General features: G+C 71.7%; 46 protein-coding genes (1 of these 46 running past the window's edge). 22 read left to right on the plus strand and 24 right to left on the minus strand.

What is annotated here, in order from left to right:
- The first annotated feature begins 166 nt into the window (after nucleotides 1–166).
- From AC07DU_RS26510 to AC07DU_RS26520, 3 genes are all read left to right on the plus strand, one after another.
- Nucleotides 167–715: a DUF1697 domain-containing protein gene (locus tag AC07DU_RS26510; protein WP_479114017.1), complete on the plus strand. Its 549-nt coding sequence runs from the start codon at nucleotides 167–169 to the stop codon at nucleotides 713–715.
- Between the two features lie 239 nt (nucleotides 716–954).
- Nucleotides 955–1611: a DUF4360 domain-containing protein gene (locus tag AC07DU_RS26515; protein ID WP_360896123.1), complete on the plus strand. Its 657-nt coding sequence runs from the start codon at nucleotides 955–957 to the stop codon at nucleotides 1609–1611.
- 56 nt (nucleotides 1612–1667) lie between these two features.
- Nucleotides 1668–2333, plus strand: coding sequence for a DUF4360 domain-containing protein (locus AC07DU_RS26520; RefSeq protein WP_479114018.1), 666 nt, complete (start codon nucleotides 1668–1670; stop codon nucleotides 2331–2333).
- 32 nt (nucleotides 2334–2365) lie between these two features.
- On the opposite strand, the gene AC07DU_RS26525 is transcribed toward AC07DU_RS26520, so the two are convergent.
- On the minus strand, nucleotides 2366–3211 hold the full coding sequence (locus tag AC07DU_RS26525) for an aldo/keto reductase (protein WP_479114020.1): 846 nt from the start codon (nucleotides 3209–3211) through the stop codon (nucleotides 2366–2368).
- A 45-nt stretch (nucleotides 3212–3256) separates the two neighbouring features.
- On the opposite strand from AC07DU_RS26525, the gene AC07DU_RS26530 reads away from it, so the two are divergent.
- Nucleotides 3257–4258 (plus strand): ketopantoate reductase family protein, encoded by a 1002-nt coding sequence (locus tag AC07DU_RS26530; RefSeq protein WP_479114022.1) that lies wholly within the window; start codon nucleotides 3257–3259, stop codon nucleotides 4256–4258.
- 138 nt (nucleotides 4259–4396) lie between these two features.
- On the opposite strand, the gene AC07DU_RS26535 is transcribed toward AC07DU_RS26530, so the two are convergent.
- The 14 genes from AC07DU_RS26535 to AC07DU_RS26600 all read right to left on the minus strand — a co-directional run bounded on the left by AC07DU_RS26535 (nucleotide 4397) and on the right by AC07DU_RS26600 (nucleotide 17978).
- Complete coding sequence (locus tag AC07DU_RS26535) at nucleotides 4397–5158, minus strand: sirohydrochlorin chelatase (RefSeq protein ID WP_479038998.1); 762 nt, start codon at nucleotides 5156–5158, stop codon at nucleotides 4397–4399.
- A gap of 5 nt (nucleotides 5159–5163) precedes the next feature.
- Nucleotides 5164–6063, minus strand: a complete 900-nt coding sequence (locus tag AC07DU_RS26540; protein ID WP_453374649.1) for an ABC transporter permease — start codon at nucleotides 6061–6063, stop codon at nucleotides 5164–5166.
- Complete coding sequence (locus AC07DU_RS26545) at nucleotides 6050–6844, minus strand: ABC transporter ATP-binding protein (protein WP_360896111.1); 795 nt, start codon at nucleotides 6842–6844, stop codon at nucleotides 6050–6052. The genes AC07DU_RS26540 and AC07DU_RS26545 overlap by 14 nt, the downstream gene beginning before the upstream one ends.
- Before the next feature lie 33 nt (nucleotides 6845–6877).
- Entirely contained in the window at nucleotides 6878–8011 is a 1134-nt protein-coding gene (locus tag AC07DU_RS26550) for an ABC transporter substrate-binding protein (protein ID WP_360896108.1), read from the minus strand.
- A gap of 214 nt (nucleotides 8012–8225) precedes the next feature.
- A complete protein-coding gene (locus tag AC07DU_RS26555) occupies nucleotides 8226–9575 on the minus strand; it encodes a sulfate adenylyltransferase subunit 1 (RefSeq protein ID WP_360896105.1) in 1350 nt (449 codons plus the stop codon).
- Between the two features lie 2 nt (nucleotides 9576–9577).
- Entirely contained in the window at nucleotides 9578–10528 is a 951-nt protein-coding gene (gene cysD, locus AC07DU_RS26560; protein WP_360896102.1) for a sulfate adenylyltransferase subunit CysD, read from the minus strand.
- Nucleotides 10525–11070 carry an adenylyl-sulfate kinase gene (gene cysC / locus AC07DU_RS26565; protein ID WP_453288392.1) on the minus strand — a complete coding sequence of 182 codons (546 nt, stop codon included), beginning with the start codon at nucleotides 11068–11070 and terminating at the stop codon, nucleotides 10525–10527. The genes cysD and cysC overlap by 4 nt, the downstream gene beginning before the upstream one ends.
- 35 nt (nucleotides 11071–11105) lie before the next feature.
- Entirely contained in the window at nucleotides 11106–11834 is a 729-nt protein-coding gene (locus AC07DU_RS26570) for a phosphoadenylyl-sulfate reductase (RefSeq protein ID WP_360896099.1), read from the minus strand.
- Complete coding sequence (locus tag AC07DU_RS26575) at nucleotides 11831–12010, minus strand: hypothetical protein (protein WP_360896096.1); 180 nt, start codon at nucleotides 12008–12010, stop codon at nucleotides 11831–11833. The genes AC07DU_RS26570 and AC07DU_RS26575 overlap by 4 nt, the downstream gene beginning before the upstream one ends.
- Nucleotides 12007–13707 carry a nitrite/sulfite reductase gene (locus AC07DU_RS26580; protein WP_479038984.1) on the minus strand — a complete coding sequence of 567 codons (1701 nt, stop codon included), beginning with the start codon at nucleotides 13705–13707 and terminating at the stop codon, nucleotides 12007–12009. Before AC07DU_RS26580 ends, AC07DU_RS26575 begins: the two co-directional genes overlap by 4 nt.
- 216 nt (nucleotides 13708–13923) lie before the next feature.
- Nucleotides 13924–14007, minus strand: a complete 84-nt coding sequence (locus tag AC07DU_RS26585; protein ID WP_312847410.1) for a putative leader peptide — start codon at nucleotides 14005–14007, stop codon at nucleotides 13924–13926.
- 100 nt (nucleotides 14008–14107) lie between these two features.
- Nucleotides 14108–14671 carry a GNAT family N-acetyltransferase gene (locus AC07DU_RS26590; protein WP_479114025.1) on the minus strand — a complete coding sequence of 188 codons (564 nt, stop codon included), beginning with the start codon at nucleotides 14669–14671 and terminating at the stop codon, nucleotides 14108–14110.
- Between the two features lie 5 nt (nucleotides 14672–14676).
- Nucleotides 14677–15939, minus strand: coding sequence for a GAF domain-containing protein (locus tag AC07DU_RS26595; RefSeq protein WP_479114135.1), 1263 nt, complete (start codon nucleotides 15937–15939; stop codon nucleotides 14677–14679).
- 395 nt (nucleotides 15940–16334) lie between these two features.
- A complete protein-coding gene (locus AC07DU_RS26600) occupies nucleotides 16335–17978 on the minus strand; it encodes an acyl-CoA dehydrogenase family protein (RefSeq protein ID WP_453375007.1) in 1644 nt (547 codons plus the stop codon).
- 17 nt (nucleotides 17979–17995) lie between these two features.
- Here AC07DU_RS26600 and AC07DU_RS26605 point away from each other — a divergent pair, with 17 nt between their 5' ends.
- Nucleotides 17996–19120, plus strand: a complete 1125-nt coding sequence (locus AC07DU_RS26605) for a YihY/virulence factor BrkB family protein (RefSeq protein ID WP_392053965.1) — start codon at nucleotides 17996–17998, stop codon at nucleotides 19118–19120.
- A 22-nt stretch (nucleotides 19121–19142) separates the two neighbouring features.
- Here the strand turns inward: AC07DU_RS26605 and AC07DU_RS26610 are convergent, their stop codons facing one another.
- Nucleotides 19143–19607, minus strand: a complete 465-nt coding sequence (locus AC07DU_RS26610; protein WP_479114027.1) for a hypothetical protein — start codon at nucleotides 19605–19607, stop codon at nucleotides 19143–19145.
- Nucleotides 19608–19783: 176 nt separating this feature from the next.
- Here AC07DU_RS26610 and AC07DU_RS26615 point away from each other — a divergent pair, with 176 nt between their 5' ends.
- The 5 genes from AC07DU_RS26615 to rsgA all read left to right on the plus strand — a co-directional run bounded on the left by AC07DU_RS26615 (nucleotide 19784) and on the right by rsgA (nucleotide 24415).
- Nucleotides 19784–21031, plus strand: a complete 1248-nt coding sequence (locus tag AC07DU_RS26615) for a sensor histidine kinase (RefSeq protein WP_479114029.1) — start codon at nucleotides 19784–19786, stop codon at nucleotides 21029–21031.
- On the plus strand, nucleotides 21019–21675 hold the full coding sequence (locus AC07DU_RS26620) for a response regulator transcription factor (protein ID WP_360896080.1): 657 nt from the start codon (nucleotides 21019–21021) through the stop codon (nucleotides 21673–21675). Before AC07DU_RS26615 ends, AC07DU_RS26620 begins: the two co-directional genes overlap by 13 nt.
- Nucleotides 21672–22547, plus strand: coding sequence for a DUF4097 family beta strand repeat-containing protein (locus tag AC07DU_RS26625; RefSeq protein ID WP_479114031.1), 876 nt, complete (start codon nucleotides 21672–21674; stop codon nucleotides 22545–22547). Before AC07DU_RS26620 ends, AC07DU_RS26625 begins: the two co-directional genes overlap by 4 nt.
- A 106-nt stretch (nucleotides 22548–22653) precedes the next feature.
- The gene (locus tag AC07DU_RS26630) at nucleotides 22654–23070 is read left to right on the plus strand and encodes a carboxypeptidase regulatory-like domain-containing protein (protein ID WP_479114033.1); all 417 of its coding nucleotides are present in this window, start codon (nucleotides 22654–22656) and stop codon (nucleotides 23068–23070) included.
- Between the two features lie 238 nt (nucleotides 23071–23308).
- Nucleotides 23309–24415: a ribosome small subunit-dependent GTPase A gene (rsgA, locus tag AC07DU_RS26635; RefSeq protein ID WP_479114035.1), complete on the plus strand. Its 1107-nt coding sequence runs from the start codon at nucleotides 23309–23311 to the stop codon at nucleotides 24413–24415.
- 147 nt (nucleotides 24416–24562) lie between these two features.
- Here rsgA and AC07DU_RS26640 read toward each other — a convergent pair whose 3' ends face one another.
- Complete coding sequence (locus tag AC07DU_RS26640) at nucleotides 24563–25048, minus strand: DUF456 domain-containing protein (protein WP_360896069.1); 486 nt, start codon at nucleotides 25046–25048, stop codon at nucleotides 24563–24565.
- Between the two features lie 24 nt (nucleotides 25049–25072).
- Nucleotides 25073–26050 (minus strand): helix-turn-helix domain-containing protein, encoded by a 978-nt coding sequence (locus tag AC07DU_RS26645; protein WP_479114038.1) that lies wholly within the window; start codon nucleotides 26048–26050, stop codon nucleotides 25073–25075.
- Nucleotides 26051–26295: 245 nt separating this feature from the next.
- On the opposite strand from AC07DU_RS26645, the gene AC07DU_RS26650 reads away from it, so the two are divergent.
- From AC07DU_RS26650 to AC07DU_RS26660, 3 genes are all read left to right on the plus strand, one after another.
- Nucleotides 26296–27969, plus strand: coding sequence for a protein phosphatase 2C domain-containing protein (locus tag AC07DU_RS26650; RefSeq protein ID WP_479114040.1), 1674 nt, complete (start codon nucleotides 26296–26298; stop codon nucleotides 27967–27969).
- A gap of 28 nt (nucleotides 27970–27997) precedes the next feature.
- Nucleotides 27998–29740 carry a pyruvate dehydrogenase gene (locus AC07DU_RS26655; RefSeq protein ID WP_479114042.1) on the plus strand — a complete coding sequence of 581 codons (1743 nt, stop codon included), beginning with the start codon at nucleotides 27998–28000 and terminating at the stop codon, nucleotides 29738–29740.
- Nucleotides 29741–29937: 197 nt separating this feature from the next.
- Complete coding sequence (locus AC07DU_RS26660) at nucleotides 29938–30345, plus strand: ATP-binding protein (RefSeq protein WP_479028257.1); 408 nt, start codon at nucleotides 29938–29940, stop codon at nucleotides 30343–30345.
- A gap of 39 nt (nucleotides 30346–30384) precedes the next feature.
- On the opposite strand, the gene AC07DU_RS26665 is transcribed toward AC07DU_RS26660, so the two are convergent.
- Nucleotides 30385–31443, minus strand: a complete 1059-nt coding sequence (locus tag AC07DU_RS26665; protein WP_360896058.1) for a DUF2637 domain-containing protein — start codon at nucleotides 31441–31443, stop codon at nucleotides 30385–30387.
- Nucleotides 31444–31642: 199 nt separating this feature from the next.
- Nucleotides 31643–32524 (minus strand): (2Fe-2S)-binding protein, encoded by an 882-nt coding sequence (locus tag AC07DU_RS26670; protein ID WP_479114137.1) that lies wholly within the window; start codon nucleotides 32522–32524, stop codon nucleotides 31643–31645.
- Nucleotides 32525–32657: 133 nt separating this feature from the next.
- Between AC07DU_RS26670 and AC07DU_RS26675 the strand changes: the two genes are divergently transcribed.
- Nucleotides 32658–33314 (plus strand): GntR family transcriptional regulator, encoded by a 657-nt coding sequence (locus AC07DU_RS26675; protein WP_479114044.1) that lies wholly within the window; start codon nucleotides 32658–32660, stop codon nucleotides 33312–33314.
- A gap of 138 nt (nucleotides 33315–33452) precedes the next feature.
- Here the strand turns inward: AC07DU_RS26675 and AC07DU_RS26680 are convergent, their stop codons facing one another.
- Nucleotides 33453–34238, minus strand: coding sequence for a hypothetical protein (locus AC07DU_RS26680; protein ID WP_360896049.1), 786 nt, complete (start codon nucleotides 34236–34238; stop codon nucleotides 33453–33455).
- Between the two features lie 166 nt (nucleotides 34239–34404).
- Nucleotides 34405–36084, minus strand: coding sequence for a PucR family transcriptional regulator (locus AC07DU_RS26685; protein WP_360896046.1), 1680 nt, complete (start codon nucleotides 36082–36084; stop codon nucleotides 34405–34407).
- A gap of 254 nt (nucleotides 36085–36338) precedes the next feature.
- Here AC07DU_RS26685 and AC07DU_RS26690 point away from each other — a divergent pair, with 254 nt between their 5' ends.
- From AC07DU_RS26690 to AC07DU_RS26720, 7 genes are all read left to right on the plus strand, one after another.
- Complete coding sequence (locus tag AC07DU_RS26690; RefSeq protein ID WP_031151493.1) at nucleotides 36339–37235, plus strand: FAD binding domain-containing protein; 897 nt, start codon at nucleotides 36339–36341, stop codon at nucleotides 37233–37235.
- Between the two features lie 2 nt (nucleotides 37236–37237).
- Nucleotides 37238–37843: a (2Fe-2S)-binding protein gene (locus tag AC07DU_RS26695; RefSeq protein WP_360896043.1), complete on the plus strand. Its 606-nt coding sequence runs from the start codon at nucleotides 37238–37240 to the stop codon at nucleotides 37841–37843.
- Nucleotides 37844–37845: 2 nt separating this feature from the next.
- Complete coding sequence (pucD, locus tag AC07DU_RS26700; protein WP_479114046.1) at nucleotides 37846–40251, plus strand: xanthine dehydrogenase subunit D; 2406 nt, start codon at nucleotides 37846–37848, stop codon at nucleotides 40249–40251.
- 327 nt (nucleotides 40252–40578) lie between these two features.
- Nucleotides 40579–42042, plus strand: coding sequence for an NCS2 family permease (locus tag AC07DU_RS26705; protein ID WP_479114048.1), 1464 nt, complete (start codon nucleotides 40579–40581; stop codon nucleotides 42040–42042).
- A 177-nt stretch (nucleotides 42043–42219) separates the two neighbouring features.
- Nucleotides 42220–43371, plus strand: a complete 1152-nt coding sequence (locus tag AC07DU_RS26710) for an XdhC family protein (protein ID WP_479114050.1) — start codon at nucleotides 42220–42222, stop codon at nucleotides 43369–43371.
- Nucleotides 43372–43502: 131 nt separating this feature from the next.
- Nucleotides 43503–44777, plus strand: a complete 1275-nt coding sequence (locus AC07DU_RS26715) for a YncE family protein (RefSeq protein ID WP_479114052.1) — start codon at nucleotides 43503–43505, stop codon at nucleotides 44775–44777.
- An 80-nt stretch (nucleotides 44778–44857) separates the two neighbouring features.
- Nucleotides 44858–46093: a GNAT family N-acetyltransferase gene (locus AC07DU_RS26720; protein WP_479114054.1), complete on the plus strand. Its 1236-nt coding sequence runs from the start codon at nucleotides 44858–44860 to the stop codon at nucleotides 46091–46093.
- Between the two features lie 21 nt (nucleotides 46094–46114).
- Here the strand turns inward: AC07DU_RS26720 and AC07DU_RS26725 are convergent, their stop codons facing one another.
- Both AC07DU_RS26725 and AC07DU_RS26730 read right to left on the minus strand, forming a co-directional pair.
- The gene (locus AC07DU_RS26725; RefSeq protein ID WP_479114056.1) at nucleotides 46115–48331 is read right to left on the minus strand and encodes a terpene synthase family protein; all 2217 of its coding nucleotides are present in this window, start codon (nucleotides 48329–48331) and stop codon (nucleotides 46115–46117) included.
- Nucleotides 48332–48566: 235 nt separating this feature from the next.
- The gene (locus AC07DU_RS26730; protein ID WP_479114058.1) at nucleotides 48567–52820 is read right to left on the minus strand and encodes a ricin-type beta-trefoil lectin domain protein; all 4254 of its coding nucleotides are present in this window, start codon (nucleotides 52818–52820) and stop codon (nucleotides 48567–48569) included.
- A gap of 474 nt (nucleotides 52821–53294) precedes the next feature.
- On the opposite strand from AC07DU_RS26730, the gene AC07DU_RS26735 reads away from it, so the two are divergent.
- Nucleotides 53295–57671 carry the 5' portion of a polymorphic toxin-type HINT domain-containing protein gene (locus AC07DU_RS26735; RefSeq protein ID WP_479114060.1) on the plus strand. It continues 2775 nt past the right edge of the window, so the window shows 4377 of its 7152 coding nt (coding positions 1–4377); its start codon is at nucleotides 53295–53297; the stop codon falls past the right edge of the window.

Consider the following 57671-nt stretch of genomic DNA (forward strand, 5'->3'; position numbering starts at 1 on the left):
TACCCCACAACCCCCGACCCCCCCCCTCCCGTTGTTGTGGGGACCCCGGATCGCTCCCCCCCCCCCCCCCCCCCTCCGCCTTGAGATGCACGGCACCGGACACCGCGGGCCTGACCGGCGCTACTTTGACGACAGCGCCTAGCTAGGCGCCGTCTAGATTGCCCCCATGGCGAAGAAATACGCGGCGCTGCTGCGCGGGGTCAATGTCGGCGGGAGCAAGAAGGTCCCGATGGCGCAGTTGCGCTCCGTGCTGGAGGGGCTCGGCCACGGCGACGTGCAGACGTACCTCCAGAGCGGCAACGCCGTCTTCAGCAGTGCCCAGCAGGATCCGGTGGCGCTCGCCCGGGAGCTGGAGGCGGCCGTCGAGGCGCACTTCGGCTTTCCGGTGCGGTGCCTGGTCGTCGACGGGGCGTACCTGAGCGCCGTCGCCGACGCCTGTCCCTTCCCCGCCGCCGAACTGGAGGGCAGGCAGCTGCACGCCACCTTCTTCTCCGAGCAGCCCGGCGCGGAGCGCTTCGCCGCGATCGACCCGGCCGCCTACCTCCCCGAGGAGTACCGCCTCGGCGACCGCGTCCTCTACCTCTACGCGCCGAACGGCCTGGGCCGCTCCAAACTGGCCGAGGCCCTCGCCAAGCCCGCGGTGATCAAGGGCATCGACGCGACCACCCGGAACTGGAACACCGTGGCCAAGCTCGTGGAACTGACGCAGGGTTGATCGGGGGGCGCGCCCTGGTGGTTCTGGTCATTCTCCCGGTCCGCGGGTGGCGGTGACGGCCGCAGGCGGCGGGAAGCGGGCTGTTGGGGGAGGCGGGCAAGGGCGGGACCGTACGCGGAACCGGCCAGCGAATGCGGTCGGAGGCCGTTGGCCGTATCGCACCCTTCCTGGCCCCCTCTCCTCATGATGGCATGTGCATGTCCAATACAAGCGCCGGTCCGCATGAGGGAGAAATGAAGATGTTGCTCCGCAGACTGACCGTCGGTGCGGTGGCGGCGGCTTTATCGGCCGTGGCCGCACCCGCGCACGCCGATGTCTCCTCCCCTGTCGCCTCCACGCCTCCCGGGAGAATTACGGTCGACGTGGTCGGAGTCAACGGCTCGGGATGTGCGCAGGGGACGGCCGATGTGGCCACGGCCTCCGACAACACCGCCTTCACCGTCACCTACAGCAACTACCTCGCCCAGGTGGGAGCCGGCGCGGGTGGCACCGAGTTCCGCAAGAACTGCCAACTCGCCCTCCGCATCCACGTGCCCCAGGGGTTCACCTACGCCATCGCCCGCGCCGACTACCGCGGGTTCGCACACCTCCAGCGCGGGGCCTTCGGCCAGGAGCGCGCGAGCTACTACTTCCAGGGCTCCGCGCAGACGGTCCGCACGACCCACCAGTTCCACGGCCCCTACACGGACAACTGGCAGGCGAGCGACCAGACGGAGTACGCCGACCTGGTCTGGGCGCCGTGCGGCGAGGAACGCAACCTCAACGTCAACACGGAACTGCGCGTTCATGCCGGAACGTCCAGCCCGCAGGCCCTGAACTTCATGAGCATGGACTCGGCGGACGGCAGCGTCAGCACGGTCTACCACTTCGCGTGGAAGGACTGCACGGCGGTCTGACACCGTCCGGCACCGAGTGAGTGCAGGAACCCGACTCATGGTCAGGAGTGACAACGATGTCTCATGCCCTGTCTCGCACCCTGTTCGCCATCGGCGCGGCCGCCGCGCTGGTCGCCACGGCGGCGCCCGCCGGAGCCGCCGGCCCCGGCCCGCTGATCACGGCGCCCCCGGACAAGATCGTGATCGAGCTGGCCACGGTGAACGGATCCGGCTGTCCGGACGGCACCGCCGAGGTGGCCGTCGCGCCGGACAACACGGCCTTCACGGTCACCTACAGTGAGTACCTTGCGCAGGTCGGCCCCGGCGCCCCGCCCACGGCGTTCCGCAAGAACTGCCAGCTGAATCTCCGCGTTCACGTACCGTCGGGTTTCACCTATGCCATCGTCCAGGCGGACTACCGCGGATTCGCGTCTCTGCAGCCCGGCGCCTCGGGCCAGGAACGGGCGAACTACTACTTCCAGGGAATGCCCCAGACTTCTCGGCGCACCCATCAGTTCAACGGGCCGCTCAACGACAACTGGCAAGCGACCGACAAGACGGAGTACGCCGATCTGGTCTGGGCGCCGTGCGGAGAAAAGCGCAACTTCAACATCAATACCGAACTGCGCGTGAATGCGGGCACGTCCAACCCGGCGTCCACCAGCTTCATGGCCATGGACTCCACGGACGCCAGCGTCAGTACCCTCTACCACCTCGCCTGGCAGGTGTGTCCGACCCCCTAGGCCGGGCCGCCACGCACGGCGTGCGGCCACGCTCAGGCGAGAGCGTCCAGCAGCGCCAGGTCCCGCTGCGTGAGGTGGATCGTCGCCGCGTCCAGGTTCTGGGCCAGGTGGGCGGGGGAAGAGGTGCCCGGGGTGGGGCACAGGACGGGCGAGTGGTGCAGCAGCCAGGCCAGGGCGATCCGGCCCGGGCCGACGCCGTGGGCCGCGGCCACCGAGGTGACGGTGGCCGCGCCCTCGCGGGTCAGGGCGCCGCTGCCCAGCGGGTAGTACGGGAGGAAGGCGATCCCGCGCGCCTCGCACAGCGCGAGCACCGGCGCCGAGCCGCGGTCCAGCAGGTTGTAAGGGTTCTGGACCGAGGCGATCGGGGCCGACTCCAGGGCCGCCCCGAGCTGCCCGGCGGTGACGGTGTCCAGGCCGATGTGCCGGATCTTGCCCTGCGCCCGCAACTCGGCCAGGGCGCCCAGCTGTTCCGCCATCGGCACGGCGGGATCGAAGCGGTGCAGCTGGTAGAGGCCGATGCGGTCCACGCGCAGCCGCCGCAGGCTCGCCTCGCACTGCTCCCGCAACTGCTCCGGGCGGCCCGCCACGTGCCACTGATCGGGCCCGGTGCGCACCACCCCGCCCTTGGTGGCGACCACGAGCCGCTCCCCGTACGGGTACAGGGCCTCCGCGATCAGCTCCTCGGCCAGCTCGGGGCCGTAGTTGTCGGCCGTGTCGATGAGGGTGACCCCGCGCTCCACCGCGGTGCGCAGCAGCCCCCGGGCCGCGGCGCGCTCGCCGCGCGGACCCCAGTAGCCGGGGCCCACCAGACCGCCCGTGCCGAAGCCGAGCCGCCGGACGGGCAGCTCCCCACCGATGTCGAACACCTCGTTCACCATGCCCCGACCGTAACGCGGTCAGCGGGATGTGCCAGGCTCGTCGGTATGCGGTACATCATCATCGGCGCGGGCGCGGTGGGCGCCACCATCGGCGGACGGCTCGCGGAGGCGGGCGGCGAGGTCGTGCTCGTCGCCCGCGGCGCGCACGCGCAGGCCCTGCAGGCCGACGGGCTGCGCCTCACGACGGCCGACGGGGAGCGGGTGCACCGGCTGCCCGTGGTCACCGGACCGCAGGAGCTCGGCGAACTGCGTCCCGACGACGTGCTGTTGCTGACCGTGAAGACCCAGGACGCGATCGCGGCGCTCGACGCGTGGGGCGCCGCCGAGGTCGCGGGCGGCGGTACGGCGGCCCAGCGGCTGCCGCTGCTGTGCGCGCAGAACGGCGTGGAGAGCGAACGCCTCGCCCTACGGCGCTTCGCGCGCGTGTACGGGGTGTGCGTATGGCTGCCCGCCACCTTCCTGGAGCCGGGCGTGGTCTCGGCGCTGTGCGCGCCGCTGACGGGCATCCTGCACCTGGGCCGGGCGGCGGGCGGCGCGGACGCGGTGGCGCGGGCCGTCGCGGCGGACCTCGGGAAGGCGGGCTTCGAGGCGCCGGTGGTCGAGGAAGTGATGCGGTGGAAGTACGCGAAGCTGCTGGGGAACCTGGGCAACGCGATCCAGGCGACGACCGGGCCGCAGCCCCACCCGGCCAAGGCCGCGCTGCTGCTCCGGGCCGTCCGGGAGGGGAAGTCGGCCTTCGCGGCGGCGGGCATCGCGTACGCGTCGGAGGCGGAGCAGGCCCTGGCGCGCGACGGCAAGGTGAACCCGCCGGAGGGTGTGCGGGGCGGGTCGTCGTGGCAGAGCCTGGCCCGGGGAACCGGCTCGGTGGAGACGGACTACCTCAACGGGGAGATCTCCCTGCTGGGCCGCCTGCACGGGGTCGCGACGCCGGTGAACGACGTACTGCGGCACGCGGCCAACATCTTCGCGCGGGAGGGCCTGCCGCCGGGCGCGATGTCCATCGCGGACCTGACCGCCCTGGCGGACGAGGCCGCGGCCCGCTCGTAGCGGCGCCGTTGTCGGGGGCGCTGCCCCCGCACCCCCGCGCCTCAAACGCCGGCGAGGCTGAAATACCGGGGCTCCGCCCCGAACCCCGCTCCTCAAACGCCGGAGGGGCTGAAATACCGGGGCTCCGGAAACGGCGGGTCAGGCCGTCAGGGCCGGGAGCCGGGTCGGGGCCGAGACGGCCGCGTCGTAGCGGCGCAGCAGGAGCCGGGCCAGTTCAGGGGCCGCGCCCAGGACCTCTGCCAGGACGTCCGCGCCTGCGGATTCCGCCCCCGCCGCGATGCGGTCCGGAAGGCGGCCCGGCGCGATGACGTAGGGGGCCACCGCCACGCGTGCGAAGCCCTCGGCGCGCAGGGCCCGTACGGCGTCCTCCGTACGGGGCAGGGCAGCGGAGGCGAACGCAGGCCGCACGGCGCACCAACCGGTGAGCCGCCACTCCCGCGCGGTTTCAGCGATCACTGCGATCGCCTCCGGGTCTGTGGAGCCGGCGGACGCGAGCACCACCGCGGTGGTGGCACGGTCCGCCGGGGTGAGGCCGGCTTCGGCGAGCCGGCGCTCCAGGGCGGAGAGGAGGAGCGGGGACGGGCCGAGGACGTCGGCCACCCGCACCGAGAGCCCCGGCAGGCGCGCGGCCGACTCGGCCAGCGCCGCCGGGATGTCGGACTTCGCGTGGAAGGCCCGGGTGAGCAGGAGCGGCAGCGCTACCACGTCCCGTACCCCGCTGAGGTAGAGGGCGGACAGGGCCTGACCCACCGACGGGGTGGTGAAGTCCAGATAGGCCGTCTCCACCCGCAGTCCGGGCCGCAGCGTCCGTGCCCGCGCCACCAGGGCGTGCACGGTCGCGGCGTGCCGCGGGTCGCGGCTGCCGTGGGCTATGACCAGGAGTGCGGGGGCGGGGGACACCGGGCTCAGCTCTTGACCAGCAGGCCGCGGGTGCGCAGCACCCACCGCTCGATCGGGCTGAAGATGAGCAGGTCGATGGCGATGCCGACCACCAGGATCAGGATGATCGCGAGGAACACGCCGGGCAGGTCGATGTTGTTGCGGCCGTTCTCCAGCAGCTGGCCGAGGCCGAGGCCCAGGTCGGGGGAGCTGGCGATGATCTCGGCGGCCATCAGGGAGCGCCACGAGAAGGCCCAGCCCTGCTTCAGGCCGGCCAGGTAGCCGGGCAGCGCGGCCGGCATGACGATGTGCCGGGCGCCGCTCAGGCCGGTGGCGCCCAGGGTGCGGCCGGCGCGCAGGGTCAGCGGCGGGATCTGGTCGATGCCGGAGACCAGGCCGTTGGCGATGGACGGGACGGCGCCCAGCAGGATCACCGTGAACATCATCGCGTCGTTCAGGCCGAACCAGAGCACCGCCGGCGGGACCCAGGCGACCGAGGGCAGGGACTGCAGGCCCTGGAGGATCGGGCCGATCGCCGCGCGCACGAACTTCACGCGGGCGACCAGCAGACCGAGCGGGGTGCCGATGGCCAGGGCCAGGAGGAAGCCGAGCAGGCCGCGGGAGACGCTGGTCCAGATGACCTCCAGCAGCGTGCCCTTGAGCCACATGTCGGACAGGCTGTCCCAGACCGCGGACAGCGCCGGGAGCTTGGTCTGGTCGGTGACCTCCGCCGCGACGAGGATCTGCCAGACCGCCAGCACGAGGCCGACGGCCAGCACCGGGGGCAGGACCTTCTTGACGAGGACCTCGCGGACCGGGGTGCGGTGGGTCTGGACCGCGTCGAGCGCGTCCAGGCCCGCCTCCAGCCCCGCGAGGTCGTCCGTGCCGTCGGCCTTGCCCTTGGGCTTGATGTCAGTGCTGGCCATGGCGGCGGATCTCCCCACGCAGGTGTTCAGTGATCTCAAGGGACAGTTCCGCGACGTCCGCGTCCTCGATGCGGCGCGGCTGCGGGATGCCCACGGTCCATTCCTTCGCGACCCGGCCGGGCCGGGACGAGAGCAGGACCACGCGCTGGGCGAGGCGGACGGCCTCGCGCACGTTGTGGGTCACGAAGAGGACGGACAGGTTCGTCTCTGCCCAGATCCGGGTGAGCTCGCCGTGCAGTACGTCGCGGGTGATGGCGTCGAGCGCGGCGAACGGCTCGTCCATCAGCAGCAGCTGGCTGTCCTGGGCGAGGGCCCGGGCCAGCGCCACGCGCTGGCGCATGCCGCCCGACAGCTCGTGGACGCGCTTGCCGTACGCGCCGCCGAGGCGGACCAGCTCCAGCAGCCGCTCGGCCTCCGGCCTGCGGTCGGCCTTGGCCACCCCGCGCAGGCGCAGGGCGAGTTCGATGTTCTTGCCCGCGGTCAGCCACGGGAAGAGGGCGTGCTCCTGGAACATGAGCGCCGGACGGCCGCCGGGGGTCTCGATGGACCCCGCGGACGGCTCGTCCAGACCCGCGACCAGGTTCAGCAGGGTGGACTTTCCACACCCCGAGGCGCCCAGGATGGTGACGAACTCGCCGGGAGCGACATCGAGGCTGATGTCGTCCAGGACGAGCTGCGATCCGGCCGGGCCGGAGAAGGACTTCGAGACGTGCGCGATGCGGGCGGCGTGCGTCAGCTCCGCTACGGTGCCCTCGGCAGCCTTGGCGAGCGTGGTGGCCATGGTCGTCACCTCCTGGATTGCGGGATTACGGGGTTACTTGACGCCGAGACCGGCGTCGGAGACCTCGGACTTGCCCGCGGCCTTCAGGACCTTGTTCAGGAGAGTCAGGTCGTAGATGCCGGTCAGGTCGGGCTGCTCGATGAGCTTGGCCTTGACCGCGTAGTCGGCCTGCGTCTTCAGCGTCGCGGCCAGCGGGTCGTCGGTGACCGAGAAGCTCGGCCACGCCGGGTCGATGACCTTCGCGTCGAGCGGCTTGCCGCCCTCGGCCGCGAGCTTGGCGTTCGCGGAGGCCTTCGCCTTGTCCTGGTTGGCGTGGATCCACTCGTTGGTCTTCACCGTGCCGCGCAGCACGGCCTCGACCACGTCCGGGTGCTCCTTGAGGAACTTCTGCGACACGATGACGTTCGTGATCACGAACTTCTTCTCGGGCCACAGGTCGGTCTCGTCGAGGAGGACCGCGGCTCCTTCGGAGACGAGCTTGGAGGCCGTGGGCTCCGGCACCCAGGCGCCGTCGATGGAGCCCTGCTTGAAGGCGTCCGGGGTGACCTTGTTGTCGGTGCGGACGACGGAGACGTCACCCTTGCCGGACTCCGGGTCGACCTTCCAGCCCTTCTCGGCGATCCAGTTGAGGAAGGCGACGTCCTGCGTGTTCCCCTTCTGAGGGGTGGCGATCTTCTTGCCCTTGAGGTCGTCCAGGGTCTTGATCTTGTCCGGGTTCACGACCAGCTTGACGCCGCCGGAGGCGGAGCCGGAGATGATCCGCAGGTTGGTGCCCTTGGACTTCACGTAGCCGTTGATCGACGGCGAGGGGCCGATGAAGCCGATGTCGAGAGAGCCGCCGTTGAGGGCTTCGATCTCGGACGGACCGGCGTTGAAGGCCTGCGGCTTGATCGCGGTGCCGCCCAGTTCCTTCTGGATCAGGCCTTCCTGGAGGCCGACCAGCGCGGTGGCGTGGGTCAGGTTCGGGAAGTACCCGATGCGGACCTCGGAGGCGGAGAGCTTCTTGTCGGTCGCGGCGGCGTTGGCCGTCTTGTCCTCGGTCTTCTCGGCCTCGGAGCCGTAGCCGCAGGAGGCGAGCACGCCGATCAGGAGCGGCAGGGCGGCGGCGGCGACAACGCCACGGCGCAGGGTCTTACGGGTCGTACGGGTGCTGGCGTTGGCAGGCACGGGAGGACTTCCTCTCGTGACGCGGTCATCTCATGACGCACGTCTTCGTTTGCGGAGCAGGGGCGGGTACGGCTCGTGGGGGGTGTGGGCGCGCAAGCGGTGCGCGTACGTCATCGCGCACATCGCGCCACCCCTCCCTGGCCGCTGCCGAGGGCGCCGCTGCCGACGCGGCCGCCCTCCTTCGCGAAGGTGGAGTAGAGATCGGCGAACATGTCTAGAAGTCCCACCCTTCCTCGTCCGCCTGGACGGTGGTCTCGGCCTTGGAGGCGAAGGACTCGCCCGCCATGCCGGCCGCCAGGGTCGTACCGTCGGCCGGGTCGATCAGCAGGAAGGAGCCGGTGCGGCGCGAGTCGGCGTACGCGTCGAGCGCGAGGGGCTCGGCGGTACGGACGACCACGCGGCCGATGTCGTTGGCCACCAGCTGGCCCGGGTTCGGGTGCTGGGACAGGTCGTCGAGGGTCAGCCGCGAGGGGATCTCCTTGACGATCGCCTTGACCGTGCGCGTCGTGTGCTTGAGCAGCACCCGGGCGCCGACGGCCAGGGGCTGGTCCGCGACGTGGCACACCGTCGCCTCGACGTCCTGCGTGGTGGCCGGGGCGCTCGCGGACGGCGCGATCAGGTCGCCGCGCGAGATGTCGATGTCGTCCGCGAGGCGCAGCGTCACCGACTGGGGGGCCCAGGCGATGTCGACGCTCTCGCCCAGCCCGTCGATGCCGACGATCGTGCTCGTACGGCCCGAGGGCAGCACGGTCACGGCCTCGCCGACGCGCAGCACGCCGGAGGCGATCTGGCCCGCGTAGCCGCGGTAGTCGGGGTGCTCGGCGGACTGCGGACGGATCACGTACTGCACCGGGAAGCGCGCCGGGCAGGCCGTGAGGTCGTGGCTGACGGGGACGGTCTCCAGGTGCTCCAGCACCGTCGGGCCGCCGTACCAGTCCATGTTGGCGGAGGGCTCCACCACGTTGTCGCCGGCCAGGGCCGAGATCGGGATCGCGGTGATCTCCGGGACGCCCAGGTCCGAGGCGTACGCGGTGAACTCCTCGGCGATCGCCGCGAAGACCGACTCCTCGTAGCCCACCAGGTCCATCTTGTTGACGGCCAGCACGACGTGCGGGACGCGCAGCAGCGCCGCGACGGCCGCGTGCCGGCGGGTCTGCTCGATCACGCCGTTGCGGGCGTCGACGAGCACCACGGCCAGGTCGGCGGTGGAGGCGCCGGTGACCATGTTGCGGGTGTACTGCACGTGCCCCGGGGTGTCCGCGAGGATGAACCGGCGGCGCGCGGTGGCGAAGTAGCGGTACGCGACGTCGATGGTGATGCCCTGCTCCCGCTCGGCCCGCAGGCCGTCGGTGAGCAGCGCGAGGTCTGGGGCCTCCTGGCCGCGGGCCGCGGAGACCGCCTCGACGGCCTCCATCTGGTCGGTCAGGACCGACTTGGAGTCGTGCAGGAGCCGGCCCACCAGGGTGGACTTGCCGTCGTCGACGGATCCGGCGGTCGCGAAGCGCAGCAGGGTGGTCGCTGCGAGGTCGGCCAGGTTGGCGACCTGATCGGTGGTGCTGGTCATGTCTAGAAGTACCCTTCGCGCTTGCGGTCTTCCATCGCGGCCTCGGACATCTTGTCGTCGGCGCGGGTGGCACCCCGCTCGGTGAGGCGGGAGACGGCGATCTCGGCGATCACGGCGTCCAGCGTGGCGGCGTCGGAGTCGACGGCGCCGGTGCACGACATGTCACCGACGGTGCGGTAACGGATGAGACGCGTCTCGGGCGTCTCGCCCTCCTTCGGCCCGCCCCACTCGCCGGCCGTCAGCCACATGCCGTTGCGGAGGAAGACCTCGCGCTCGTGGGCGAAGTAGATCTCCGGCAGCTCGATGCCCTCGCGGGCGATGTACTGCCACACGTCCAGCTCGGTCCAGTTGGAGAGCGGGAAGACGCGCACGTGCTCGCCGGGGGCGTGGCGGCCGTTGTAGAGCTGCCACAGCTCGGGGCGCTGGCGGCGCGGGTCCCACTGGGAGAACTCGTCGCGCAGGCTGAACACCCGCTCCTTGGCGCGGGCCTTCTCCTCGTCGCGGCGGCCGCCGCCGAAGACGGCGTCGAACTTCAGCTGCTGGATCGCCTCGGTCAGCGGGACGGTCTGCAACGGGTTGCGGGTGCCGTCCGGACGCTCGCGCAGCTTGCCCGCGTCGATGTAGTCCTGCACGGACGCCACGTGCAGGCGCAGTCCGTGCTTCGCCACCGTGCGGTCGCGGTACTCCAGCACCTCGGGGAAGTTGTGGCCCGTGTCGACGTGCAGCAGCGTGAAGGGCACCGGCGCCGGCGCGAACGCCTTCAGCGCCAGGTGCAGCATGACGATGGAGTCCTTGCCGCCGGAGAAGAGGATCACCGGCTTCTCGAACTCGCCCGCCACCTCGCGGAAGATGTGCACGGCCTCGGACTCGAGGGCGTCGAGGTGCGACAGCGCGTACGGCGCGGAGCCCTCTTGATTGTCCGCAGCTTCGTGCAGGTGGGCGACCGTGGTCATGCCAGACCCCTCTCGGTGAGCAGCGCGTGCAGGGCCGAAGCCGACTCCTGCACGGTCTGCGTGTGCGACTCGATACGGAGGTCCGGGGACTCCGGTGCCTCGTACGGGTCGTCGACCCCGGTCAGACCGGAGATCTCGCCCGCCGCCTGCTTGGCGTACAGGCCCTTCACGTCACGCTCGGAGCAGACCTCCACCGGGGTGGCCACGTGGACCTCCAGGTAGTTCGTCTCCGCGGCCGCGTGCCGCTTGCGGACGGCCTCACGGCTGTCCGCGAACGGCGCGATCACCGGCACGAGCGCCTTGACGCCGTTGCTCGCGAGGAGTTCGGCGACGAAGCCGATCCGCTGCACGTTGGTGTGCCGGTCCTCGCGGGTGAATCCGAGGCCGGCGGAGAGGAACTCGCGGATCTCGTCCCCGTCGAGCACCTCCACGCGGTGGCCCTCGGCGCGCAGCCGCTCGGCCAGCGCGTAGGCGATGGTGGTCTTGCCCGCGCTCGGCAGCCCGGTCAGCCACACGGTGGCGCCCTGGTCGCTCACGCTCATCTGCTTCGTCTCCGTACGTTCTTCGCTCGTCGTCATCAGCCGTGCAGTCCGCACTCGGTCTTGCCGCGACCGGCCCAGCGGCCGGCCCGGGCGTCCTCGCCCTGCGCCACGCGGCGGGTGCAGGGGGCGCAGCCGACCGAGGCGTACCCGTCCATCAGCAGCGGGTTGGTGAGGACGCCGTGCTCGGCGACGTAGGCGTCCACGTCGTCCTGGGTCCAGCGGGCGATCGGCGAGATCTTGACCTTCTGCCGCTTCTCGTCCCAGCCGACCACCGGGGTGTTCGCCCGGGTCGGGGACTCGTCGCGGCGCAGGCCCGTCGCCCACGCGTCGTACGCGGTCAGGCCCTCCTCCAGCGGCTTGACCTTGCGCAGCGCGCAGCACAGGTCCGGGTCGCGGTCGTGCAGCTTCGGGCCGTACTGCGCGTCCTGCTCGGCCACCGTCTGGCGCGGGGTGAGGGTGATGACGTTGACGTCCATCACGGCCTCGACCGCGTCGCGGGTGCCGATCGTCTCCTCGAAGTGGTAGCCCGTGTCGAGGAAGACCACGTCCACGCCGGGGAAGGCGCGGGAGGCCAGGTGGGCGACGACCGCGTCCTCCATCGAGGAGGTCACGGCGAACTTCTTCCCGAAGGTCTGCGCCGCCCAGGTGAGGACCTCCAGCGCGGAGGCGTCCTCCAGGTCCCGGCCGGCCTGCTCGGCCAGGCTCTTGAGCGTCGCGGCCCGGGCGGCCGCGGCGCTCAGACCGGCGTCTTGAGTGGTGGTCATATCTCGTCCCCTCCAGCGGTGTCGGACCGAACGCCCCGGGCCAGCAGCCCGAGGTACTTCAGCTGGAAGGCTCGATTGCAGGCCCTGCATTCCCAGGCGCCGTGACCCGTCTCGTGGGGAAACAGGTCCTCGTCGCCGCAGTACGGGCAGTAGAACGGTGCGGCGCGCTCGCTCACGACAGGCTCTTCTCGTCCGCGCGGGCGACCCAGGACGCGAAGCGCTCGCCGTCCTCGCGCTGCTCCTCGTAGCTCTTGACGACCCGCTCGACGTAGTCGGGCAGACCGGCGGAGGTCACCTTGAGGCCGCGGACCTTGCGGCCGAAGCCGGCCTCCAGGCCGAGGGCGCCGCCCAGGTGGACCTGGTAGCCCTCCACCTGGTTGCCGTCGTCGTCCAGGACCAGCTGGCCCTTGAGACCGATGTCCGCCACCTGGATACGGGCGCAGGCGTTCGGGCAGCCGTTGATGTTGATGGTGAGCGGCTCGGCGAAGTCCGGCAGGCGGCGCTCCAGCTCGTCGATCAGCGAGGCGCCGCGCGCCTTGGTCTCGACGATGGCCAGCTTGCAGAACTCGATGCCGGTGCAGGCCATCGTGCCGCGGCGGAACGGGGACGGCTTGACCCGCAGGTCCAGCGCCTCCAGGGCCGCGACCACCGAGTCGACCCGGTCGGCCTCGATGTCGAGGACGATCATCTTCTGCTCGGCGGTGGTGCGCAGCCGGCCGGAACCGTGCTGCTCGGCGATGTCAGCGATCTTGGTCAGGGTGGCGCCGTCGACGCGGCCGACACGGGGCGCGAAGCCGACGTAGAACCTGCCGTCCTGCTGCTGGTGCACGCCGACGTGGTCGCGCCACTGGCCGGTCGGCTGCTCGGGCGCGGGACCGTCGGTCAGCTTGCGCCCCAGGTACTCGTCCTCCAGGACCTGGCGGAACTTGGCCGGGCCCCAGTCGGCGACGAGGAACTTCAGGCGGGCGCGGGTGCGCAGACGCCGGTAGCCGTAGTCGCGGAAGATCGAGATGACGCCCTCGTACACGTCCGGGACCTCGTCGAGCGAGACCCAGGTACCCAGGCGTACACCGAGCTTGGGGTTGGTGGACAGGCCGCCGCCGACCCAGACGTCGAAGCCGGGACCGTGCTCGGGGTGGTTCACGCCGACGAAGGCGATGTCGTTGATCTCGTGCGCCACGTCGAGCAGCGGCGAGCCGGAGACGGCGGACTTGAACTTGCGGGGCAGGTTCGAGAAGTCGGGGTTGCCCACGATGCGGCGGTAGATCTCGTCGATGGCGGGGGTGCCGTCGATGATCTCGTCCTGGGCGATGCCGGCCACGGGCGAACCGAGGATGACGCGGGGCGTGTCACCGCAGGCCTCGGTGGTGGACAGGCCGACGGCCTCCAGGCGGCGCCAGATCTCCGGGACGTCCTCGATCCGGATCCAGTGGTACTGCACGTTCTGGCGGTCGGTGAGGTCGGCGGTGCCGCGCGCGAACTCCTCGGAGATCTCGCCGATGACGCGCAGCTGCTCGGTGGTCAGCCGGCCGCCGTCGATGCGTACGCGCAGCATGAAGTACTTGTCGTCCAGCTCCTCCGGCTCCAGGATCGCGGTCTTGCCGCCGTCGATCCCGGGCTTGCGCTGGGTGTAGAGGCCCCACCAGCGCATGCGGCCGCGCAGGTCGTTGGGGTCGATCGAGTCGAAGCCGCGCTGGGAGTAGATCGTCTCAATGCGCGTCCGCACGTTGAGACCGTCGTCGTCCCTTTTGAACTGCTCGTTGCCGTTGAGGGGCGTGTGGTGGCCGACGGCCCACTGGCCCTCGCCGCGGTGACGGCCGGTCTTGCGGCGCGCGGCGGCAGCGGCTGCGGGCGTTTCGGGGGTGGCGGCCATGGCGGATACGTCCTTCTTCAACGGCTCAAGGGGGCAGGGGGGAGCGGCGGCGCGCCCCTGTCACGCGGGAGTCTCTGAGTAGGTGCGGCTGATTTCCGCCCTTATGTCGGGGTTACCGGCATGCGGGGGCGGTGTTCGGCCTTCAGGGGGCTTTGCGGATGACCGACGCGTCCGCGGCGGCGGGGACGACGTCGATGTGCGGCGTGGCTGGTTCGTTCAGCGGGCCGGACAGATGGCGCTGGACATGCGGCCGAGGTCGACGTGCCGCCGACTCACCAAGGCAATTCCAGCTCCATTCATGGCGGAAGCGTGTCATGGGCGTCTTGGAGGAGTCCACTACTGTCCACGATCCGGACGAAGTCGTCCCGGATCGTGGGATGGGTGACGGCGGTCACACGTCTTACGCGCCGGGCCAGGGTCCCGGGGTCGGGGCGGCTTCCTTCTGGGAGGTCTCCGTCCGGAAGAGCTTGAAGCCGCGCTTGAGGTAGTTGTCCATCGCCGTCGGACCGTCCTGGCTGCACGTGTGGAGCCACACCCGGCGGGTCGGCTCCCGCTCGGGCCAGCGCTCCGCGAGGGACCAGGCGCGGGCGACGCCCACCGACAGCAGGTGCCCGCCGATCCGGCGGCCGCGGAAGTCCGGGATCAGCCCGAAGTACATGATCTCCACCACCCCGGCGTCCTGCGGGTCGAGCTCGACGTAACCCGCCGGCGTGCCCCGGTCGTACGCCACCCACGTCTCCACCCCCGGCCGGCCCAGCTGCTCCACCCACTGCGCGCGGGTCAGCGCGAGCCGGTCCGTCCAGTGGATGTCACCGCCCACGGACGCATACAGGAAGCGGCTGAACTCGGGGGAGGGGACCTCCGCCCGGGAGATCGTGACCTCCGGACCCGGCGGGACCGCCGGGACCAGCTCCGCCGGGGAGGTCATTTCCAGGGACCAGGTGGTGAGGGTGATGGTGCTCATGCACTTCAGGGAACCATGCCCGGCCCCCCGTACCCCAGGCGGGCCCGGACCACCGCCGGGGCGGTGGAGTGCGGGAGCAGCGCGGCCGGGTCCTGGGGGCGGATCAGCTCCACCTCCACGTCCTGGGCGAAGCGGTACGGCCGGTGGGCCAGCACGCCCGCGAGGTGGCGGCGTACGCGCGAGAGCTCCGCGCGGACCGTCACCGTGCGCGCCGGATCCCCGAACAGCTCCGTGGCCAGCTCCGCCGCCGAGCGCCCCCGCGGGCTTTCCGCCAGCAGGAACAGCAGCTCCGCGTGGCGCGGGCTCAGCTCGTGCGCCCAGCTGCCGGAGGCCCCGTACACCGTCGCCGACCAGGAACCCGGCCGGCTCAGGTCCAGGACGATCCGGGTCGCGGCCGTGCTCGTACGCTCCTGCGCGACCCGCAGCAGCCAGCCGCCGGGCAATGGCTCCACCACGCAGTGGCCGAGCCGCGGCACCCACACCCGGCCCGGCCCGAAGGTCTTCGGCAGCGGGATCCGGTCCGCGGGGGCCAGCCCCGTCACCGCCGCCGTCCAGCCGTTCGGGTCCACGACCAGCGCCCGCCCGGGCAGCCGGGCCAGCAGCGGGGCGGCCGTCGCCCGCAGCCGCTCCAGCGACTCCAGGTGACGGATCCGCAGCTCCCGCTCCGCGAGCCGGGCCACCGAGGTCACCCACGCCAGCGTCGCCGGATGCATGGTCGCCAGCGGCCCGCTGACGTCGACCACGCCCAGCAGCCGCCCGTCGCGCGGATCCCGTACCGGCGCCCCCGCGCAGGTCCAGTCGTGGTGGCTGGAGACGAAGTGCTCCGCGGAGAACACCTGCACGGGCCGCCGGGCCACCAGGGCGGTGCCCACCCCGTTCGTACCGACCACGGCCTCGTTCCAGTCGGCCCCGACGCCGAAGCCGAGCCGGTCCGCCTTGCGCAGGATGGCGCGGTGGCCCTCGCGCCACAGCAGCCGCCCGTCCGCGTCCGCGACGACCATGATGTGCAGCGTCTCGTCCAGCGCGGGCAGCAGCCCCTCGCGCAGGACCGGAAGGATCTCCCGCAGCGGCGACACGTGCCGCCGCTCCTCGGTCTCGGCGGCCGACAGCATCCGCGAGCGCGCGTCCCGGTCCGGGTGGACCCCGCCCGCCATCATCCGGCGCCAGGACTCGGCGATCTCCGGTCTCGGCGCGGCCGGCGGGCGGGCCCCGGCCAGCGCGGCCGCCCGTACTCCCTTGAGCAGACGCGCGGCCTCCCGCGCGTCCATGGCCGAGATGCGTGCCACACCGGCCGTGCTGCCTGTGGTATCGGCCACCGGAACCTCCCCGTGCGAACAGGACGTACGACGAAAGCCGCCCGGCGGTCCGTGTGCACCGCTTCCCCTGGCACCCCGACGGGCGGCAGCCGACTCACAGGTTGCAACGGTACGCAACTCTCGCCAAGTCCAGGCCGGGCGACCGAAACTGTGCGGACGCCGCTGAGCGGCGTGACAGCTCCTCCTCGGGGCTTCACGGACCAGGGGTGGTGCCGAGTCGGCGCGGCGCCACCCCTGCTCCAGGTCAACGGGCCCGGATCGGGGCCGGGAGCGGTGTGGGGACCGCCGACCGCAGTGGGAAAGCGGGGTGCCCGGCGGCCCCCGGGCAGCCCTGCCGCCCCTCCCGCCTAGCCCGAGATCCGCGCCCGTTCCACCACGGCGCCCAGGTCGAGGCTGTGCGGCAGCGTGCCGAAGGCCGCGCCCCAGTCACCTCCCAGGCGCGAGGCGCAGAAGGCGTCCGCGACCTCCGGCGGAGCCCACCGCACCAGCAGCGAGCCCTGCAGCACCAGTGCCATGCGCTCCACCACCCGGCGGGCGCGGGCCTCCACGCCCTCCAGGTCGGCGAGCTCGGTCAGCAGGCCCTTGATGGCCGAATCCAGCCGGTGGTCGGCGCCGCGCGCCAGGCCGACCTCCTGGAGGAAGGCGTTCAGCGCCTGCGGCTCCCGCTGGAGCGCGCGCAGTACGTCCAGCGCCTGTACGTTGCCCGAGCCCTCCCAGATGGAGTTCAGCGGGGATTCGCGCAGCAGTCTGGGCAGTCCCGACTCCTCGACGTAGCCGTTGCCCCCCAGACACTCCAGGGCCTCCGCCACCATCGGCGTACAGCGCTTGGTCACCCAGTACTTCGCGGCGGGCACGGCGAGGCGCAGGAAGGCCTTCTCCTGCTCCGTCCCGGCGTCGTAGGCGGCCGCCAGACGCAGGGCGAGCGTGGTGGCCGCCTCCGACTCCAGGGCGAGGTCGGCGAGCACGTTGCGCATCAGCGGCTGGTCGATGAGGGGTGCTCCGAAAGCGGAGCGGTGCTCCGCGTGGTGCACCGCCTGCGTCAGCGCCTGCCGCATCAGCGACGCCGAGCCGACGACGCAGTCCAGCCGGGTCGCCGCGACCATCTCGATGATGGTCCGCACCCCCCGGCCCTCCTCACCGACCCGCTGCGCCCAGGTCCCGTCGAACTCCACCTCGCTCGACGCGTTCGACCGGTTGCCCAGCTTGTCCTTCAGCCGCTGGATCGCGAAGACGTTGCGCGTGCCGTCCGGCAGCACGCGCGGCACCAGGAAGCAGGTCAGCCCTCCCGGCGCCTGCGCCAGCACCAGGAAGCCGTCGCACATCGGCGCCGAGCAGAACCACTTGTGCCCGGTCAACAGGTACTCGCCGGGCGCGTCCAGCGCCACCGCCGTCGTCGTGTTCGCCCGCACGTCACTGCCGCCCTGCTTCTCCGTCATGCCCATGCCGAAGAGCACACCGGCCTTCTGCGCGGGCGGCCGCAGCCCCTCCTCGTACACGTGAGAGGTCAGCCGGGGCTCCCACTCGGCGGCCAGGTCCGGATCGGCCCGCAGCGCCGGCACGGCGGCATGCGTCATCGAGACGGGGCAGCCGTGCCCCGCCTCGGCCTGCGACCAGACGAAGAATCCGGCGGCGCGGCGCAGATGACCGGCCGGACGCCCCCAGGCGTCGGTGAGCCCGGAGGTCACCGCGTGGCCGAGCAGCCGGTGCCAGGCGGGGTGGAACTCCACCTCGTCGATCCGGTTGCCGTATCGGTCATGTGTGCGCAGCTTCGGCGGGTTCTCGTTCGCCTGCACCCCCCATCCCTGGGCCTGCTCCGATCCCGCGGCCCGCCCCATGGTGGTGAGCTCGCCCCTCACCTCGTCGAGGAGCTGCGGATCCGCGGACGCCAGGTGACGCTCGACGCCCTCGGTGAGGGCCCGGTCGCCGTCGTAGGCGTTGTAGCCCACGAGGGGCGGGGGCTGGTTGCTGACTGTGTGGGTGGTGGCTGCCATACGGCTACCGTAAGGACGTGCAGCCAGCAAAAGAAGCAGCCGAGCGGATCCCGGGACCCCCTGGACGGCTCCACCGGGCCCGCGCCCTCTACCGCAACGTCTCCAAGCGGAAGATGGGCTGGCTGCTGCTGAAGGACACCGTCAACTCGTGCATCGAGTACCGGATCCTCGGTCTCGCGGCCGAGGCGGCCTTCTTCACGCTGCTCTCGCTGCCCCCGCTCTTCCTCGGCCTGCTGGGCCTGCTCGGCTACGTGGACGGCTGGACGGACACCCGCACCGTCGAGAGCATCGAGGAGAACATCCTGCGCGCGGTCGGCACCGTCCTGTCCGACCGGGGCGTCAACGACATCGCGCGGCCCCTCCTGGACGACGTCACCGGGCGCGGCCGCCCCGACCTGATCTCGCTCGGTTTCGCCTTCGCCCTGTGGTCCGGGTCGCGCGCCGTCAACGTCTTCATCGACACCATCACCGTGATGTACGGGCTCGACGGGCACCGCGGCATCGTCAAGACCCGGCTGCTGGCGTTCCTGCTCTACGTCATCGCGCTGCTGATCGGCGCGATCGTGCTGCCGCTGATGGTGGTGGGGCCCGATGCGGTCGTGCGGCTGGTGCCCTGGGGCACCGAGGTGATCGCGGTCCTGTACTGGCCGACGGTGACCCTGCTGTCCATCGCCTTCCTGACGACGCTCTACCACGTGTCCGTACCGGTGCGCTCGCCGTGGATCGAGGACGTGCCGGGCGCGCTGGTGGCCCTCGCGATGTGGGTGCTGGGCTCGTTCCTGCTGCGGATCTACCTCACCAACACGGTGGAGGGCCCGACGATCTACGGCTCGCTGGCCGCCCCGGTGGCGGTGCTGCTGTGGATCGGCATCTCGGCCTTCGCGGTGCTCGTCGGGGCGGCCGTCAACGCCGCGATCGACCGCGTCTGGCCGTCGGTGGCCACGGCGGCGGCCCGCGAGGCGAACGAGCGGGCCCGCGAGGCGGAGGCCGCGCAGCTGATCGCGCGGGCCGCGGCCTGGCGGGCGATGGCGGAGGGCGAGTCGGAGGACGACGAGGACGAGGGCATGCCGTCGGAGTTCCCCGAGCGCTGGTCGAAGTTCCTGCCGCCGGAGGACTACTCCGCGCGGCTGCGCAAGCACTGACCGGCGCGGACCACCGCCCCCGCTACCTCACCCCGGCAGGGGTACGGGCCGTGCGGGCCGCGACCACGGCCAGGGCCACCGCCAGCGGCAGCTCCGCTCCCGCCGCCAGCAGCAGCGCCGTCGTCTGTCCGTCGCCCCCGGCCGAGGTGGTGACGTCGAACCAGGCGTCCATCAGCAGCAGTGCGGCCGTCGCGGCCGCCAGGGGGGACACCCGGGGGTCCCGTTTGCGCAACAGCGCACCCGTCCCGGTCAGTCCGGCGGCCAGCACCAGGTCCAGGCCGATCCACGCGGTGGCCCAGTGGGAGACCCCGGTGGTCTGCGGCACATTCCGCGCCAGCACCAGTACCCACGGCACCAGCGCCACCCCGGCCGCCGTGAACACCGCGGCGAGCCGGCCCGCGGGGAACCGGTCCACGCGGAACCGGTCCGTGCGTGTCTGAGGGCCGCGCATCTGACGGGCGCGGATCTGCGGAGCGACAAGTGCCATGGCCGCGGGTCTCCTTCCGGCCCGGCGGTCCGTCCGCCGGGCACCCCCTCAGCCTCGTCTGCCCGGCCCCCGCGATCAGTAGCCCCACGGTCCCAACCGGGGGTGGCACCAGCTACACCCCGGCCCGGGCACCAGCGTGATGGCAGCCCTCCGACCAGTGCGATTACCGTACGGGCATGGCATTTCACGGCGCGCTGAGGCGTTCGTACACCTGGACCGCCGCCCACGCGCCGTGGTCGCCGTGGACCCGGCGCAACACCGCCTTCACGGTGGCCGCGATCCCGGCGGCGCTGCCCGCCGTCCTCGCGCTGGCCTCCGCGGGCGCGGCGCCCGCGCGCAGTCCCGTCCCGCTGCTCCTGCTCCTCCCCCTCTGCCCGTTGCTCACCGCGCTCCAGCGCAGCCGCTTCTGGTCCCTGCTCGGCCTCGACGTCCCGGAGGTCGTGCGCAAGGAGCGCTGGTGGAGTCACCGCGGGCTGCTGGAACGGGTGCGCTCCGAAGCGACCTGGCGCCAGTACGCCTACCACCTCCTGGCCGGCCCGCTCGGCGCCGCGGCCGGGGCGCTGGTGGTGCTCGTCTGGACCCTCGGCGCCGCCTGCGCCACCGTGTACGGGTGGTCCTGGGCCCTGCCGCGCTCCGACTGGCTCCCGGACCAGGACCTGTTCACGGTCGGCGGCGCCCTGCTGCTGCTCGCCGCGCCCTGGCTCGCCGCGCTCTTCACCCGCCTCGACGCCTTAGCGGCGGCCGCGCTCCTCGGCCCCAACCGCTCCCGCGAGCTGGCCCGCCGCGTCGAGGACCTCGCCGAGAGCCGGGCGGGCGTCCTGGACGCCGCCGACCTCGAACGCCGCAGGATCGAGCGGGACTTGCACGACGGGGCCCAGCAGCGCCTCGTCGCGCTCGCCATGAACCTGGGCATCGCCCGTGCCACCCTCACCGACCTGCCCCCCGAGGCCAAGGCCGTCATCGACGAAGCCCACCGCGAGGCGAAGGAGGCCATCGAGGAGCTCAACAACCTCGTACGGGGCCTGCATCCGGCCGTACTGGAGGACCGCGGGCTCGACGCGGCCCTGTCCGGGATCGCCGCCCGGGCCCCGTTCCCCGTCGAGCTGGCCGTGGACATCGGCGCCCGGCCCGGGGCCACCATCGAGGCCGTCGCCTACTTCGTGGTGTCCGAGGCCCTGGCCAACGTCGCCAAACACGCCCGGGCCGACCGCTGTCGCGTACGGGTCGAGCGCGTCCCCGGCGGCCCGGGCGACCGGTTGCGCCTGACCGTCACCGACGACGGCGTCGGGGGAGCGGACCCGGCGCGCGGCACCGGACTGGTCGGCCTGCGCAAACGCGTAAGGTCGGTCGACGGAACCATCCTGATCAGCAGCCCCCTCGGGGGCCCGACCGTCATCACCGTGGAGCTGCCGTGCGGGCTGTGATCGCCGAGGACTCCGTCCTGCTGCGCATAGGACTGGTCAAAGTCCTCGACATGGCCGGATTCGAGGTGGCCGCCGAGACCGGCGACGCCGAGGGTCTGCTCGCGGCCGTCGAGGAGCACCGCCCCGACCTCGCGCTCGTCGACGTACGGATGCCGCCCGGTTTCACCGACGAAGGCGTCCGCGCCGCCCTGATGATCCGTCAACAGTGCCCCGGCACGGCGGTCCTGCTGCTGTCCCAGTACGTGGAGGAGCGCTACGCCGCCGACCTGCTGGCCACCCGCAGCGGCGCCGGCATCGGCTACCTGCTCAAGCAAAGGGTGGCGGACGTCGAGGAGTTCATCGACGCCCTGCGGCGCGTCGCCTCCGGCGGCACCGCGCTCGACCCGCAGGTCGTCGCCCAGCTCCTGCTGCGCCGCGGCGGGGGACCGGATCCGCTGGAGCGTCTGACCCCGCGCGAGCGGGAGGTGCTGGCCCTGATGGCGGAGGGCCGCTCCAACGCCGGCATCGCCGCCCGGCTCGTGGTCAGCGAGAGCGCCGTGGCCAAGCACATCAACAGCATCTTCGCCAAGCTGGACCTGCCCCCCGCCGACGGCGACCACCGCAGGGTCCTCGCGGTGCTCCGCTTCCTGGACGGCACGCCGTGACCGCGCTCGGCGCCCGGGAGCCCGCCGACGGGACCGGTTCGCCGCCGCGCCGCACGCACCGCCGCGCCTGGATCGTCGCCGCGGTGCTCGGCGCGGTCCTCGTCGTGACGCCGGTCGCCTGGCAGGCGTGGTCGTACGGGACCAGCCGCAGCAGCACCCTGACCGGCGGCAGCGACGGCCGCCCCGTCAGCGCGCTGGAGATCGTGGGCGGCGACGCGAACGTCACCGTCAGCCCCCGCGCGGACCACGAGGTCGGCTACCGCGCCGTCGTCAGCTGGTCGCTCAGGGCGCCCGTCATCGAGGAGAGCTGGCTGGGCGACACCCTGCGGCTGACCCCGCACTGCCCCGGCGGGGGCTTCTGGCTGACCGGCGGGGGCGGCTGCTCGGTCGAGCTGGGAGTGAGCGTGCCCGTGGGCCTCCCCGTGAAGGTGACGGCCGGGTCCGGGCTGGTCTCCCTCAGCGGACTGGCCGGCCCCGTGGACGCGCAGGTCGACTCCGGCCGGATCGAGGCGACCGGCCTGCGCGGCGCCCTGCGCGCCGAGGTCGCCTCGGGCCGCCTGCGGGCCACGGACCTCGCCTCGCCCCAGGTGGACCTCCGGGTCGGCTCCGGCCGGGCCCACGCGGCCTTCACCACCCCGCCCGACCAGGTCACCGGCCAGGTCGGATCCGGCAACCTCACCGTCACCGTGCCCGCCGCCACCCGCTTCCGGGTCCACTGCGAGGCGGGCAGCGGCCGCTGCGAGGTCCCGGACGCGCTGCGCGACGCGGGCTCGCCCCGCGGCCTGAACCTGCGGGCGGCCTCGGGCCGCGCGGAGGCCTCGTACCCGGCCGGGCCCGGGGCGGGCGCGGGGCCGGACTGGCGGCAGCCGTAGGGCGCACACAGACTGGATGCGGGGGAGCGTCCGGCGGTAGTCCGACCGGGAGGAGACTCCGGTGTTCGGCCAAGTGCGATCAGTCACGGACAAGAGTCCGATTTTCATGATCAAGGTCAGTGTCTACGACGGCGATCTGAAGGAGATCGATCACGTGTTCACTGACGAAGAGGGCCGGTACAGCGTGGCCGTCGGCGAAGGGGAAACGGTCACCGTACGGTTCGACACGCACCACTCGCTCACCAACGCCAAGGACTGGCAGCCCTCGGTGGTCACGAATGTGACGACCAGTGACGGGACTCCCCTGGACCGCTCCCTGCTGCCCACGGGGCACGGGTTCGACGAGGTGACGAGCATGGACGCCCTGAACGGGTACGTGATCGCGGCGGCCGTGGGTGAGGTCGAGGAGTACGCCCCCACGGCGTCGTTCCGCCTCGCGATGCTCAAGCAGACGTCCCTGGTCCTGCAGAGCCTCCAGCAAAGGCTCCTGGACCACTTCAGCGATCCGCCCCGGGACGGATAAAGAAGTAGCGCGCGCCTGGGGGGACTTGTTACGGTGGGTCCGCTCCCGCCGACCGGTGGGGAACCGTCAGCACGTGCATGATCCGGAGGTGAGCCAGTTGATGACTGTCGCGCAGGGCGCTGCCCGCACTCAGAAGACCATCAATGTCACTTCCGTGGTCTCCGGCTGACCTCACACCACTTCGCGCGCCACGCCGAGCGAGCGCGCGCTGCCGGGGCCACCCTGTGAAGGGTTCCCCTTGTCTTTCTCTTCTTTCCCGCAGGCTCCGCTCTCGCACGCCCTCACGCCGTACGGCTGGGACGAAGCGTGGGAGGCCGAGTTCACCCCGTACGCCGAACAGGGCCTCCTGCCCGGCCGGGTCGTCCGCGTCGACCGCGGCCAGTGCGACGTCATGACCGCGGACGGCCTCGTCCGCGCCGACACCGCCTTCGTCACCCCGCACGACCCGCTCCGGGTCATCTGCACGGGTGACTGGGCAGCGGTGGAGGCGGCGGGCAACCCCCGCTACGTGAAGGCGTACCTGCCGCGCCGGACCGCCTTCGTACGGTCCACCTCCTCCCAGCGGTCCGAGGGGCAGATCCTCGCCGCCAACGTCGACCACGCGATCATCGCCGTCTCCCTCGCCGTCGAGCTCGACCTGGGGCGCATCGAGCGCTTCCTGGCGCTGGCCTGGGAGTCGGGGGCGCAGCCGCTGGTCGTCCTCACCAAGGCGGACCTGGTCCCGGACCCGGTCACGCTCGGGCACCTCGTCCAGGACGTCGAGACCACCGCGCCGGGCGTCCAGGTGCTCACCGTCTCCTCCGTCACCGGGGAGGGCACCGACGTCCTCGCCGCCGTCGTGGGCGACGGCACCAGCGTGCTGCTGGGCATCTCAGGCGCCGGCAAGTCCACCCTGGCCAACGCGCTGCTCGGCGCCGAGGTCATGGAGGTCCAGGAGGCCCGCGCGGTCGACGGCAAGGGCCGCCACACGACGACGACGCGCAACCTGCTCGCCCTGCCGGCCGGCGGCGTCCTGATCGACACGCCCGGACTGCGGGGCGTGGGCCTCTGGGACGCGCAGGCCGGAGTCGGTCAGGTCTTCTCGGAGATCGAGGAGTACGCGGCGCGGTGCCGCTTCCACGACTGCGCGCACGAGGCGGAGCCGGGGTGCGCGGTGCTGGCCGCCGTGGACTCGGGCGAGCTCCCGGAACGCAGGCTGGAGAGCTACCGCAAGCTCCTGCGGGAGAACCAGCGAATCGTGGCGAAGACGGACGCGCGGCTGCGGGCGGAGATCCGCCGTGACTGGCGGATGAAGTCGGCGGTGGGCCGGTCCAACTACGCCGCGAAGCGGGGCGGCAGGGCCTGACGCCACCCCGCGCGGCGCGCCGCCACTACCAGGGCGCGCCGCCCCCGGCCCCGCCCGCCGGCGGGGCCGGTCCCGGGGGTGTCTGACGACACACTTAGGTCCTGTCGTCAAAGTGGCGCGGGCCAGGCGGGACTTTGACGACAGGGCCTAGGCCCCCGCCGCCACCGCGCCCACCCACGCGCCCACGACCAGCAGGCACGCGAAGAGCTCCACCAGCACGCTCGTCCCGACCGCCCGCATCACCCTGCGCACCGACGCCCGGGCCTCGCCGTGCGTGCCGAGGCGGAGCCGTTCGCAGAGGTAGACCCCGCCCACGAAGCCAGGGACCGCCCCCAGGACGGGGATCAGGACGAAGCCCAGTACCGCTCCGGCGCCCGCGAACACCGCCATCCGGGGCGTGATGCCCAGTCCCCGCAGCCGCCGGGGCGGAAGCTGCCACTTCACCACCTGGACGACCAAAAGCAGGGCCGTCGCCGCGACCAGCAGGGACCACGCCAGCGCCGACCGCTGGTGCAGGGCCCACCACATCAGCCCCGCCCACACCAGCCAGGTCCCCGGCACGCCGGGAACCAGCACCCCCAGCACCCCGAGCAGCAGCACCACCCCCACCAGGAGCAGCTGCGGCAGATCCATCTGCTCAGCGTGACCGACCGGGGGCTACCGGGCCACCCAGCCCCGTTCGTACGCGTGCCAGCCGAGCTGGAGCCGGGTGGTGACCCCGGACCGTTCCATCAGACCCTTGACCCGCCGCTGCACCGTACGCAGGCCCAGCTCCAGGTGCTTCGCCACGCTCGCGTCCGTCATGCCCGCCAGGAGCAGGGACAGGATCTCCAGGTCCGTGGCGTCCGGGCAGCCCTCCGACTCCTCCGCCGTGCCGGCCGCGCCCAGCCGCAGCGGCAGGGACTCCCGCCACTCCGCCTCGAACAAGCCGGTCAGGGATTCCAGCAGTCCGGACGTGTGCACCACCAGCGCCGCCGGCTCCGGGCCGCCCGCCGTCAGCGGGACCATCGCGAGGGTGCGGTCCGCGATCACCAGCCGCGTGGGGACCTGCCCCGTCACCCGGACCTGCTCGCCCCGGGCCAGCGCCGAGGACGCCTCGCGGATCCCGCCCGGCAGGGTCAGTGCCTCGCGCTCGATCACCACCCGGTGGGCGACACCGCGTACGCGGGCCCGTTCCCCGGCCTCGTCGTCCGTGCCGGTCGCCCCCTGCTGCCGGCCGCTGACCAGCACGCACACTTCCTTCTGCGCGCCGAGCCGCACCTGGTGGAAGCGGTGCGCCACCGCGCTCGCGCCCTGTACCACCTCGACGAGGTCGTGCACCTGCGGCTCCGCCGCCCGCGCCCGGTACTCCTGCGCCAGCAGCGCCGCGGCCCGCTCGGCCTGCTCCAGCTCGTGCCGCTGCCGCGTGAGCAGGGCCTCCAGGGCGACCCCCGGCGGGGCCGCCACCCAGCGGCCCGGGCGGGCCGAGGACTGAGCCGCCAGTCCGTGGCGCTCCAGGTGGCGTACCGCCCGTTCGGTCTGCGGCACCGGCAGGTTCAGCCGGTGCGCGAGGTCGGGTACGTCCGCCGCCCCCAGCGCCACCAGGACGCGGTAGGCCGACTCCTGGCCCTCGTCCAGGCCTATCGCACCCAGCAACCCGCCCACCCCACCTCTCGACACAGCGCCTGGCGGAAAGCGGCCACGGCGCGAACCCGCCGCGGACATCATCGCCGTATCCCCCGGCTCCCTGTAAAGGTCCTGCCCTCGCGGTCGCGCGGGCGTGCGACGTCCGGCCGGTCCGTTCGGGTCGCGGGGGAGCCGGTCGGCGGGGCGGCCGGTCCGGTGGACCCTTTTCGCGCATTCCGCGTTTTCCGTCCGCACGGCGGGCCGAGAATGAGGGCATGAGTCAGCGGGGCGCGGACGACTGGTGGCAGAAGCTGTACGAGGTTCCGGACGCGGGGCCGGAGCCGGACCCGGGGGACACCCTGGACCACCGGTTCCGCTCGGCGGCGGGCCTGACGGAGGACACGCCCCCTGCGCCCGAACCACCTCAGCCCCCACCGCCGCGCCAGACCCCGCCCGCACCGCGCCGGGCCCCGGAGGAGCCCCGCCAGTCCCGGGAGGAGCCGTGCCAGGCGCCGGACGAGCCGCGGCAGTCCCGGGAGGAGCCGCGTCAGGCGCCGCCCGCACCGCCCGCACCGCGCCGGGCCCCGGAGCCGTCCCCGCCCGAGCCTCCGGCGCCGCCCGCGGACCCGCCCGCGCCGGGGGGTGGTCTGCCTGCCTACCCGGCCCTGCCGGGGGAGTACGCCGCCTCGGCGGAGCCCGCGCCCGCACCGCCGACGTACCCGCCTGCGCCCGGCCCCCCGCCCCCGCCGGGGCCGCTGCGCGGACTGGTGCCGGGCCCGCGCAGCGCCCCCGAACCCCTGGAGGACACGGAGCCGCCGCATCCCCCGCACCCCCCGGAGGGGAACGCCGCGCCCCGGGATCCGAGGGCCGGGGGAGCCACCGGGTACGCGCTCGGGGACGTGGACGTACCCCCCGCGCCGCCGCCGACCCCCGTGCAACCGCCCGCGCAGCCGTCCGGGCTGCCGGCCCGCAGCCGGCAGGCGCCGCGCGGGGACGCGCCGGCCGAGGAGGTGCCCGGGCCCGGCCCCGTACCGCAGCCCGGTGCCCCGCGGCCCCCGGCGGCGGAGCGACGGCCCGAGGTGCGTCACCTCGGCGACCGCGCCCCCACGTACGCCGCCGAGCCGGGCGCGCTGCCGACGGCCGATCCGGCCGCCCTGGACGCGCTGGTCCCCGATACGGCGCTGGAGGGGGCCCGCTACGGCACCTACACCCTGCGCGCCGCCTCCGTGCGCGGGGACTCCGCCCGCTTCCGCGGCGAGTCCCGCCGGGACTTCCTACTCACCGCGCGCTTCGGCAGCGGCGACGACGCCCTGGTCCTGGTGGCCCTCGCCGGCGGGGACCGGGCCGCGCCCGGCGCCGCCGAGGCCGCCGCCGAGCTGTGCCGCATGGTCGCGGCGGCCGTGGGGCGGAGCCAGGGCCGGCTGGCCGAGGACATCCGGACCGGGCGCCGCGACGCGCTGCGCTCGGGTCTCCAGCGGCTCACCGACCGGGGCTACGGGCGGCTGCGGACCCGCGCCGCCGAGCTCGGGCTCGCGGAGGCGGCGTACACCGCGGGCCTGCGCGGCCTGCTGCTCCCGGTGGACCCGCAGTGCCGCACCCGGGTGTGCTTCGGCGCCGGCGCGGGCGGGCTGTTCCGGCTCCGGTCGGGCCAATGGCAGGACCTGGAGCTCCCCGGGCCGGCCGCCCCGGCCGCGAGCCCGGCGCCGGACGAGGACACCGAGGGCGGCTTCCGCTTCCGTGCCTCCGTGGCCCGTCCGGGGGACACCCTGCTCCTGTGCTCCGGGGGCCTCGCGGAGCCCATGCGGGAGGAGGCCGCCCTTCCGGCGGAGCTCGCCGCGCGCTGGGCCGAAGCGCAGCCGCCCGGCCTGGCGGCCTTCCTCGCGGACACCCAGTTGCGCCTCAAGGGGTACGCGGACGACCGCACGGCCGCCGCGGTCTGGGAGGCGTAACCGGCGTACACGTGGCTGGATGGGAGACATGGCCAAGCAGAACATCGCGGAGCAGTTCGTCGACATCCTCGTGCGCGCGGGCGTGCGACGGATGTACGGAGTCGTGGGGGACAGCCTCAATCCGGTGGTGGACGCGATCCGCCGGACGGACGGCATCGACTGGATCCAGGTCCGGCACGAGGAGACGGCCGCCTTCGCGGCCGGCGCGGAGGCCCAGATCACCGGCCGCCTCGCCGCCTGCGCGGGCTCCTGCGGCCCCGGGAACCTGCACCTCATCAACGGCCTGTACGACGCCCACCGCTCGATGGCGCCGGTCCTCGCGCTCGCCTCGCACATCCCCTCCAGCGAGATCGGCCTCGGCTACTTCCAGGAGACCCACCCCGATCAGCTCTTCCGCGAGTGCAGCCACTACAGCGAGCTGATCTCCAATCCCCGGCAGATGCCCCGGCTGCTGCAGACCGCCGTCCAGCACGCCGTCGGCCGCGGCGGGGTGAGCGTCGTCGCGCTGCCCGGGGACATCGCCGACCTGCCCGCGCCGGAGAAGGCGGTGGAGCACGCGCTCGTCACCGCCCGCCCCTCCGTGCGGCCCGGCGAAGGCGAGCTCGAGAAGCTCGTCCGCCTCGTCGACGAGGCGGACAAGGTCACCCTCTTCTGCGGCAGCGGTACGGCCGGGGCGCACGCCGAGGTCATGGAGTTCGCCGGCCGGGTCAAGGCGCCCGTCGGGCACGCCCTGCGCGGCAAGGAGTGGATCCAGTACGACAATCCGTACGACGTCGGCATGAGCGGGCTGCTCGGCTACGGGGCGGCCTACGAGGCCACCCACGAGTGCGACCTGCTGATCCTGCTCGGCACGGACTTCCCGTACAACGCCTTCCTCCCCGACGACGTGAAGATCGTGCAGGTGGACATCCGCCCCGAACACCTGGGCCGGCGCTCCCAGCTGGACCTCGCGGTCTGGGGGGACGTACGGGAGACCCTGCGCGTGCTGAACACGCGGGTGCGGCCCAAGACGGACCGGCGCTTCCTGGACCGGATGCTGAAGAAGCACACGGACGCGCTGGAAGGGGTGGTGAAGGCCTACACGCGCAAGGTCGAGAAGCACACGCCGATCCACCCCGAGTACGTGGCCGCCGTCCTCGACGAACTGGCCGACGAAGACGCCGTGTTCACCGTCGACACGGGCATGTGCAACGTGTGGGCGGCGCGCTATCTTTCCCCGAACGGCAAACGGCGCATCATCGGCTCCTTCAGCCACGGCTCCATGGCCAACGCCCTCCCGCAGGCCATCGGGGCACAGTTCACCGACCGGAACCGTCAAGTGGTGTCGATGTCGGGCGACGGCGGTTTCTCGATGCTGATGGGAGATTTCCTCACCCTGGTGCAGTACGACCTGCCCGTCAAAGTGGTCCTCTTCAACAACTCATCGCTGGGAATGGTCGAGTTGGAGATGATGGTTTCCGGCCTGCCCTCCTACGGCACCACGAACAAGAATCCCGACTTCGCCGCGATCGCCCGCGCGGCGGGCGCGTACGGGGTGCGCGTGGAGAAGCCCAAGCAGCTCACGGGCGCTTTGAAGGACGCTTTCCGGCATCGGGGACCGGCCCTGGTGGACGTGGTGACGGACCCCAACGCCCTGTCGATCCCACCGAAGATCAAGGCCGAGATGGTGACCGGATTCGCACTGTCCGCCAGCAAGATCGTGCTCGACGGCGGAGTGGGCCGGATGATCCAGATGGCTCGATCCAACCTCCGTAACGTGCCCCGCCCCTGAGCCCGCAGGAGTGCGGACCGGCTCGGGGGGCATGCATCCCGTAGACCAGCTCGATCGTCAGGGTTACGGGGGAGGGCATCGCCGTGCGGGTGGGGGCGAAGAACGGAAAGCCGTGGAGGAGGGGGCGGCCGGTGCCGCGCGAGCCGTCCGCGGGCGAGGACGGGGAGGCGGTGGACACGCTGCGGATCACGCGGAGCGTGCGCCGGGCGGACCTGAAGGCCGTGGGCGAAGTGCGCCGGGCCCTGCGGGAACTGATGCGCCACCGCTGCCGGGCCGAGGCGGCCGAGGTGGCCGAGCTGCTGGTCACCGAGCTCGTCACCAACGCCCTCGTCCATACCGACCGGGGCGCGGAGGTCAGCGCGAGCCTCGCCGCCACCCGGTTACGGGTGGAGGTCCGGGACTACGCCGCACGCAGGCCCCGGCCGTACGTACCGACCGCCGACGACGGTACGCACGGCCGGGGCCTGGTCCTGGTGCAGGCGCTCGCCGACGACTGGGGCGTGGACGCGCTCGCCCTGGGCAGCGGCAAGGTGGTGTGGTTCGAGCTCGACGGGTACGGCGACGCGGGGTACGACGCGTCGCCGTACGACGTGGGGCCCGCCTGAACGGGCGGGCCCCACGGGGTCGTTCCGGCTCGTCGGGGATCAGCCGAACTGCTGCTCCATTTCCTTCAGTTTGCGCTCCAGCGAGTCCAGCCGGGGAATGGTCTGGGTGTCGTCCTCGGCGGTGAGGTCCACCGTACGGGTGCCGGAGACGTCAGTGGATTCGGTACGGTTCACGGCCTGCAGGGAGGGCCGGCGGCGCCAGGGCAGTTGCTCCGGTTCCGGTATGGCCGGCTCCGCGCCGACCGGCGCGGAGCCCGCTCCCTGCGTCAGTTCCGGGAGCTCGACCTGACGGCCGCGCGATCGGCCGAACGCCCGGTTCTGCCGGCCCAGCGCCTTGATGCGGGCCCGGTCCAGCCGGTTCTGATCGCGCCTGCGGTGCCGGTCCTGCTCCCGCTCCTTCTTGTCCTCGCGCACCTCGTCCACGGCCTCGTCGAGGGTGCGCACCCCCTCCAGCAGCATGAGCGACCAGGCGCCGAAGGTCTCCCGGGGGGCGCGCAGCCAGCGGACCATCCGGATCTGTGGCAACGGGCGCGGGATCAGGCCCTGTTCGCGCAGCGCGGCCCGGCGGGTCTGCTTGAGGGCGCGGTCGAAGAGGACGGCCGCCGAGAGCGACATCCCCGCGAAGAACTGCGGGGCCCCGTCGTGACCCATGCCGCGCGGGGCGTGCACCCAGTTGAACCAGGCGGCCGCGCCCGCGAACAGCCATACCAGCATGCGCGAGCCGAGGGCCGCGTCACCGTGGCTGGCCTCGCGCACGGCGAGCACCGAACAGAACATGGCGGCGCCGTCGAGGCCGAAGGGGACCAGGTACTCCCAGCCCCCGGACAGGTTGAGGTTCTGGCGGCCGAAGCCGACCAGCCCGTGGAAGGAGAGCGCGGCGGCGACCGCCGCGCAGCAGAAGAGCAGGACGTACGAGGCGGTCCCGTACACGGCTTCCTTGCGCCGCCGCCGCTCCTCGCTGCGCTCCCAGCTGTCGTCGGCCGCGGCCTTCTCGCTCTCGCGCTTGCCCCGGGCCAATACCGCAACTGCCGCAAGTACGCCCAGGATCAGCAGGCTGCCGGGCAGCAGCCAGTCCAGCGATATGTCGGTCAGTCTCATGCGGATGTCCCTTGCCTCGCGTCTGCGGCCGTGCGGCTTTCCGGGCGCCATAGTGGCGTAGCCGGTGCGCCGTGCACGCGGGTTTCGGGGCAAGTGGACGCCATCGGGGGGCGGGGCCCGCCGGATAGGGTGTTGTAGCTCGAACTGGCGCCCGTACGGGCCGAGTTGTGTTCGAATGCGGCCACCCCTGCGGGTGGGTTCAGGCGGCGGGGGCCGCCGCGAGCCGGGCGATGCGGTCCGCGTCGCAGGTCCGGGGGCAGGTGACGCAGGTGTCCTGCGGCCGGACCGTGTAGAAGAGGCAGCAGCTGGCGCGGTCCCGGGTGGGCAGCTCGCGGCCGTCGGGGCCGGTGAGCGTACGGAATCCCGCCCCCCCGGTGTACGGGGCGGTCGAGCCGGGCAGCAGCGCCTCCAGTTCGTCCGTGGCCCGGTGCTCCTCGCCGAGGAGGTTGCCGAGGTACCAGAGGCTCTCGACGACCTCGTCGGTGGCCGTGCCCCACAGGGCGCGGCGGCCGCGCCGCATGCGCGGGGCGAAACCTTCCAGCACGGGTGCCAGGTGCTCGGCCACCGCCGCCCGCACCTCGCCGCGCAGCGCCTCCTCGTCGGGCAGGACCCGGGCCCCGCGGAGGGCGGCCGCGGGGTCGTCCGGCAGGCAGGCGAAGGAGGTGACGCGCACGGCCATCCTGCCGAGGGTCCGGTGGAAGGCCACGTCGGCGACGGGGAGCCGGGGGACCCGCCGGTGCAGGAACCAGGGGAGGGTGATCAGCAGGCAGGCGGGCCACGCGTACCGGTGCAGCCCGAAGCTCGCGATCACATCGGGGCGGGCCTGGTGGCCGTAGTCCTTCAGGACCTGGGCCTCGTCCCAGGCGAGGAAGGCGTCGAGGGCCGGACCGCCCGCCGCGAGCTCGTCCGCGCCGACCCAGCCCGCACCGCGGGGGGCGGGCTCGTGCGCGGTGCGCTCGATGACGCGCAGTCCGCTGTAGACCTCGGCGAGGCGCGCGTACGCCTCCGCCACGGGGGAGCCGGGCGGGGCGGGTGGCGCGGCCGGGGCGGCCTGGGCGGGCTGGGAGGCGTTGACGGCCATGACGGTCATGGGGGACCACCGAATCACACGATCGTTAACAGGTAAGCCTTACCTTACCCGCCGTGGTCGGAACGTATCGCTCGGTGGCGAGTCGCATATTCTCGGGACCGGTCGAGACCTGGGAGGAGGACCGGTGCCGTTGATTCCGGAGCAGAAGACCACGGGGAAGGTGTTGCGCCATTCGGTGCGCGGGCAGGTCCTCGACGCCCTGCGCGCGGCGCTGGTCGACGGTGAGCTGGCGCCCGGCGAGATCTACTCGGGCCCGGCCCTGGGCGAGCGCTTCGGGGTCTCGGCGACGCCCGTGCGCGAGGCGATGCAGCAGCTGGCCCTTGAGGGGGCCGTGGAATGCATGCCGAACCGCGGCTTCCGGGTCCTGTCGCGGACCCCGGGCGAGCTGGCCGAGCTGGCGGAGGTGCGGGCGCTGCTGGAGGTGCCCGTGATGCTGCGGCTCGCGCGGGCGGTGCCGACGGACACGTGGGAGGCCCTGCGCCCGGCCGCGGCCGCCACCGCGGCGGCCGCGGCGGCCGGTGACCTGCCGGGCTACGCGGAGGCGGACCGGGCCTTCCACGGCGAGGTGCTGGCGCTGGCGGGCAACGCGCAGCTGGTGCGGGTGGCCGCGGAGCTCCACCGGCGCTCGCAGTGGCCCCTGCCGGGCGCTCCGCGGGTTCGGCGGGCGGATCTCGTCGCGGATGCGGCGGAGCACTCGGCGCTGCTGGAGGCGTTGATCGCCGGCGATCTGTCGGCGGTGGAGACCCTCGTGCGGGAGCACTTCGCCGGATCGGCGACCTGAGCCGGAGCCCCGCCGGCCCGCCCTGCGGCTCCGCCCCGGGCCCCGCGCCTCAAACGCCGGCGAGGCTGGAAGAGCGGGGCTCCGCCCCGGGCCCCGCGCCTCAAACGCCGGCGGGGCTGGATTGGCGGGGCCCGGGGGTTAGGCCGCGGGGGATGACGGGGTCGGGTGGAGTTGGTCCGCCAGCCAGGTGGGGATGCCGCCCAGGAGGTGGAAGAGGCGGCGGGCCTCCGCGCGCAGGCGGGCGGCTTCCGGTTCCGGTTCGGCCTCCGCCAGGGCGGCCAGGGCCGGGGCCGTGCCGATCAGGAAGCCCAGGTCCTCCCGGATGCGCAGCGACTCCATGAAGCCCTTGCGGGCCTCGGCCACCTCGCCGTCCCGCAGGGCCAGCGCGGCCAGGTGGCGCCAGGTGAACGACAGCAGCAGGGTGTCCCCGTGGGCCTCCGCCCCCGCGTGGGCCCGGTGGTACGCCGGACGGGCCGACTGCGGGGCGTCCGCCAGGTGCTCGGCGACCAGGCCCCGGCGGAAGTCGAGCAGCGGGCGGGTCCGGGACCCCGGCGACAGCAGGGCCGCCGCCCGGCCCAGCGCGGAGCGGGCCTCGTCGGCCCGGTCGCGTACGCCCAGTACGGTGGCGGCGTACGCCAGATGGCCCCGTTCGCAGGCGGCCGCGCCCCGGTCGTCGTCGTCCTGCGCCACCGCCTCGGCGGTCCGCAGCGCGTCCTCGGCCTCGGCCCAGCCCTGGCCCGTGAACAGGCACCGCTCCACCAGCAGCGCGGTCCGCTGGACGGCCGCCCCCGCATGGTCCAGGTGCGGCGTCAGCAGGGCCGCCGCGTCGGTCCAACAGCCGCGCGAGCGCAGCCGCCATATCGCCCGCTGGAGGGGGTCGTCCCCTCCGGTCGCACCGGCACCCGACATGGCGGTATCCGCCACATTGCCCTCCCCAAAGCAACCAAGCAGCACATCGTTGAGCCCTGGGGCGAAATGAGAGCACGGATCGACGGCATCGGCCAAGGGGTCGGGTGAACTCTTTCACAAAGTCCGGACGGATCATCAGCCGTCCCGCGGGCGGGTCCGTCCGGCCGCGGGGCGGATCTCCTCAGCTCATCCGCAGTGCGAGGAAGAAGTCGAGCTTGTCCTCCAGCCGCGACAGGTCCCGCCCCGTCAACTGCTCGATGCGTCCGACCCGGTAGCGCAGCGTGTTGACGTGCAGGTGCAGCCGCGTCGCGCAGCGGGTCCACGAACCGTCGCAGTCGAGGAAGGCCTCCAGTGTCGGGATGAGCTCCGCGCGGTGGCGCCGGTCGTAGTCCCGCAGGGGATCGAGGAGGCGGGCGGTGAAGGCGCGGCGGACGTCGTCCGGGACGAACGGCAGCAGCAGCACGTGCGAGGCGAGCTCGTGGTGGCCCGCCGCGCAGACCCGGCCCGGGCGGGCCGCGGCGACCCGGCGGGCGTGCCGGGCCTCCTCCAGCGCCCCGCGCAGCCCCTCGGCGGAGTGCACGGCCGCGCTGACGCCCAGGGTGAGCCGGCCGTCGTCGGCCAGACCGGCCGCCAGGGGGTCCCGTACGGTCGCGAGCAGCTCGTCGGCGTGCAGGGCCGAGTCCGGGCCCTTGTCCTCCCCGGCGTCCCCGGCGAGCGAGGGCAGCGGTACGAGGGCGATGGCCTCGTCACCCGCATGGGCCACGGCGATCCGGTCGGAGGGCTCCGGCCCCGAGACCGACGGGTCGACGAGGATCTCCTCCAGCAGGGACTGGGCCACCGGGCCGCCGGGGATGTCCCCGTTGTCCCAGTCGACCCGGGCCACCACGACCTGCCAGTGCGGGGCGGCCCCAAGCCCGGGCAGCAGGACCGGGGCCGCCACGCGCAGGCGGGCGGCGATCTCGGCGGGCGGTGCACCCGTCTGGACCAGTTCCAGGACTTCCTGTGCCAGGCGGCGGCGCACCGTACGCGCGGCGTCGCGCCGGTCGCGCTCCACGGCGATCAGCTGGGTGACGCCCTGGAGCAGGTCAAGGCGCTCGGCGGGCCAGTCGCCCGCGTCCGCCTCCACGGCCAGCAGCCAGTCCGACAGCACGGTCTCGCGGACGTCCCGGGCGGCCGGACCGGCCGCGCCGCGCCCGTGTCCCCTGATCGGGAAGAGCGAGTAGGTAATACCCTGAATGGAGATCCGGTGCGGCCCCCTACGGCCCGTCCGGACCGCCGCAAGGTGCTCGCTCGCCAGTGCCGCGCACACGCCCGGCGCCAGCGGCTCTCCCGCCCCGGCGATCTGCCGACCGGTGGGGGACAGCACCCAGGCCCGGAGGTCGAGGTCGGTGGTGAGCAGATCCAGCACCACGTCGGGGCCGCCGCCGGCCGGACCCGAGGTCATCAGACGGCGGTGGCGGTCCACGACGGCCGCGAGGTCCCCGGCGCGCTCGCCCGAAACCTGCCGCACGACGTACTCGGTGATCGTGGCGAATGCAACGTTCTCGTTCACGGCGAACAGCGGCAGGCGGTTGCGCAGACAGGCCGAGACGAGATCGTCGGGGATGTCCCCCAGCTCCGCCTCGCCCGCCGCGAGGCCCGCGACACCGGCGCTCGCGAGGATTCGTACGAACGGCTCGGAATCGGCTGAATTTCGTCTCCATGCCAGGCCGGTGAGGACGAGTTCACCCCCGGTCAGGTATCGGCTGGGATCGCGCAGGTCGGTCGTCATGACCCCGCGGACCGTCCGGTCGAGCTCGTCCTCGCCGCCGAGCAGCCGCAGCCCCAGCGCCTCGGTTTCCAGCAGTGCGCGCAGCCGCATGATGTCGCCGCCGATCTGTCTCGATTGTTGCCGTTGGAAATCGGGCAGGTCGTTGCATCCTGCCTTTCATACGAATCTACAAGACGAGGGAGGCCGTCAGCCAACTCCTTCATGGTTTCGGTGACTGCACCCGGGGGACGCGCGGCTTGTGTACTGAGTCCGCACCGCGTTAACAGCACGTGAACGACCAGTCGAGGGCCCCTAGGCCGCCTGGCTTGAAGTGAACGACACGATGAAGAAGAAGAGAGCCGCTCATGGACTTCCTTCGCCCCGCCAGCTGGGAGGAGGCACTCGCCGCTAAGGCCGAGTTCCCCACAGCTGTGCCGATTGCGGGTGGCACCGACGTGATGGTCGAGATCAACTTCGACCACCGGCGGCCGGAATACCTTCTGGACCTGAACCGCATCGGTCTGCTGCGGGAGTGGGAGGTCGGCGAGGACGTGGTCCGTCTGGGCGCCTCCGTCCCGTACACGCAGATCATGGAGAACCTCCGGACGGAGCTTCCGGGTCTCGCGCTCGCCTCGCACACGGTCGCGTCCCCGCAGATCCGTAACCGCGGCGGAGTCGGCGGCAACCTCGGTTGCGCCTCGCCGGCCGGTGACTCCCACCCCGCGCTGCTCGCGGCGGGCGCCGAGGTCGAGGTGGAGTCCGTACGCGGCTCTCGACTGATCCCGATCGACGAGTTCTACACCGGTGTCAAGCGCAACGCGCTCGCCGCCGACGAGCTCATCAAGACCGTCCACATCAAGAAGGCGGACGGCCCCCAGCAGTACTCCAAGGTCGGCTCCCGCAACGCGATGGTCATCGCCGTCTGCGCCTTCGGCCTGGCACTCCACCCCGAGACCCGCACGGTTCGCACCGGCATCGGTTCGGCCGCGCCGACCCCGATCCGAGCGAAGGCCGCCGAGGAGTTCCTGAACGCCGCGCTCGAAGAGGGCGGCTTCTGGGAGTCCGGCAAGGTCATCACCCCGTCGATCGCCAAGCAGTTCGGTGACCTCGCCTCCGGCGCGGCCAACCCGATCGACGACGTCCGCGGCACGGCGAAGTACCGCCGTCACGCGGTTGGCATCATGGCTCGCCGCCAGCTCGTCTGGACCTGGGAGCAGTACCGCGGTACCGGCAACGGCCGCTCGCTTGAAGGGGCTGCGTAATCATGCGCGTCAATTTCACTGTCAACGGCCGTCAGCAGGAAGCCGACGACGTCTGGGAGGGCGAGTCCCTCCTGTACGTCCTGCGCGAGCGCCTGGGCCTGCCGGGTTCGAAGAACGCGTGCGAGCAGGGTGAGTGCGGTTCCTGCACCGTCCGTCTCGACGGCGTGCCGGTCTGCTCCTGTCTCGTCGCCGCCGGCCAGGTCGAGGGCCGCGACGTCGTGACCGTCGAGGGACTGGCGGAGTTCGCCAAGCAGCGGGACGAGCACGGCCACGGCGGTGCCTGCGGCACCGGCGGCGGCTGCGGCAGCAAGGGCGTCTCCCTGGACGCGGCCAAGCAGTGGTCCGCGAAGGGCGCCGACTCCCAGACCGGCGAGGGCGTGGAGCTCTCCACCATCCAGCAGGCGTTCATCGACGCCGGCGCCGTCCAGTGCGGTTTCTGCACCCCGGGCCTCCTGGTCCAGGCCGACGCGCTGCTGGAGGAGAACTCCTCCCCGTCCGACCAGGACATCCGTGAGGCCCTGTCCGGCAACCTCTGCCGCTGCACGGGCTACGAGAAGATCCTCGACGCGGTCCGCCTGGCGGCCGCCCGTCAGGGAGAGGCGGTCTGACCATGGCCCAGAACACCCGCACGGCGCCCGCCGGTGCGCCGACGAACGTCAGCCAGAAGCACAACAAGGGCGGCATCGGCGAGTCCACGCTCCGCCCGGACGGCACCCTCAAGGTCACCGGCGAGTTCGCGTACTCCTCGGACATGTGGCACGAGGACATGCTGTGGGGCCAGACCCTGCGCAGCACCGTCGCCCACGCCGAGATCGTCTCCATCGACATCTCCGAGGCGCTCGCCATGCCGGGCGTGTACTCGGTGCTGACGTACGACGACCTGCCGGCCGAGATGAAGAACTACGGCCTGGAGATCCAGGACACCCCCGTCCTCGCCAACGGCCGCGTACGCCACCACGGCGAGCCGGTCGCCCTCGTGGCCGCCGACCACCCGGAGACCGCCCGCCGCGCGGCCGCCAAGATCAAGATCGACTACCGCGAGCTGCCGCTCGTCACCGACGAGGCCTCCGCCCTCGCCCCCGACGCGCCGCTGATCCACGAGGGCCGCGACGACCACCACTCCGGTCACGTCCCGCACCCGAACATCGTGCACCGCCAGCCGATCGTCCGCGGCAACGTGGAGGAGGCCCGCAAGCGCGCCGACGTCATCGTCGAGGGCGAGTACACCTTCGGCATGCAGGACCAGGCCTTCCTCGGCCCGGAGTCCGGCCTGGCCGTGCCGTCCGAGGACGGCGGCGTCGACCTGTACGTCGCCACCCAGTGGCTGCACTCGGACCTCAAGCAGATCGCCCCCGTCCTCGGTCTCCCCGAGGAGAAGGTGCGCATGACGCTCTCCGGCGTCGGCGGTGCCTTCGGCGGCCGCGAGGACATCTCGATGCAGATCCACGCGTGCCTGCTGGCCCTGGCCACGAACAAGCCGGTCAAGATCGTCTACAACCGGTTCGAGTCCTTCTTCGGCCACGTGCACCGTCACCCGGCGAAGCTCTACTACGAGCACGGCGCCACCAAGGACGGCAAGCTCACGCACATGAAGTGCAGGATCGTCCTGGACGGCGGCGCCTACGCGTCGGCCTCCCCGGCGGTCGTCGGCAACGCCTCCTCCCTCTCGGTCGGTCCGTACGTCCTGGAGGACGTGGACATCGAGGCGATCGCGCTCTACACGAACAACCCGCCCTGCGGCGCCATGCGCGGCTTCGGCGCCGTCCAGGCCTGCTTCGCCTACGAGGCCCAGATGGACAAGCTCGCGGCGAAGCTGGGCATGGACCCGGTCGAGTTCCGCCAGCTCAACGCCATGGAGATGGGCACGATCATGCCCACCGGCCAGGTCGTGGACTCCCCGGCCCCGGTCGCCGAGCTGCTGCGCCGGGTCAAGGCCCGCCCGCTGCCGCCGGAGCGCCAGTGGGAGAGCGCCGGCGAGGGCGCGGACGTCCGCGCGCTGCCCGGCGGTCTGTCCAACACCACCCACGGCGAGGGCGTCGTCCGCGGCGTCGGCTACGCGGTCGGCATCAAGAACGTCGGCTTCTCCGAGGGCTTCGACGACTACTCGACCGCCCGCGTACGCCTGGAGGTCATCAACGGCGAGCCCGTCGCGATGGTCCACACGGCCATGGCGGAGGTCGGCCAGGGCGGTGTCACCGTCCACGCGCAGATCGCCCGTACGGAGCTGGGTGTCACGCAGGTGACCATCCACCCGGCCGACACGCAGGTCGGCTCCGCCGGTTCCACGTCCGCCTCGCGGCAGACGTACATGACCGGTGGCGCCGTGAAGAACACCTGTGAGGCCGTCCGCGAGGCCGTCCTGGAGATCGGGCGCCGCAAGAACGGGTCCTACCACCCGGCGTGGGCGACCGCCGAGCTGCTGCTCGAAGGCGGCAAGGTCGTCACCGACGGCGGCGAGGTCCTCGCGGACGTCGCCGAGATCCTGGAGGGCGAGGACGCGATCGACCTGGAGCTGGAGTTCCGGCACCGGCCGACCGTCCCCTTCGACCTCAAGACCGGCCAGGGCGACGGCCACGTCCAGTACACCTTCGCCGCGCACCGCGCGGTCGTGGAGGTGGACACCGAGCTCGGCCTCGTCAAGGTCGTCGAGCTGGCGACCGCGCAGGACGTCGGCAAGGCGCTCAACATGCTTTCCGTGGTGGGCCAGATCCAGGGTGGTACCACCCAGGGTCTCGGCGTGGCGATCATGGAAGAGATCATCGTGGACCCGAAGACCGCGAAGGTGCGCAACCCCTCCTTCACGGACTACCTGATCCCGACCATCCTGGACACCCCGACCATCCCGGTCGACGTCCTGGAGCTCGCCGACCCGAACGCGCCGTACGGCCTTCGCGGTATGGGTGAGGCCCCGACCCTCTCGTCGACCCCGGCCGTCCTCGCGGCGATCCGGCAGGCGACCGGTCTGGAGCTCAACAAGACGCCGATCCGTCCGGAAGCCCTGACCGGGACCCTCTAGGACGGCGTGGGCCGGGGGCCGCGAGGCCCCCGGACCCCCTCAGACTCTCCGGGCGGCGTGGCTCGGGAACGTCACACTTCACCGCCCGCCGCCCGGAGTACATACGAAGCACCGCACCGCTCGCGGTCCCTTCACCTCGCAGCACCCCTGCAAGAAACCCCCACGTAGTACCAGCGGTCACCCCCGCACTACCCGCAGTACACGCAGTGAACCTTTCGCGTCGCCTCGGGCCGTCACCCCGGGTCGTGCAGCCAAACGCACCATCCCAAATCCCGCAATCTCCAATCCCCAAGCGGGTGCCCCTTTGAACCTTGGGAGTTAGGCACCATGACCCAATCGTCTGTGGAGCCCAAGACCACCGCGGAAGAGGCCGGCGACGGCTCTCGCACCCCCGCCGGGCGCTCTTGGCTCGACCGGTACTTTCACATAACGCACAGAGGCTCCAACGTCGGCAACGAGGTCCGTGGCGGTATCACGACCTTCATGGCCATGGCGTACATCCTCCTGCTCAACCCCCTGCTCCTCTCGGGCAAGGACGTCGCCGGCACGTCGATGGAAGCTTCGGCGATCATCACCGCCACGGCGTTCGCCGCGGCCGTCACGACGCTCCTCATGGGCTTCGTCGGCAAGGTGCCCCTCGCACTGGCCGCGGGCCTGTCCGTGTCCGGCGTGCTCGCCTCACAGGTGGCCCCCCAGATGACCTGGCCGCAGGCCATGGGCATGTGTGTGGTCTACGGTGTCGTGATCTGTCTCCTGGTCGTCACCGGCCTCCGCGAGATGATCATGAACGCGATCCCCCTCGCGCTCAAGCACGCCATCACCATGGGCATCGGCCTGTTCGTCGCCCTCATCGGCCTGGTGAAGGCCGGCTTCGTGGGCCGCGGCCCGGAATTCGGTCCCCCGGTCCAGCTCGGCGCCGTCGGTGAGCTCGCCGGCTGGCCCGTACTGATCTTCTGCGTGACCCTGCTCGCCATCTTCATGCTGCAGGCACGCAAGGTTCCCGGCGCGATCCTGATCGGCATCGTCGGCGGAACCATCCTGGCCGCGATCCTCAACGCCGTGGCGGACATCGACCCGAAGGCCTGGCGCAGCGGCCCGCCGGAGCTCAGCGGCTCCGCGATCTCGATGCCGGACTTCTCCCTCTTCGGCGACGTCTCGTTCGGCGGCTGGGGCGACGTCGGCTACATGACGGTCGGCATGATCGTCTTCACCCTGGTGCTCGCCGGGTTCTTCGACGCGATGGCCACCATCATCGGCGTCGGCACCGAGGCCAAGCTCGCCGACGACAAGGGCCGCATGCCGGGCCTGTCCAAGGCGCTCTTCATCGACGGCGCCGGTGGCGCCATCGGTGGCATCGCGGGTGGCTCCGGCCAGACCGTGTTCGTCGAGTCCGCGACCGGCGTGGGCGAGGGCGCCCGCACGGGCCTCGCCTCCGTGGTCACCGGCCTGTTCTTCGCCGCCTGCCTCTTCTTCACCCCGATCACCCAGATCGTCCCGGGTGAGGTCGCCTCCGCGGCCCTGGTCGTCATCGGCGCGATGATGATGCAGAACGCCCGCCACGTGGACTGGGCCGACAGCGCGACCTCGATCCCGGTCTTCCTGACCGTCGTGCTCATGCCGTTCACGTACTCCATCACCGCTGGTGTCGCCGCCGGTGTCCTCGCGTACGTGGCCATCAAGGTGGCGCAGGGCAAGGCCCGCGAGATCGGTGCCTTCATGTGGGCGCTGACCGGGATCTTCCTGGTCTTCTTCGCCCTGCACCCGATCGAGGGCTGGCTCGGGGTCAGCTGACCCGGACCGGTCGGGCCGGTCCCCCTGCCGTGACCGGTCCGACCGGCCTGACTGGGCCGCCGGCCTGACTGGTCCGACCGGTCAGGCAGGGGCAGCCGCGCACGCAGCGCAACCGTACGGACACCGCACCCTCTCCGTATCCGATACTGGAAATCGAACCTCGCCGAGGAGGCCGCAATGCTGGACATCGCCGAAGAGCTGAACCGGTGGGTCGAGCAGGGACGTGACTTCGCCGTCGCCACCGTCGTCGCGGTCGGCGGCAGCGCGCCCCGCCAGCCCGGGGCCGCGCTCGCCGTCGACGGCGAGGGCACGGCCATCGGCTCGGTCTCCGGTGGATGCGTGGAGGGTGCGGTCTACGAGCTGTGCCGACAGGCGCTCGAGGACGGCGAAACCGTCCGGGAGCGCTTCGGGTACAGCGACGACGATGCCTTCGCCGTGGGCCTGACCTGCGGCGGGATCATCGACATCCTCGTCACCCCGGTGCCCGTGGGCTCCCCGGTGCGGGAGGTGTTCGCGGCCGCCCTGGCCGCCGCGTCCCGCGGCGAGGCCGCCGCCGTGGCCCGCATGGCCGAGGGCCCCGCCGAGCTCATGGGCCGCGCCGTGCTCGTCCGTACCGAAGGCGCCCACGAGGGCGGCTTCGGCGGACACCCCGAGCTGGACCGCACCATCGCCGAAGAGGCCCGCGCCATGCTCGACGCCGGGAAGACCGGCGTACTGGAGATCGGCGCCGACGGCCGGCTCTGCGGAGAGCCGCTCAAGGTGCTGGTCGAGTCCAGCGTCCCGCCCCCGCGCATGATCGTCTTCGGGGCCATCGACTTCGCCTCGGCCCTGGTGCGGATCGGCAAGTTCCTCGGCTACCGGGTGACGGTGTGCGACGCGCGTCCCGTCTTCGCGACGAAGACCCGCTTCCCCGAGGCGGACGAGATCGTCGTCGACTGGCCGCACCGCTACCTGGAGAGCACCGACGTGGACGGCCGGACCGTCCTATGCGTACTCACCCACGACGCCAAGTTCGACGTCCCGCTCCTCGAACTGGCCCTCAGGCTTCCCGTCGCCTACGTCGGCGCCATGGGCTCCCGCCGCACCCACGAGGACCGCAACAAGCGGCTCCGCGAGGTCGGCGTCACCGAGCTCGAACTGGCCCGGCTGCGCTCCCCGATCGGTCTGGACCTCGGCGCCCGCTCGCCGGAGGAGACCGCGCTGTCCATCGCCGCGGAGATCGTCGCGAACCGCCGCGGCGGCACCGGCGCCGCCCTCACCGGGGCGCGCATCCCGATCCATCCCGACGCCGCGAACACCGTGATCGACCGCATCGGGTCCGTCGCTTGAAGAGCTGACCGCCGAACGTGAGAAAAGGGCACGACCCCTAGGGGTTGTGCCCTTCTGGCGTTCCGTCTATTTTTACCGGCCGGTAACAGGAGGCGCCCTCTCCTTCCCTTCCCCCCACCGGAGTTGAGCGGATGATACGTACCCTGCGGACCCTCGGCGCGCTGGCCGCGGCCACTCTGCTCACCGCCTTCACGCCGACCCCGGCCCCGGCCGCCCTGCCCTCCGTCCCGCCCTCCGCCCCGGCTGCCAGCGGCGCCGGCCTGCGCGAGGTGCTCTTCGTCGGGAACAACTGGGAGGGGACCGCCGACGTCCTCTCCTCCACCGGCGACCTCGCCAAGGTCGGCCGGATCAACATGATCCCCGATAAGGCCGAGCGGCTGCACGAGATCTACCTCAACCCCCTCAAGCTCGGCTTCTTCCTCGGCATCCGGGAGAGCGCCGGCGAGGGCCACGACCAGTTCGTGGACGACATGTACACCACCCCGGACGGCTCCGCCGTCGTCGCCTCCCGCCCCAGCTTCGCCGACGTGGTGTCCATCGACGTCGCCTCGGGCCGCATCAACTGGCGCTTCCCCGTAGCCGGTTACCGGGCCGACCACATGGCGGTCTCCCCGGACGGGACCCGCATCGCCGTCTCGGCCTCCACCGCGAACACCGTGCACGTCCTGGACATCGCCACCGGGCAGCAGGTCGGCTCCTTCGCCACCGGCGACAAGCCGCACGAGAACGTCTTCACCGGGGGCGGACGCTACCTGTGGAACAGCGCCATCGGCGAGGTGAACACCGCCCTCGACGCGCCCTGGCTGGACTGGACGAAGGGCGACCGGAAGCTCACCGTGATCGACACGCAGACCTTCCGCACCGTCCGGGTGATCGACATGCGGGAGCGGCTGGACGCCTTCGGCCGCAAGGACCTGTCCGACGCCCTGCGCCCCGTCGCCTTCAGCCCCGACGAGTCGAAGCTCTACTTCCAGGTGTCCTTCTTCAACGGCTTCCTGGAGTACGACGTGGCCTCCGACCGGATCACCCGCCTCAAGACCCTCCCCGTGAACCCGGCGACCAGCACCGACCGCACCAAGTGGGTCAACGACTCCCGTCACCACGGCATGTCCATGAGCCCCGACGGTGCGAAACTCTGCGTCGCGGGCACCATGGACGACTACGCGACGATCGTGGACCGCGCCACCCTCGCCGAAGGCCCCCTCGTGCCCGCGGCCAAGCCGTACTGGGCCACGGTCGACGGCGACGGCAAGGGCTGCGTGATCTCCGAGAGCGGCGCCGACCAGGTCACGGCCATCGACTTCGCCACCGGCACCAAGCGGGTGTCCGTCCCGGTGGGGGACCATCCCCAGCGCGTACGGCTCGGCCACGTCCCCGCGGACTGGACCGGCCCGGCGTCCCAGTGACCGCCCGCGCCGCCCGCACATCACCACATCGGGTAAGTGCGAGGTGACCTGGTCTGCTATGACCGATTAGTCTCGTGATCATGGTGGACATCCGTGACGTGCCCGACGCCGACATCGACCGCGCTCTGGAGCTCGCGTACCTCGTCTTCCACGATCGGCCGGAGAAGGAGGGCCGCGACCGACACCACGCGCTGCTCGTGCGGTGCGACCGGATCGGCGCCTACGACGGGGACGTCCTCGTCGGCTTCATGGCCGCGCACGACTTCCGGCTCTCCGTGCCCGGGGCGGACCCCCGCTGCCCCGGGCTCACCTTCGTCTGCGTCGCCCCCACCCACCGCCGCCGGGGCGTGCTCACCGGGTTGATGAGCGAAATGCTGCGCCGCGCCACGGCCGCCGGCAGCCCGCTCGCCGCCCTGTGGGCCTCCGAGGCCGCCATCTACGGGCGCTTCGGTTTCGGCGGCGCGACCACCGGCGTCACCATCGAGATCGACTCCACCCGGCCGCTGGCCCTGCGCATCGACCCGGACCGGCGGCCGCTCCAGCTCGTCGACCCCGCCGACGCCCCCGCCGTGATCGGGCCCTTCCACGAGGCCGCCCGCACGGTCCGGGCCGGCCGCCCCACCCGCAGCGCGGAGCGCTGGCGCGAGGAGTGGCTGGCCGAACAGGACGAGGAGGACGAGGAGCTGAGCCCGCCGCGGATCATCACCCTGGGCGACCCGGACGAGCCGATCGCCGGATACGTGCTCTACCGCACCAAGCCGGAGAGCGAGGGCGGGTCCGCCCGCGCACACGGCGGCCTGGTCCGCGTCGACGAGCTGGAGGCCGACACCCCGGCGGTGGCCGCCGCCCTGTGGGAGTGCCTGGCCGCCCTCGACCTCACCCACAAGGTCCGCGCGTGGGGCCGCCCGGTCGACGACCCGCTGCTGCACTTCGCCGCCGACCGGGACCAGGTGCGCGTCACCGCCCAGTACCCGGCGCTCTGGCTGCGCCTGGTCGACGTGGGCGCGGCGCTGACCGCGCGGTCCTGGGCCGCGCCGGTGGACGTGGTGCTGGAGGTGCACGACGTACGGTTGCCCGCCAACGCCGGGCGGTTCCGGCTCAGGGCGGGGCCGGACGGGGCGACGTACGAGCACGCGGACGCCGCCGCCGACCTGGCCCTGGACGTACGCGAGCTGGCCGCGTGCTACCTGGGCGGGACCCGGGTCGGCGACCTCGTCGCGGCCGGGCTGGTGCGGGAGCACGCGCCCGGCGCGGCGGCGGCGCTGGACGTGGCCCTGCGTACTCCCGTACTGCCGCACACCGCCGACGAGTTCTGACACCGGGGGCCCCCGCGACCCCTACGCCGGCAGGGAGATCCGGGCCGCCGACATGCCGAAGCCGGAGTCCCAGACGCCGGTCGACAGGGCGCCGGGGATGCGGTGCAGGTCCTCGGCACGGTAACGGCGGATCTTCTGGTGCCAGTTGAGGATCCCGGCGTGCCAGTCCTTGAGCTCGTCCACGTACGCGTCCAGCGCGGTCCGCGCCTCGGCGCTCAGCTTCCAGTCGTCGTAGAGCAGCGGCAGCTGGGTGGCCACGATGTGCTCGAACTCCTCGGTGCGCTGGGTCATCAGCGCGTGGCAGATGCTCAGGGCCTCCCGGTAGCCGATGTCGAAGAAGTTGCGGGTCACGAGGATGTAGTTGTGGACCTCGCCCTCGACCTCCACCTCCTTCTGGTAGGAGTAGATGTCGTTGATCATGCAGGCGGCGTCGGCGACGGCGTTCTCCAGCGAGCGGATGGTCCCCGAGGCGTAGATCTCCTCCGGGATGCCGCGGCCCTGGTGCTGGAGCCGGCACAGGTACATCGTGAGGTAGCTGCCGAAGGTGCGGCGGCGCATCTCGGCGTAGTCGACCGGGTCCGGGATGCGGTTCTGGATCTGGTTGTCCACCTCCCACAGCCAGCTCTCCAGCATGTCCACCAGCGTCGCCCGGAACTCGGTGCGCTGCACGGTGGTCATGGGGGCGCTGGTGCGGACCCACAGATCGCCGAGGGAGCGCTCCATCGCGGTCACCGGCTCGGCCTGCTCCGCGTGGTCGACGGGGATCATCGCGATCAGGCGCGCGGTGGTCGCCTTGGCGGCCGGCAGGTTCTTGGCCTGCGCGAAGACCACGGGGTAGTAGTCGTCACCGTACGTACCCCAGGTCAGCCAGCTCGCGTTGAGGGCGAGCGCCTCCGGCGTGGCGTCCGGATCGATGCCCGCCGAGCAGACCGCGAAGTCGAAGCCGCGCAGCCTCTCCTCGGTCCAGATCGCCGAACCGGGGTCGCCGGGCTGCGGGTCCAGCAGGCCCATGCGCCGGGCCCAGGCCACCGACTCCTCGCGGGCGTGCGCCAGATGGGGGCTGAGAGTGAGCTGGTGCGGCATGTAGATGTCGGGGATGACGGAGGGGCCGGTGTACTCGAAGGGCACGTGGGTGAAGGAGCGGCGGCGCATCTCCATCGAGCGCTGCGTGAAGACGGACCGCAGGTCGAGCGCGGTGGTGCCGAGGCCGGACGGCAGGAAGGGCAGGGTGAGCGGGGCGGTGGCCTGGGCCTCCTTGTTCATGTAGCGGCTGGAGACCATGTGCCACTCGTGGCCGCCGGACTGCCAGTCCTGCAGGCCCTTGGCGTAGGCGAGGACGGCGGCGATCTCCGCCGGGTCCATGGCGTGGTCGGCGAAGAGCTGGGGGAGCTCTACGAGCGCGGTCTGCTCGAACTGCTGGAGCCGCGAGGTGAGCAGGTCGTTGGAGGCGTCGGCGGCCTCCTGGGTGGTGCAGCCGAGGAAGGTCTCCAACACCAGGACGGCGTTGGAGAGTTCGCCTTCGTCGGCGACCTCGCGTTCGTAGGAGAAGATGTCGTTCCTGATGTGCACGGCATCGGAGAACGCGTCGCGCAGGACGCCGAGCGCCCGGGAGTGGGCCACGCGGGCGGGCACCTCGGCGGAGACGTACTCGATCAGGCCGGCCGACCAGGGGGCGCCGCCCACCTTGCGGCGCATCTCGATGTATTCGAGCGGGTTCGCCACGCGCCCGATGTTGATGTTGGCGAGCTCCCACATCGATTCGTTGAGCAGGTTCTTCGTGGACAAGGAGAACCGTTCCCGCCAGTCCGCGGACATCGCGGGGACGGTCCGCTCCCACAGGTCCGCGAGGCCCGCCTCGACGGGATTGGTGGGCTCGGGGAAGCCGTCGGCCAGGTCCATCGGCATGAAGGCGGCGAGCCGGTCGAGGTACTCCTTGGCGCCGTCGCGGTCCTGCGAGCGCTTGTACATCTCCAGGAAGTGGTCGTCGAAGAAGAACACCCACACGTACCAGTCGGTGATGAGCGACAGCGCCTCACTGTCGCAGTCGGGGTGGGTGTACGAGCAGAGCAGCGCGTAATCGTGGGAGTCGAGGTCGCTCTCCTCCCAGACGCCGGAACCTTCCAGCATTCCGAGGTCGCGCGCCCATCGCTTGGTGTGGACCCTCGCGTCCTCGTAATGGGGGTTCAGTCGCGCCGGATAAGGCACGTAGAACTCCGGCAGTTGAAACGGCTGCGTCACGGCAGGGCCGGCCTTTCGTCCAGGGATGCGGGGCCCGTCGTCGTTCCGGCACCCCGCACGAGATCAGCAGTGCCCTACCCCGGGCCGCCGGGGGATAAGGGGCAGTTCACCGCTTCAGGTGACCCAGAGGCCGTTCCGCGCCGCGGGGGCGCGCGGGGGGCTAGGGCAGGGGGAAGAAACGGCGGAGGCCGCCTCCCCGGGCGGGAAGACGGCCTTTGTGTGGTGCGGTGGATGGTTACGGAGTGGGAACGGGAAGGGGCGCCGTACCGAGAAGGGGAACGGTCCAGCGCTGAGCCGGACTGGGATTGCAGTCCCAGAGCCCGAGCTGGGTCCCGGGTGTGGTGTTGAAGCTGCCGAGGTCGAGGCAGCGACCTGAGGCGGGGTGGTAGATGCCACCGTCGGCCCGGGGCAGGAACTGCTGGCTGCCGGCGCTGCCGTCACAGGTGCGGAGCTCGATGAGAGTGCCGTTGGCGACACCGCCGTTGGATGCGTTCAGGCACATGCCCTGGTTGCGGACGGTGCCGTCGTTGGCGACCTGGAACTGCTGGGCAGCGGTCCCGTTGCACGCCGCGATCTGGATCTTGTTTCCGTCCACCAGGCGGTTGAAGTCGTTGTCTACGCAGTGGGCTGCGGACTGGGTCAGATGGATCGGCCCGGCTGCCTGCGGGGCGGTGACGGGGGCGGCGTAGGGGTAGACGGCGAGGTTGCTCATGCCGCCGCTGAACGGGGAGGCGACGTATGCGCCGGAGTCCTTGAAGCGGCCCAACTGGAAGGGGCCGACCGGGGCCGGGCTGGTGGACGCCTTGTGGTGGCCAGTGCCCGCCAGGGTGCCGTTGACGTACAGGCGCATGAGGCCGGTGTTCTCGTCGTAGACGGCGGTCAGCTGCTGCCAGGCGTTCAGCGTGATGGCGCCGGCGCTGTTGACCTCATTGGTCTCGTCGTACGGCCAGGGGTTCGTGTCGCCGTTGGCGATGGAGAACTGCCAGACCCTCTTGTTGTGGTTGGGGAAGAGCAGCAGCGAGCTGTTGCTCCCCAGGTCCTGGCTGAGGGCGACTCCGCCGAGTTCAGTGGCCTTGACCCAGGTACTGATGGTGAAGCTCTTGCGGGTGTCGATGACGGGGCCGGCGGTGCTGGCGTACGAGCCGCTCGCTTTGCTGAACGCCGCATAGGACGAGCTGCGGTAGCCGATGTTCTCGGCTGCGGGGAAGGTGAGATTGGTCGTGGTGGCGGGGAAGTTGCCGACCGCGCTCGGGGTGGAGGTGCCGGTCTGCCCCGTCAGCTTCCACTGCGCCTTGGGCATGTTGAGGTTGCCCAGGGCGACGGGGGTCGTGCTGACGCCGGTGGCGGCCGGGAAGGGCGTCGCGGTGCCAACGCCACTGAAGGCGACGAGCTGCTGGTTGGTGTCGACGGCCCACAGGTCGGGGATGCCGTCGCCGGTCAGGTCACCCTCGGACCCGACCCGCGGGTAGACCTTCGGGTCGATCTTGCCGGAGATGAGGCCCGCGGGCGGGTTGGTGAAGCCGGTGAGGTCGGGAGCCTGGGCCGTGCCCTTGACCGAGAAGGCGTGGAGGCTGCCGTCGGTCTTGGAACGGGCCCACAGGGTCGGGAAGTCGGTGCCCTGGGCCCGGCCGGGGGCGAGCAGGTCGTAGCCGGCCCACTTGGTGTCGTTGGCGGAGAGCAGGACGGCCTGGGGGGCGAGCGCATTCAGTGCACCTGCGGTGCCCAGCCACAGGCGTCCGCTCTCGACGAACAGAAGGGACGTGGCGGGCAGCGTGTCGGCCGTGGCACCCGAGTCACCGATGGGGGAACCCAACGCCGCGATCTGGGTCACCTTGGACCAATTGGCTACGCCGTAGCCGTAGGCCGCGCAGTCGATCGAGGCGCCGGTCGGCGTTACGCAGGTGGCCGGCTTCGTGATCGGCGCATTGGCCTGCCCGTCGAGGCGGCCATAATTGTCATTGCTGTAGAGGTAGAGCTCGGGCTTGCCGGGCTCATGGGCGAAGAGGTCGTCGACGGTCTTGCGCCCCAGACTGCCCCGGTGGCTGATCTGGACGCCGTTCCAGTTGGGGGTGGCTCCTGGCGCCGCCTGGATGATCGCGTTGGGCGCGCCGTACGGGTCCTGGCCGCCTGCGATCGTGCGAAGGTTGCCGGCGGTGTCGGGGAGCAGGACGTCGGGCTTGCGGTCGTTGTCGAGATCACCGAACACGGGCTTGCCCGCGTCGGGGTTGGACGGCGCGTAGTAGCTGTAGACGAACGGCTGCGACATGTTGCCGGCGTTGTCCTGGGTCTGCAGGTAGACGTAGTTGGTGCCCCACTGCTGGGGCGTGACCTTGACGGTGGCCTTACCATCGGTCAGCTTGATCACGCCGGGATCGGTGCACTTCCAGCCGGTGGCGGCCGCCTTCACGGGGTCGGTGGTCCACCGGGCGCAGGCCAGGCCCGAGGTGCGGGTACCGGCCGCCGGGGCGGGATCGGTGCCGGTGAGGGTGAAGGTGCCCTCCTGGCCGGCGAGCTTCGGGTGTGCCCCGATGGTGCCGGAGGCGGGGAAGTCCGTGGAGCTGACGGTGGCGGTCGGCGGGGTGCGGTCGACGCGGAAGAAGCACCATTCACTGTCGGCGCTGGTCAGGAAGCCGTCGGTGTTGCGGGCGTGCCAACCGTACTGGTGTCCGTCGGTCAGTTGACCGGCATCGACGGTGACGGGGCCGCTGCTGCCGTTCCAGCCGGTCTCCTTGAGGTCGCTCTTCCCGCCGTTGTCATCGTCCCAGTAGATGAAGGCCGTCCAGAGCGGGAGGCCCGTGGCCGAGTAGGTGTCGGCCGTGAACGTGATGTTGTTGTTGGCGCCGACCCAGCCCGGGTTGTCCCAGGGGTAGGTGGTCCCGGGGGTGCGGCAGCCGGCGTAGGAGGCTGTGTCCGCGAAGCCGGGCGTTGGGCCGGCGCGGGGTGACGACACCGTGGGCGTGATGTCGTACTCGACCACGATGCGCGGGCTGTTGTCGAACCGCTGACGGTAGTACTTATCAGACTCGTTGTCGGGAGCGAGACCCACGGTGATGGTGGGCCACCTGTACTGGACTGCCTTCTTCACCAGGTTCTTGACGTCGAAGGTGATGGTGCCGGATCCGGACATGGTGATGCCGGCTTCCTTCGAGCAGCCGCCCATGTGCGAGTTCTTGTCGCAGGGCTGCCGGTTCCAGCTGGTCGGGTTGCCGATGGCGCCGGTGGAGTACAGACCCATCGGGGTCGGTGTGCTCGGGCTCGAGGAGGAGACCACGTTCGCCTCGAACCGCGCGCTGAGGACCTCGGTGCCGTAGAGCTGCGTGTTCACGCCGATCTGGAAATAGGCGCGGGTCTTGCCGATGCCGTCGCAGGGTGGGTTGCCCACGTAGTAGCCGCAGTAGCCGGTGGCGGGCCTGTCCTGCCCGTACTGCGTTCCGTTGAACTCGTTGGTGTCCGAGTACGCCTCCTGGACCTGGGCCCACGCCTGGTTGGCGTTGTCCAGGGTGGGTGCCCAGCCCGGATCGATGTACCAAGGGCCGGTGCCCTGACCGAGCAGGTCGGCATTGGGTACGAGCTGGAGGCCGCGGTCGTCGACGGTCGTGGCGACCGGCTTTACGGCGGCGCCTTCGCCGGGGCCGTCGGAGCTCGACGCGGTCGAGGGGGCCAGAGGGATTTCCTCGGCTGGTGCGGACTGCATGGCGAAGGCGCCCGCCGACTTCGATCGGCCGACGTCGGCGGCCGACCCGGAGCGAGCCGAGTCCCACATGACCGGGGTCGGGGCGGTGAAGCGGGCGCTGCCCTGGGCGTCGACCGCCTTGAGGTTGCCGGCAACGTCGGCACTGACCGTCAGGCCGTCGGCCCCGATGGGGAACTGGAGCTTTCTGACGGCGGCGCTGGCGGCGGCCTCGGCGGTGTGAACGATCAGCACCTGCCGCCAGCCACCGGCGGGCGTGGCGGTGAGTTCGAGGTCCACGCCCGGCAGGACGGACGGGTAGAGGGCGCTGTCACCGTTAAGGGTGGGCTTGGGCAGCGGGAAAGGCGCCTTGAGGGCCAGCTTCTTGCCGTCGGCAGTCGTCATGGTCGCCATCGGACCGGTTCCGCCGCCGGAGAAGCCCAGCTGGGAAGGGACGGCCGTCGGAGCCACCGTGCCGTCGGCGGTGGTCCGCAGGGTCGCGTCGACTTTCTGCCAGCCTCCCGATGCGTTCTTCACCCGTTCCGGCGCGAGGGCCGTCTCCGTCGTGAGCGTCCCCTGAGGGGTGGCGAACGTCTGAGAACTGGCTGTCGTCAGCGAGTCGATGACGACCCGCTTGCCGCTGCTCTTCGCCTGAGCCTTGGCGGTGCCGATCGCCGAGGGGGGAGGGGTGGTGGGCATGGGCCAGGACGTGTCGGCCGGTCCGTGGCCGCGGTCTTCGGCGGCGTATGCAGGAGGGCCGGTCAGCAGACCGGCCCCGAGAGCGACCACGGTGGCGCCGGCCAGGGTGATGGTGAGCATGCCGGGGGAGTGGCGTCGGCCGGATTTCCCCGGGTCGGAATGGCGTGAAAGGAATGCAGGCCTCAAGGCGGAGGTCCTCGCTGTCAGCGGTAAATGAAGTGAAGTCAGGGGCACATTTCCTCTCAATCTGAAAGCTTGTCAACAGCCTGTGTGGGTCCTGTGAAGAGGTAATGTCCGGTTCATGTCGCGAAACGCCATGTTGTCCACGGGTGACATTGCTCATGGGGAGATTCTTAGAATCTCATTAGACTTCGAAATTCCCGCTCTATAAAGCGAGGTTAATCCGGACCCAGACGGTCCGGTCTTTTCCTGTACCGGTTTCCTGGGGGGATCCTGTTGTCTCATCGGAGTCGCTTTGCCATGCGTTCGACGCGTGGCAGAGCACGGGTCGCGGTCGTTGCCGCACTCGCCGTTCTGGTTTCTGGACTGGGTCTTCCCGCAGTCCAGGCGGCTGACAAACCGCCAAAGGTGTGGGTGCCACCGAAGACCGCACTGCCCGGCGCGAAGCCGGTCAAGGGCGCGGACGCCAAGTCCTCAAAGGGCACGGCGCCGACTGCCCGGCCCTGGAAGCCCGCGCCGAAGTCGAAGGCCCCGGTCGGGGCCAGCCGGGTCGACGTCGGATCCCGCTCCGCTGCGAAGTCCGCTGCCGGGGCAGGGGCCGTCCAGGCGGCCGAGTTGCCCGTTTGGGTCGCACCCGGGAAGGACGCACAGGGCAAGGGCAAGGCCTTGCAGTCCGGACCCACGAACTCCGCCTCGGCCAGCAGCTCCGGCAGCCTCAGCGTCGAGGTCAAAGACGCTGCCAAGGCACGCGCCGCCGGAGTGAACGGTGCGCTGATCACCCTCACCGAACCCCTCGGCGTTGCCGCGACGGGCAAGGTCGAGGTCGGTCTGGACGTGTCGGCATGGGCGAAGAGTGCCGGCGCCAACTGGGTTGACCGTGCTCGTCTGGTGCAGTTGCCCGCATGTGCCTTGACGACGCCGGGTGCGGCCGGTTGCACCACGCGCACGCCCGTCGCCTCGCACCGGGACGCCTCCGGGCGCCTGGTCGCCCAGGTCGAGGTGGCGAAGAACTCGGCCGCTCCCAGCATGCTGCTGAAGTCGCAGCCGGGCGCCCAGGCCGGGTCCGCGGATGCCCCGCAGGTCATGGCCACCCAGGGCGTGGCCCTCGCTGTGGAGCCCGGCCCGTCCGGCAACCTCGGCGACTACTCCGCGACGCCGCTCCTGCCGTCGGCCTCCTGGCAGGCCGGGGCGAACTCGGCGAACTTCACCTACGGCTACACGGCCGAGATTCCGTCGACGATCGCCGGAGCGGCGCCGAGCATGGTTCTCGGCTACGACTCCTCCTCGATCGACGGCCGTACCGCGTCGACCAACGCCCAGGCCGGTCTGATCGGTGAGGGCTGGGACTGGCACCCCGGCTCGATCTCCCGCTCGTATAAGGGCTGCAAGGACGCCGGCATCAAGGACTCCGGCGACCAGTGCTGGGCCGGCGACATCCTCTCCCTCTCGATGGCGGGCCACGCCGGGCAGATCGTCCGTGACGACACCACCTGCGTGTACCGCCTGCAGGGCGACGACGGCACGAAGATCGAGCGCCTGACCGGCCAGCGCAACTCCGCCTGGAAGGGCGAGGGCTTCCGCGTCACGACCACAGACGGCACGCAGTACTACTTCGGAGCCAACCGCCTGCCCGGCGGTGACGGCACCGACCCGGAGGCCAAGTCGGTCTCCACGGTGCCCGTCTACTTCAACAGCGGCCAGGACAAGTGCCTCGGTGCCGACACACCGGCTAACGGCACCTACCAGCAGCTCGGCTGGCAGTGGAACCTCGACTACGTCGTGGACCCACACCAGAACCTGACCTCCTACCGCTACGAGCAGGAGGACAACTACTACGGTCGTGGCGGCGGCCAGAACAACGGCGACGGCACCCCGACCCTCTACCAGCGCGCCTCCTACCCGACCTGGATCGGCTACGGCCAGCGCCTGCCCGACCAGATCACGGCCAAGGGCAAGGCCAATACCGCCGCCCAGATCTGGCTGCGGTCCGCGGACCGATGCTTCGAAGCGGGCGACGCCTGTGACCCCACGAAGCGCAAGACCAATCCCACGGCCTGGGGTGATACTCCGGTCGACCAGGAGTGCGCGGCCACCGGCCAGTGCCTCAACCTGTCGCCCACCTTCTTCACCACCAAGCGGCTGACGAAGATCGACACCGAGGTCCTGGGCACCGGCGGCTATCGCAACATCGACTCGTACACGCTGAAGCAGCGCTTCGAGGCGCCTGGTGACGGAACCTCCCCCACCCTCTGGCTCGAGTCCATCCAACGGAGCGCTACCAACGCGCGCACCCCGCTGACCGTGCCGCCCGTGCTGTTCGAGCCGCTGCAGATCCCCAACCGCGTCGACGGCGTGGTCAAGCGTCCCGACGGTACCGAGGCCAACACCTCCCGCTACAACCGGCCGCGCATCCAGGCCATCACCACCGAGACTGGTGGCCGCATCAACGTGGTCTACAAGGCCCCGGAGTGCTCGCGGGTCAAGGGCACCGTGCCGACGGCCGACGACACCAACACCATGGCGTGCATGCCGGTCAAGTGGTACCTGCCCGGCCAGTCCTACCCGGACCCGGTCAACGACTGGTTCCACAAAGTCGTCGTCGAGTCCGTCACCCAGCAGGACATGGTCGCCGGCCAGGTCAGCACGGTGACCAACTACGAGTACGGCGGCGGCATCGCCTGGCACCGCAACGACTCCGAGTTCGCCGACCCCAAGACGCGTACGTGGGACCAGTTCCGCGGCTTCGCCACGGTCACCACCCGTACCGGTAGCGGCAACGCGTCCGAGGCCCCGCGCACCAAGTCGGTGGCGACCTTCCTGCGCGGCATGGACGGCGACGTCCTCGCCAACGGCACCAAGCGCAGCGTGAACGTCCCCGACGCGCACGGCGGCACCATCAAGGACGAGGAAGTCCTGTCGGGCTTCGTCCGCCAGACCGAGACCTACGACCGCGACGGCGGCACCGTCGTCAGCGACGAGGTGTCCACCCCGTGGCTCGGCGCCGTCACCGCCACGCGCGCCCAGTCCGGCGGCATGCCCGCGATCATGGCCCGCGCGCTGAACACCGGTAAGGTCGTCGGCCGTGCCAAGCTCGCCAACGGCACATGGCGCACGACCGAGCGCACCTCGACGTACGACGACACGCTCTTCTCGCGGCCCCTCCAGGTCGACGACAAGGGCGATGTGTCCCGCACCGACCAGCGCATGTGCACCACCTTCGAGTACGCCACCGGCCCCGGAGGCGCACTCACCCAGCTCGCCTCCCGCACCCTGATCGTCACGGGCGCGTGCGGTCAGACCCCGAATTCGGCCAACACGGTCGGTGACACGCGCACCTACTACGACGACAAGGCGTACGGCCAGACCGGCGCGACCGCCGACCAGACCGGCACCGAGGTGCTGGAGAAGTACGACGGCGCGGGCAAGCCGGTCTACCGGCTCAACATGACGGCCTCGTACGACCCGTACGGCCGTCTCACCACCAGCACGAACAAGCTGCGAAAGGACGCTGCCCACCCGGACGGCGCGGTCACCAAGACCGAGTACAGGGCACTGCCCAACGCGCTGCCCTACGAGGTCACTCACACCAACCCGCTGGGCTGGAAGACCATCACCACCCTCGACACCGGCCGTTCGCTGCCGATGAAGACGACCGACGAGAACAACCACGTGGCCGAGCGCGGCTACGACGCCCTCGGTCGTGTCACCACCATCTGGCAGCCGGGGCAGGACCGGACCGTCGACCCGCCGGTCCGCAAGTTCTCGTACGCCATGAACGGGACGAACGCGCCGACCAACGTTCTGAGCCAGGCGCTCATGAACGACGGCAGGTACATCAACAGCTACACGATCTACGACGGCCTCGGTCGCGTCCGCCAGACGCAGGCGTACACCCCGTCTGGTGTCTTCGGGCGCATGATCACCGATGCCCTCTTCGACTCGCACGGCTGGCAGGTCAAGACCAGCGCGCCGTACTACAACAACGAGAAGGCTCCCGGCGGGGCGCTCTTCCTGCCCAACGGCGGGGTCAACCCCGACAGCAGGACTCCTTCCCAGACCGTCTCGGTCTTCGACGGTCTCGGCCGGACCACTGCTTCTGTGTTCCAGTCCTACGGGATCGAGCAGTGGCGCTCGAAGACCGAATACCCCGGCGCTGACGAGGTCCGGAACATCCCGCCAACCGGCGGATACGCCACAGCCTCCATCACCAACGGCCTGACGTCCGTGGTGCGCCAGTACAAGGGCAACACGCCCACGGGTGACTACGACGAGACCACGTCCGTCAGCAACACCCAGGGCAAGGAGCTGTCCCGCAAGGACTCCGCCGGCAACGAGTGGACCTTCGCCTACGACCTCCTCGGTCGTACGGTGAAGACCACCGACCCGGACTCGGGCACGGCCGAGACCGTCTACGACGACGGTAGGAACCTCGTCACGGTCAAGGACGCCCGCGGCAAGCAGGCCACGACCGTCAGCGACCTCCTCGGCCGCACGATCGCGACGTACGAGGGCGCGGCAGTCGACCCGGCCAAGCAGGTCGGTGCCTTCACCTACGACACCAAGGCGCTCGGCAAGCCGGACACGACCACCCGCTACGTGGGCGGCAAGGCGGGCAGCGCCTACATCACCGAGGTCACCGGCTACGACAGCGGCTACCGGCCGCTCGGCACCAAGGTCACCATCCCTGCCGTCGAGAAGGAGCTGCAGGGCACCTACGAGACGAAGAACACCTACGACAAGTACGGCCAGCTCAAGACCACGGCCCTACCGGCCATCTCGAAGGCCGGCCTC

It is taken from the genome of Streptomyces sp. NPDC045695, from assembly GCF_056432025.1.

Excerpts from the sequence above, each read along its gene's own strand:
- AC07DU_RS26510 (WP_479114017.1), top strand. The coding sequence starts at position 167 with ATGGCGAAGAAATACGCGGCGCTGCTGCGCGGGGTCAATGTCGGCGGG.
- AC07DU_RS26515 (WP_360896123.1), top strand. The coding sequence starts at position 955 with ATGTTGCTCCGCAGACTGACCGTCGGTGCGGTGGCGGCGGCTTTATCG.
- AC07DU_RS26520 (WP_479114018.1), top strand. The coding sequence starts at position 1,668 with ATGTCTCATGCCCTGTCTCGCACCCTGTTCGCCATCGGCGCGGCCGCC.
- AC07DU_RS26525 (WP_479114020.1), bottom strand. The coding sequence starts at position 3,211 with ATGGTGAACGAGGTGTTCGACATCGGTGGGGAGCTGCCCGTCCGGCGG.
- AC07DU_RS26530 (WP_479114022.1), top strand. The coding sequence starts at position 3,257 with ATGCGGTACATCATCATCGGCGCGGGCGCGGTGGGCGCCACCATCGGC.
- AC07DU_RS26540 (WP_453374649.1), bottom strand. The coding sequence starts at position 6,063 with ATGGCCAGCACTGACATCAAGCCCAAGGGCAAGGCCGACGGCACGGAC.
- AC07DU_RS26545 (WP_360896111.1), bottom strand. The coding sequence starts at position 6,844 with ATGGCCACCACGCTCGCCAAGGCTGCCGAGGGCACCGTAGCGGAGCTG.
- AC07DU_RS26555 (WP_360896105.1), bottom strand. The coding sequence starts at position 9,575 with ATGACCAGCACCACCGATCAGGTCGCCAACCTGGCCGACCTCGCAGCG.
- cysD (WP_360896102.1), bottom strand. The coding sequence starts at position 10,528 with ATGACCACGGTCGCCCACCTGCACGAAGCTGCGGACAATCAAGAGGGC.
- cysC (WP_453288392.1), bottom strand. The coding sequence starts at position 11,070 with ATGAGCGTGAGCGACCAGGGCGCCACCGTGTGGCTGACCGGGCTGCCG.
- AC07DU_RS26570 (WP_360896099.1), bottom strand. The coding sequence starts at position 11,834 with ATGACCACCACTCAAGACGCCGGTCTGAGCGCCGCGGCCGCCCGGGCC.
- AC07DU_RS26580 (WP_479038984.1), bottom strand. The coding sequence starts at position 13,707 with ATGGCCGCCACCCCCGAAACGCCCGCAGCCGCTGCCGCCGCGCGCCGC.
- AC07DU_RS26585 (WP_312847410.1), bottom strand. The coding sequence starts at position 14,007 with ATGAATGGAGCTGGAATTGCCTTGGTGAGTCGGCGGCACGTCGACCTC.
- AC07DU_RS26590 (WP_479114025.1), bottom strand. The coding sequence starts at position 14,671 with ATGAGCACCATCACCCTCACCACCTGGTCCCTGGAAATGACCTCCCCG.
- AC07DU_RS26595 (WP_479114135.1), bottom strand. The coding sequence starts at position 15,939 with ATGGACGCGCGGGAGGCCGCGCGTCTGCTCAAGGGAGTACGGGCGGCC.
- AC07DU_RS26600 (WP_453375007.1), bottom strand. The coding sequence starts at position 17,978 with ATGGCAGCCACCACCCACACAGTCAGCAACCAGCCCCCGCCCCTCGTG.
- AC07DU_RS26610 (WP_479114027.1), bottom strand. The coding sequence starts at position 19,607 with ATGGCACTTGTCGCTCCGCAGATCCGCGCCCGTCAGATGCGCGGCCCT.
- AC07DU_RS26615 (WP_479114029.1), top strand. The coding sequence starts at position 19,784 with ATGGCATTTCACGGCGCGCTGAGGCGTTCGTACACCTGGACCGCCGCC.
- AC07DU_RS26630 (WP_479114033.1), top strand. The coding sequence starts at position 22,654 with ATGATCAAGGTCAGTGTCTACGACGGCGATCTGAAGGAGATCGATCAC.
- AC07DU_RS26640 (WP_360896069.1), bottom strand. The coding sequence starts at position 25,048 with ATGGATCTGCCGCAGCTGCTCCTGGTGGGGGTGGTGCTGCTGCTCGGG.
- AC07DU_RS26650 (WP_479114040.1), top strand. The coding sequence starts at position 26,296 with ATGAGTCAGCGGGGCGCGGACGACTGGTGGCAGAAGCTGTACGAGGTT.
- AC07DU_RS26655 (WP_479114042.1), top strand. The coding sequence starts at position 27,998 with ATGGCCAAGCAGAACATCGCGGAGCAGTTCGTCGACATCCTCGTGCGC.
- AC07DU_RS26665 (WP_360896058.1), bottom strand. The coding sequence starts at position 31,443 with ATGAGACTGACCGACATATCGCTGGACTGGCTGCTGCCCGGCAGCCTG.
- AC07DU_RS26670 (WP_479114137.1), bottom strand. The coding sequence starts at position 32,524 with ATGGCCGTCAACGCCTCCCAGCCCGCCCAGGCCGCCCCGGCCGCGCCA.
- AC07DU_RS26685 (WP_360896046.1), bottom strand. The coding sequence starts at position 36,084 with ATGCGGCTGCGCGCACTGCTGGAAACCGAGGCGCTGGGGCTGCGGCTG.
- AC07DU_RS26690 (WP_031151493.1), top strand. The coding sequence starts at position 36,339 with ATGGACTTCCTTCGCCCCGCCAGCTGGGAGGAGGCACTCGCCGCTAAG.
- AC07DU_RS26695 (WP_360896043.1), top strand. The coding sequence starts at position 37,238 with ATGCGCGTCAATTTCACTGTCAACGGCCGTCAGCAGGAAGCCGACGAC.
- pucD (WP_479114046.1), top strand. The coding sequence starts at position 37,846 with ATGGCCCAGAACACCCGCACGGCGCCCGCCGGTGCGCCGACGAACGTC.
- AC07DU_RS26705 (WP_479114048.1), top strand. The coding sequence starts at position 40,579 with ATGACCCAATCGTCTGTGGAGCCCAAGACCACCGCGGAAGAGGCCGGC.
- AC07DU_RS26710 (WP_479114050.1), top strand. The coding sequence starts at position 42,220 with ATGCTGGACATCGCCGAAGAGCTGAACCGGTGGGTCGAGCAGGGACGT.
- AC07DU_RS26715 (WP_479114052.1), top strand. The coding sequence starts at position 43,503 with ATGATACGTACCCTGCGGACCCTCGGCGCGCTGGCCGCGGCCACTCTG.
- AC07DU_RS26720 (WP_479114054.1), top strand. The coding sequence starts at position 44,858 with ATGGTGGACATCCGTGACGTGCCCGACGCCGACATCGACCGCGCTCTG.
- AC07DU_RS26730 (WP_479114058.1), bottom strand. The coding sequence starts at position 52,820 with ATGCTCACCATCACCCTGGCCGGCGCCACCGTGGTCGCTCTCGGGGCC.